The organism is Cupriavidus sp. GW822-FHT03E04, assembly GCF_058801495.1.
This window is the reverse complement of sequence record NZ_JBXANI010000045.1, coordinates 1-54409: the sequence shown is the minus strand read 5'-3', so window position 1 is coordinate 54409 and position 54409 is coordinate 1. Positions and strand designations below refer to the sequence as shown.

Genomic DNA, 54409 nt, shown 5'->3' with positions numbered 1-54409 from the left:
GCGCCTTCTTTGCCTACTTTCTTGGCAAGACAAGAAAGTAGGTCGCCGCCCCGCAGGGGTGGTGAAACCGCAGTTGCCTTTGACGTTAAGCCGTTGAATTTGAAACCGATTTGCAGTTGCAGTTGACATCAACCCCAACCCACCCCCTCAAGCCGCCAAAATCGCACTCTCCCGATAATGCCGCTGCGCCTCCTCAGGCCGCTCGGTCTCCTCAAACATCTTAGCCAACGCCAGATGCGCCCGAACCCGCAGCCTGCGCTGCAGGTCAGCATCCGCATATTTCAACGCCCGCTCAAAGCTGGACTGCGCCTTGCCCCATAGCTTCTCGCCCAGGCACAGCACGCCTAGCGTGAAGTAGAGATCCGCGTCCACAGGATGCTGCGTCAGCCATTTCTCCGCCTGCTGAATCTGCGGCAGCGCACGTCCCGGCTCCGCGCATTCGGCATAGCGCAAGACCAGCCGGCTATCCCAGTTGACCTTGAGCGCGTCCTCCACGATCTTGCGCGCTTCATCCTGACGGCCCAGCGCCGCGAAATAGCGCGCTGCGGGCTCGGCGATGCGGGCCGCGCGGCGTTCGTCGGTGGACAACGAACGCCAGAAATCCTGCAGGCCCTGCACGTCGTGGCGGCGCTCCTCCAGCAGGGCCTCGCAGGCCAGTTGCTTGAGGCGCAGCGCCAGCACAGGATGCAGGGCATTGCGCTTTTCCAGCGAGCGCGCCAGGCGCAGGACTTCGGTCCAGTTCTTCAGGTGCTGGTGGGCACGCAGCGCGATGCGCTGCACGTGGATCTGACGCGCGCCCTGGGCCTGCAGCTGCGCGATGGTTTCCAGCGCGCCTTCCGCATCGCGCGCGTCGACCAGCAACTCGGCCATCGACACCAGCCGGGCCTGCTCGCGCTCAGGATCGGTCACCTGCGCCATCCAGGCGTCGCGCCGCTCGGTTTCCTGCATGCGGTGCGCCGCGCGGGCGCCGATCAGCGCTGCCGTCTGGGCCTGCTCAGGCCAGGCCTGGGCCTCGCGCGCGGTACGCTCGGCACGGGCAAAGCGGCCGGCGAACAGGTTCTCGATGGACTCGCGCAAGGCCGCCTGCGCGCGGTTCATGCGGCTGCGCTCGCGGTAGGCCGCGGCACGCGCCGGCATCTCGGACAGATGGCGCGCAGTGCTGAGGATGGTCCAGACCACGAAGAACGCCAGCAACAGCAGGGCCAGCGCCAGGTTCAGCGACAGCTCAACCCGGTAAGGCGGGTAGAACAGAACCAGGTTGCTCTGGTTGAATTGCGTGAACAGCGCGAGCCCGACCGCGCCGCCAAACAGGATAGCTACCCAGAAAAGAAGCCGCATGCGCTACTCCTTCTTGAGCGCTTGCAGCGCGCCGAGGCTTTCCGCCATGGTGGGCAACTGCACCGTCACGGCGCCGGCCTGGGCCTGCTTGAGCAGGGTCAGAACGGCCTGCACGCGGCGCGACTTGGTGTCGCAATAGCGTCCGATCATGGCTTGCGCGGCCGCCAGGTCATTGCGGAACACCGGCTCGTTGCGCGACAGCAGCGCCAGGCGCGCATTGAGCAGCCGCAGCTTGACGTTCTCGCGCAGGAACCAGCCCTGGTCGCCGGTCAGCAGCAGTGCCTGGGCATCATCCACGCGGCGGATGCGGATAACCTGCATCAGCTCGTCGCGCACACTGCCCCACAGGCGGCCAAACCAGTTGCCGATCGCGTTGCCGGCCGGCGCGGCCTCGTCCTTGGCGGCATTCTTGCCAGCCTTGGCGCCGGCGGGCTTGGCGGGCTTGTCGACAGCCTCCGCCTTCCCGTCCGTCTTGCGCGCATCCGCTTCACTGCGCTCGAGCATGCGCTCGCTCGACAGCAACGGCAGCGTATCGATCTGGTTGATGGCTTCATCGAGCTTGATGGCGGCACCGGTCAGGTCCGTATCCGGCACGGCCTTCATGCGCGCCACGTCGCGGGCGATGGCACGGCGCAGCAGGTTGTACTGCGGCTTGTCGGTCCGTGCAAGGCGCGTGTCGGCGCTTTGCAGCGCGGCCAGTGCTACCTGCACATTGCCCGTCAGCTGGAGTTGCTGGCCGGCGTTGGTGAGCAGTTGCTGGATCTCGGCAATCTCCCAGTCGTCGCGGTTGCGCATCAGGTCCTGGTAGACCTGCTCCAGCGCGGATTGCTTGTCGCGGGCCTCGCCCACCTGGCCGTCCAGCGCGCCAACCTTGGCCTGCAGTTCCTTGACGGTGTCCTGCGCGTTGCGCGAGAGCACCCGGGTTTCCTGCACTAGCGCATCGTTGCTCTGCTGGCGCCGCGCCAGTTCCTGGGTCAGGTGGTCCACGCGCTGCTGCAGCCACCAGAAACCGCCGCCGATGGCCAGGATCAGCAGGAACAGCAGCAACCACCATGGATTGACGCGGGGTGCGCCGCGCGCGGGCAGCGAGGCGCCAGCCGCGGGAGGCGGGCTGGAAGCGGGAGGAGCGGTATTGTCTTGCGTCACGCGATCGACCTTCGTTGACGTTGCGGGCGGTGGGTTGACTGGTGGTGGTGCCGGGAGTGGCGGCACCGTGGCGAGCGGGACGGGCGCGGCGGCAGCCGGCGGCGCCGCGACAGGCATCGGCGCCGGCGGGCCGGCATGCGCCTGCGCCCACTGGCGGCAAGCCGCCAGCAGGCCTTCGTCTCCGGGTGCGGCGCGCAGCAAGTGCGAGAACCCGAGGGCCAAGGCCTGTTCGGCGATTCTCGCATGGGGCGCGATGCACTGCACCTGGCGCAGGCAGGCGAGCTCTTGCGGGCTCAGGGCCTGGCGCGCCATCTCATCGAGATTGCGCACGGCTTCGGAACTGGTCAGCAGCCAGGCCTGCGGTGCCGCGCCCGGCTTGAGCGCGTCGCGCACGGCTTGCCATTGCATGCTGCCGGGCGTGGGGACCGAGCGCTGGTAGGCCTCGACCGCCTGCACCTCGGCGCCGGCGGCGCGCAGGCGCTCGGCCAGCCAGTCGCGTCCGCCATTGCCACGGATGATCAAGACCTTACGTCCGGCAAGCGCCCCGGCACCAAGCTGGGCTTCAAGCTGTTGCCACAGGGCCTCGGAATCGAAGCGCGCCGCGGCGCCGTCGCCACCGTTGGCGGCGTCGCCGTTGTCTGCCTCATGGCCGGTCGTGCAACCCGCCGGGGCGATCACGCGGTAGTTGGGCGCGGCAATCCCGCGCTCGGCCAGCGCAGCCACGCTGGCGGGGCCAACCACGGCTACCGCTACGGATGCCGGCCACTGCGGCGCGGGCTTGTCCTGCACCTGGGCCAGCGCATCGAGTGCGAAGGCCACGGCATTGGGACTGACGAAGACCACCAGCGTGAAGTCCGCCAGTTGCGCCAGCGCCGCGCGCAAGGGGGCATCGTCGGCCACGGGGCCGATCGCCAGCAGGGGAAAGCCAAGCACGTCCAGGCCGGCGGCCGACAAGGCCTCGGTAAGTTGCCGGGACTGCCCGGCGGGTCGTGTTACAACGACGGTCGGGCGGGGCATGGGCCGGTCTCAGGCAGGGGCTTGAGGGGACGCCGGATCCACCAGCGCCGCGAGAATATCAGCCGCGCCCTGCCCCAACAGGTCCTGGGCAACGGCCTTGCCAAGCGCTTCGGCCTGGCTGGACGCATCGGCGCCTTCCACCACGGCCGCGGACTGGGCCCGCACGCTGCGGCTGCCGTCGGGCAGCGCCACGAAGGCGTCGATGTGCAGTTGCGTGCCCTCCCAGCGCGCATGCGCGGCAAGCGGCACCTGGCACGAACCGCCCAGCATGCGCGACACGGCACGCTCGGCGGTCACGGCCAGCGCGCTGGGCGCATGGTTCAGCGGCGCCAGCCACGCGGCCAGCTCGGGGCGGCCGGACGGGATCTCGATACCCAGCGCGCCCTGCCCGGCTGCCGGCAGCGAGCTGACGGGATCCAGCACGGCACGGATACGGTCGGCCAGGCCAAGTCGCTTGAGGCCGGCGGCGGCCAGGATGATGGCGCCGTAGTCGCCGCGGTCGAGCTTGGCCAGGCGGGTATCCAGGTTGCCGCGCAGCGGCTGGATCACCAGGTGGGGGTAGCGGGTGCGCAACGCGGCCTCGCGGCGCAGGCTGGAGGTGCCTACCACGGTGCCCGCGGGCATGTCGTCCAGCGAGGCGAAGCGGCTTGAGACCAGCGCATCGCGCGGGTCCTCGCGCTCCATGATGGCGGTCAGGGCAAACCCTTCAGGCAACTCCATCGGCACATCCTTGAGGGAGTGCACGGCGAGGTCGGCGCGGCCTTCGGCCATCGCGATCTCGAGTTCCTTGACGAACAGGCCCTTGCCGCCAACCTTGGACAAAGTACGGTCTAGAATCTGATCTCCGCGCGTCGTCATTCCGAGAATGGACACATCGCACGCGGGATAGTATTGTTGCAACGCAGCACGCACATGCTCGGCCTGCCACATAGCCAGACGGCTTTCACGGGAGGCGATGACTAGCTTGCGCGGCGCAGCGCTGGACGAAGACGGGGAGACGGATGCTTGCATCCGCGAATGTTAGCACGCACCCCAAGCCGCTCCGGGCCAACAGACAACACACAATAGATAAGAAACGACAGGAGATTGCATGACGCAGCAAGCTGCGCGCCCCGCAGGCCGGCGCAAGCCAACCGCCAGCCGGGCAGACGCCCCCGACACCGCATTGGCTTCCGCCTCGATTCCCGCGACCGCCCCATCTGCCCCATCCGCCAAGGCCACCCGCGCCAGGCGCACCAGCGCCGCGAAGCCTGAAGCCGCGCCCGCCGCGACCCCGGCCCGCCGCGCCAGCGACAAGGATGTGCCCCTGCGCGAGGACATCCGCTTCCTGGGCCGCTTGCTGGGAGATTGCGTGCGCGAGCAGGAAGGCGAATCGGCCTTCGAGCTGGTCGAGACCATCCGCCAGACCGCCGTGCGCTTTCGCCGCGAGAACGACCGCGCCGCCGGCGCGGAGCTGGATCGTCTGCTCAAGCGCCTGTCGCGCGACCAGACCAACTCGGTGGTGCGCGCCTTCAGCTATTTCTCGCACCTGGCCAATATCGCCGAGGACCAGCACCACAACCGCCGCCGGCGCGTGCACGCGCTGGCCGGATCGCCGCCGCAGCCGGGCAGCCTGGCGCATGCGCTGCAGGCCATCGACGCGGCCGGCGTAACCGGCAAGACACTGCGCAAGTTCTTCGACGAAGCGCTGATCGTGCCGGTACTGACCGCGCACCCGACCGAAGTCCAGCGCAAGAGCATTCTCGACGCCGAGCGCGAGATCGCCCGCCTGCTGGCCGAGCGCGACCTGCCCATGACCGCGCGTGAGCGCGATCACAACACCGCGCTGTTGCGCGCGCGCGTCACCACGCTGTGGCAGACCCGCATGCTGCGCAATACGCGGCTGATGGTGGTGGACGAAATCGAGAATGCGCTGTCCTACTACCGCACCTGCTTCCTGCGCGGCATCCCGCAACTGATGAGCGAGCTGGAAGAGGACATCGCCGCGGTGTTTCCCGCCGCGCGCAAGAGCAAGGCTGCGCCTGCCGCCTCTACCCAGCTCGCGCCCTTCTTCCAGATGGGCTCCTGGATCGGCGGCGACCGCGACGGCAACCCCAACGTCACCGCCGACACGCTGCAACACGCCGCGAGCCAGCAATCGTCGCTGATCCTGGAGTGGTACCTGGACGAAGTCCACGCGCTGGGCGCCGAACTGTCGATGTCGAGCCTGATGGTGGAGGCCAGCCCGGAACTGCTGGCGCTGGCGGATGCCTCGCCCGACCACTCCGAGCATCGCGCCGACGAGCCGTACCGCCGCGCACTGATCGGCATCTATGCGCGCCTGGCGGCAACCTGCCAGGCCGTCACCGGCCAGGCCGCGCCGCGCCACCCGGTGGCCGACTCCGCGCCCTATGCCGACGCGCAATCCTTTGCCGCCGACGTGCAGGTCGTGATCGACTCGCTGCGCGCCCATCACGGCGAGGCGCTGGCGCGCACCCGCATCGACGCGCTGGCCAAGGCCATCGCCGTATTCGGCTTCCACCTGGCCTCGATCGACATGCGCCAGGTGTCCGACGTGCACGAGGCGGTGATCGCGGAACTGTTCGCCGCAGCCGGGGTTGAGGCCGACTATGCCGGCCTGACAGAAGCCCGCAAGCTGGAACTGCTGCTGGCCGAGCTGCGCCAGCCGCGCCTGCTGACGCTGCCCTGGCATGCCTATTCCGAGCAGACCCGCAGCGAGCTGGCCATCCTGAACATGGCGCGCGAGTTGCGCGCCCGCTACGGCGCGCGCGTGGCCCGCAACTACATCATCTCGCACACCGAGACGCTGTCCGACCTGGTCGAAGTGCTGCTGCTGCAGAAGGAAACCGGCATGCTGCACGGCACGCTGGGCAACAAGACCAACCCGGCGCGCCCGGAACTGATGGTGATCCCGCTGTTCGAGACCATCGAGGACTTGCGCAACGCCGCCGGCATCATGCAATCGCTGCTGGAGCTGCCGGGCTTTGCCTCGGTGATCGCCCACCATGGCGGCGAGCAGGAAGTGATGCTGGGCTACTCCGACTCCAACAAGGACGGCGGCTTCCTCACCTCCAACTGGGAGCTATACAAGGCCGAGCTGGCACTGGTGCAGGTGTTCGAGGCGCGCCGCGTGAAGCTGCGGCTATTCCACGGCCGCGGCGGCACCGTTGGCCGCGGCGGCGGCCCGACCTATCAGGCCATCCTGTCGCAGCCGCCGGGCACGGTCAACGGCCAGATCCGCCTGACCGAGCAGGGCGAAATCATCAACAGCAAGTTCGCCAACGCCGAGATCGGCCGGCGCAACCTGGAAACGGTGATCGCCGCCACGCTGGAAGCCTCGCTGCTGCCGACGCAGAACGCGCCGAAGGACCTGGCGACGTTCGAGGCCGTGATGCAGCAGCTCTCGGATCGCGCGTTCACGTCGTATCGTCACCTGGTGTACGACACGCCCGGCTTCAAGGACTACTTCTTCGCCACCACGCCGATCACCGAGATCGCCGACCTCAACCTCGGTTCGCGCCCGGCCTCGCGCAAGCTGATGGACAAGAAGCAGCGCCGCATCGAAGACCTGCGCGCGATTCCCTGGGGCTTTTCCTGGGGCCAGTGCCGGCTGCTGCTGCCGGGCTGGTACGGCTTTGGCAGCGCGGTCAAGGCACTGCTGGACGAGGCGCCTGACGAGCGAGCGCACAAGGCGGCCGTAGCCACGCTGCGCCGCATGGTCAAGACCTGGCCGTTCTTCACCACGCTGCTGTCCAATATGGACATGGTGCTGGCCAAGACCGACCTGGCCGTGGCCTCGCGCTACGCGCAGCTGTGCGAAGACGCCGCGCTGCGCAAGACGGTGTTCGCGCGCATCAGCGCCGAGTGGCACCTGACGTGCGAGATGCTGGCGCTGATCACCGGCCGTCATGAACGCCTTGCGGACAACCCGCTGCTGGCCCGTTCGATCAAGAACCGCTTCGCCTACCTGGACCCGCTCAACCACTTGCAGGTGGAATTGCTCAAGCGCTACCGCTCGGGCAAGGACGGTGACGACATCCGCGTGCGGCGCGGCATTCACCTGACCATCAACGGGGTGGCGGCGGGCCTGCGCAACAGCGGCTAAGGCGAGGCTGCACGCACTGCGCAAAAAAAGCCGCCATGGTGGCTGGCACCATGGCGGGGAACCCGTCCGGCCAGTTGGCCGGACGGCGCAGAGTGTGGCTCGTCTACCGTAGGTATTGGCTATTCGGGCAGAAACGGCAGACCGGGCGCGCGGCTCTCCATCCGATATTGGCGGCCAGGCTTTTAGCCGACGAACGCGCCCGGCACCGGGTCTTCGCCGAGCACCGAGAGCAGGATGGCCCAATGCATCGCTTCGTCACCCAGGATGCTGCCGGCGGCCTTGGTCAGCTCGCGATTGTGGAAGTTCGGCAATACGCCCAGGTAGGCCGCGGTGGCCCCCTTCTCCAGGCCGGCGGCAAAGCGCAGTACGTCGGCCTGGGTTTTCAGCTGATCGGTCGGGAAGCCGTATTCGCCCGGCTTTTTGGTGATCACGGGGCTGCCGCCCATCTTGGACACCGTGCCCGCCAGCACCTGTGCGTGTGCCTTGTGGTGCGTCTGGAACTTGACCGCTGTTTCCAGCACGGGTTTTTGCAGCAAACCGCTCTCCGCGCCAACCTGATAGGCCGCGATGGCCTGGTATTCCAGCCCGAGGGCAACATTGAGAATCGCGATATCGTCCTTGGTGCTGCCGGACTGAACCTGCGCCCATGCTGGCATCGACTCGCCCAGGCTCATCACCGCCAGCGATCCCAGCGCGAATAGGCCGGGGACTTTCAGCAAGCCGCGCCGGCGCGCATCCGGCGCAACAAGGATGCGGCTGTCCGTGTCCTCGCCGGCCTGGCGTTCGTGCTGCGCGGTGCTCGACTGCATGCGTTCCATGGTGTTCTCCTGTATAGGGGTGGACGGCGCCTTCATGGGGTCGCATGCGCTCGGATGCGGCTTGCATCGCGGCTGCAACGGCGGCGCCTGTCTCTTCTACGCGCGCAATTGGCCATCGGATGCAGCGATCCTTCGCATGCCGCGCGCGAGCCGTGCCTATAATCCGGGAACGTCACTTGCTGATATCCGCCCCCGGTGCCCTCCTCCCCCGCCGACTCCTCTTTTGCCCCCAGGCCGGCCGACGCCGACCTGCTTGCCGCGTTGCTGCAAGGCGCGGCCATGGGAGACCGGCACGCCTTGCGGCAGCTCTACGACCAGACCGCAACGAAACTGTTTGGCCTCGCGCTGCGTATAACCAACAGGCACGACTGGGCGGAGGATGTGGTGCAAGAGAGTTTCGTCAGCATCTGGCATCACGCCGGCGACTACCGGCCGCACCTGGCTGCCCCGATGACCTGGATGACAGCCATCGTGCGCAACCGGGCGCTGGATTGCCTGCGCCGCCAGGCAGCTGCCCGCACCAGCCAGACCGTGGAGCTGGACGACAGCCTTGGCGAGTGGCTGGCCGACGAAGCGGCCGGCCCGGCGGAACTTGCGCTCGCCAGCCAGCAAGCGCGGGCGTTGAACCAGTGCCTGCAGCGGCTGGAACAGCCACAGCGGCAGGCTATCTCGCTGGCCTACCTGAAGGACATGAGCCATAGCGAGCTGTCCGAACAATTGCAGGTGCCGCTTGGCACCATCAAGTCATGGATACGGCGCGGCCTGGAGCGCCTGCGCACGTGCCTGGAAAGCCTGTCATGAACCTCAGCCGCCATCCCGACCTGATCGACCGCCTTGCCGCGCAGTACGCGCTGGGCGTGTTGCGCGGGGGCGCGCGCCGCCGGCTGGAGACGCTCGCCCGCGAGGAACCCGCGATCCGCGCTGCCATCAGCCACTGGCAGTCCAGGCTGTCAGGCCTTGCCGAACTCCAGCCTGCCTCGGCGCCGGTGGAGAAGGTGTGGTGCGGGATCGAACAACGGCTGGGCTGGCAAGCCATGAAGGCGTCCGACGCGGCCACCCCGGCCGGTGCGGCACCCGCAGCCTGGTGGCAACGGCTGTGGGCCGCCCCCGGCTTCTGGCGCGGTGCCACCATGGCGACCGCCGCGCTGGCAGCCGTGGCAATCGGCCTCAACGTGCGGATGGTCCGTCAGCTGGACACTGCCCCGCTGGTCAATGCCGTGGCCGTGCTCAACGACGATCAGGCCCAGGCCGCCGTGCTTGTGACTTGGGATGCACGTTCGCAAGCGCTTACCTTGCGCCGCCTGGATCACCTGCCACTGAACGATGCGCAGGCCCTGCAGCTTTGGGCCCTCCCCGCCGGCGGCAAGCCGCAGTCGCTCGGCGTGATCGGGCACCAGCGCCAGTTGCGCCTGGCGGTCGCCCAGGCGCTGGGCAAAGTGCCGGCGCTGGCGATCAGCGTGGAGCCGCGCGGCGGCTCGCCCGACCCCAACGGCCCCACCGGGCCGGTGGTGTTCAAGGGCCAGGTCATCGACAACACCTTATAGGGCGGTCCGGGAGGCCCTCCCGGACCCGCTACCGTCTGCGTGGGGCCCGGCAGCGATATAATCGTGGTTTCCCCGAATTCTCTCGTTCGCCCCGCGGCCCGCCGCCGGCTTGCGAGCTAACCCAGCCTTACCGCCCATGACCTCCCAACTTGCCAAGAAAGGCGAAGCCTGGTCCGCCCGCTTCTCCGAACCGATGTCCGACCTGGTGAAGCGCTACACCGCTTCGGTGTTCTTCGACAAGCGCCTGGCTCTGTTCGACATCCAGGGTTCGCTGGCGCACGCCGCCATGCTGGCCAAGCAGGGAATCATCGCCGAGGCCGACCGCGCCGAGATCGAGCGCGGCATGACGCAGATCCGTGGCGAGATCGAGGCCGGCGGCTTCGAGTGGAAGCTCGACCTGGAAGACGTCCACCTGAATATCGAAGCGCGCCTGACCGCGCTGGTCGGCGACGCCGGCAAGCGCCTGCACACCGGCCGCTCGCGTAACGACCAGGTCGCTACCGATATCCGCCTGTGGCTGCGCAGCGAGATTGACACCATCATCGGCCTGCTGGGCGCGCTGCGTGGCGCGCTGCTGGACCTGGCCGAGAAGAACGCCGACACCATCCTGCCGGGCTTCACCCACCTGCAGGTGGCCCAGCCGGTCACCTTCGGCCACCACCTGCTGGCCTACGTGGAAATGTTCACGCGCGACGCCGAGCGCATGGCCGACTGCCGCCGCCGCGTGAACCGCCTGCCGCTGGGCGCCGCCGCGCTGGCCGGCACCAGCTACCCGATCGACCGTGAGTTCGTGGCGCAGCAGCTGGGCTTCGACGGCGTGTGCCGCAACTCGCTGGACGCCGTCTCCGACCGTGACTTCGCCATCGAATTCTGCGCCGCCGCCGCGCTGGTGATGACCCACATCTCGCGCTTCTCCGAAGAACTGGTGATCTGGATGAGCCCGCGCGTGGGCTTTATCGATATCGCCGACCGCTTCTGCACCGGTAGCTCGATCATGCCGCAGAAGAAGAACCCGGACGTGCCCGAACTGGCGCGTGGCAAGACCGGCCGCGTCAACGGCCACCTGATCGGCCTCTTGACCCTGATGAAGGGCCAGCCCCTGGCGTACAACAAGGACAACCAGGAAGACAAAGAGCCGCTGTTCGACACGGTGGACACCGTGGCCGACACGCTGCGCATCTTCGCCGACATGGTGCCGGGCATCTCGGTCAAGCCGGACGCCATGCGCGCCGCCGCGCTGCAAGGCTACGCCACCGCCACCGACCTGGCCGACTACCTGGTCAAGCACGGCCTGCCCTTCCGCGATGCCCACGAAGCCGTGGCCCACGCGGTGCGCGCCTGCGACGACCGCCGCTGCGACCTGGCCGACCTGACCGTGGCCGAGCTGCGCGAAGTCACCGGCCTGGGCGACAAGGCCGCGCTGATCGGCGATGACGTGCACGCGGTGCTGACGCTGGAAGGCTCGGTCGCGGCGCGTAACCACATCGGCGGCACCGCGCCGGCACAGGTACGCGCGGCCATTGCCGCGGCGCGCGCCACGCTTTAAACGCAGGCTGCGGATTCAATGCAGCGCAGCGTGCCGATGTAAGTTTCACGTAAGTTTTGTTTTGAAAGAAAGCCGCCAGGGCAGACCCCTGGCGGTTTTTTTTATTGTTTCCCGGCTCTTTTGATTTTTGCGCGAAGCGGTAGGTATTAGCCCCAAGCGCCGAAGCATTTTGTTACAGATAAACTAATCGCCGCAAAAACAGGGGAGACAACCCATGTATTACTTGCTTGGTCTGTCACGACAGATCGACAGGTTGAATCAGCACACGGGCAGGCTTGCAAACATCATGATCCTGCTGTCGTGCCTGATCAGCGCAGGCAACGCCCTGCTGCGTTACGGCTTCAACCTCAGCGACAACTGGCCGCTCGAGCTGCAATGGTATATGTTCGCCATCGCGGTGATGTTCGGCGCCTCCTACACCTTCCAGCGCAACGAACACGTGCGCGTGGACCTGATCTACGGCAACGTATCGGAGCGCGCGCAACACTGGATCGACATCTTCGGCATTGTCTTTTTCCTGCTGCCATCCTGCGTGCTGTTTGCCTGGCTGTCGTGGGAATCGCTGTTCCTGCCCTCGTGGCACATCCTCGAGCAATCCGGTAACTCCGGCGGCCTGCCGCGTTACCCGATCAAGCTGGTGGTGCCCCTCGGCTTCGCCCTGCTTGCCTTGCAGGGCGTGTCCGAGCTGATCAAGCGCATCGCCGCCCTCAAGGGCCTCGTGCGCATCGAATCGAAATACGAGAGGCCGGTGCAATGATTCCATTGGAATATATGCCGCCGCTGATGTTCGGCGGCCTGGTGGTATTCATGCTGATCGGCTTCCCGGTCGCATTTTCGCTGTCGGCGGTGGGTCTTGCCTTCGGCATCCTGGCCATTCAGTTTGGCTACTTCCCGGTCAGTTTCCTGCAGGCGGTGCCCAGCCGCGTGTTCGGCAGCGTGCTGGCCAACGAGTTGCTGCTCGCCATCCCGTTCTTCACCTTCATGGGGGCGATACTGGAGAAGTGCGGGCTGGCCGAGGACATGCTGGACTCCATGGGCCAATTGTTCGGCCCGGTGCGCGGCGGCCTGGGCTACTCGGTCATCATCGTGGGCTTCATCCTCGGCGCCATCACGGGCACCGTGGCGGCGCAGGTGATCGCCATGGCGATGATCTCGCTGCCGGTCATGATGCGCTACCGCTACAACATGAAGTACGCCACCGGCGTGCTGGCGGCGTCGGGCACCATCACGCAGCTGGTGCCGCCGTCGCTGGTGCTGGTAGTGCTGGCCGACCAGCTCAAGACGCCAATGGGCAGCGCCGACGTGGGCAGCATGTACCTGGGCGCCTGGGGCCCGTCGGTGATCCAGATCGCGCTGTTCGCGCTTTATACCTTCGTGCTGGCCCGCATCAAGCCCGACTGGCTGCCGCCGGTGCCGGTGGAAGAACGCACGCTGCGCGGCTGGGCGCTGTGGCGCAAATGCCTGCGCGGCATCATTCCCTGCGCGGTGCTGATCTTCCTGGTGCTGGGCACGATCATGCTCGGCATCGCCACGCCGACCGAATCCGGCGCCATGGGCGCGGTCGGCGCGCTGGTGCTGGCGGTGCTGCGCGACCCCGGCTTCGGCAAGCTCGACCGCAATATCTATCGTATCGGCCTTGCCGCCACGGGCGTGGCCATCATCGCCGGCACCGTCGCGTTCGGCTCGCATGCCTTCCGCATTCCGCTGGCGGTGGTCTACCTCGTGATCACGTGGCTGCTGCTGCGTGCCGGGCAACTGACCGCGCTGCGCGGGCTGATCATCGAGGCTTACCAGTCCACGGCGCGCATCACCGCCATGGTGGTGTTCATCCTGATCGGCTCCACCTGCTTCTCGGTGGTGTTCCAGGGCGTGGATGGCGGAGCCTGGGTGGAGCACATGTTCACCTCGCTGCCGGGCGGCTGGATCGGCTTCCTGCTGGTGGTCAACCTGTTCATCTTCTTCCTCGCCTTCTTCCTGGACTTCTTCGAGATCGCGTTCATCGTGGTGCCGATGCTGGCGCCGGTTGCGGTCAAGGTGCTGGCGCCGGTCGTCGCCGATTCGATGGGCGGCAACCCGGAAGCGGCAGCCACCGCGGCGCTGGTGTGGTTCGGCGTGATGCTGTGCGTGAACATGCAGACCTCCTTCATGCACCCGCCCTTCGGCTTCGCGCTGTTCTACCTGCGCGGCATTGCGCCCAAGGAAGTGAAGAGTTCCGACATCTACTGGGGCGCGCTGCCCTGGGTCGGCCTGCAGCTGATCATGGTCGTGCTGGTGATGTTCTGGCCGGGCCTGGTGACGATGTTCCTGGACAAGGGGTCGTTGCACCATAGCAATGCGGCGGAGGTCACGATTCCGCTGGGGGGTGAGAGTCCGGGCGGCGCGGCCTCGGTGCCGGCGCCGGTGCCAGGCGGCCGTAGCGAGCCTGGCACGCTGGAGTTGCCGGCGGCGCCTGCCGACAGCGAGCCCGCTACGCCGCAGTTCGAGTTCGACAAGAAGAAGTAGCGAGAGAATGCGCCGGCGGATTCGGTCGCCAGCATGGAAAAAGGCCTCGGGTTCCGTTCAAACCCGAGGCCTTTTTGTTTTCCGGGGTTGCCCCCGCATCTTGTCTGCTTGGTTCAGGTCACGGCAGCAGCAGGATAGCGCCCGTGGTCGCGCGCGCCTCTGCCACCCGATGCGCCTCGGCCACCTGCTCAAGCGGGAAGCGCGCGCCAATGGCGGCCCGGATCGCGCCCTGCCCGATCGCCTGGAACACATCCGCCGCGTTGGCACGGAACGTCTGCGGATCGGCGTTGTGCGGGAACACCGATGGCCGCGTCAGGAACAGGCAGCCCTTCTTGCTGAGCAGTTCCGGCTCAAACGCCGGCACGGGCCCCGAGGCGGCGCCATAGAGCGCCACCAGCCCGAATGGTGCCGCGCAGTCCAGCGAGCCCATGAAGGTATGCTTGCCCACCGAGTCATAGACCACGCGTGCCTTGCGCCCGTCGGTGGCGGCAATCACCTGCTCCACCCAGTCCGCCTGCGAATAGTTGATGGCGACATCGCACCCTGCCGCGCGGGCCACTTCGCACTTCTCGGCCGAGCCGGCGGTGCCGATCACGGTGGCGCCGAGCGCCTTGGCCCAGCTGCTGAGGATCTGCCCTACGCCGCCCGCGGCGGCATGCACCAGCACGATGTCGCCGGCTTGCACGGGATGTGTCTTGCGCACGAGGTATTGCGCGGTCATGGCCTTGAAGAAGATCGCCGCGGCGGTGAGGTCGTCGATGCTGCCGGGCAGCTTGACCAGCTTGTCGGCGGGCACGTTGCGCCGGCTGGCATAGGCACCGATGCCAGCGTGCATGTAGACCACGCGGTCGCCTTCGCGCAGGGCGGTCACGCCCTCGCCCACCGCTTCGACCACGCCGGCGGCTTCATGGCCCAGCCCGGTCGGCGACGGCAGCGGGTACTTGCCCGAGCGCTGGTAGACGTCGATATAGTTGAAGCCGATGGCGGTCTGGCGCAACTGCACCTGGCCGGCCGCCGGCGCGGGCAGCTCGGCATCCACCAGGCGCATCACTTCAGGGCCGCCGAACTCCGTCAATTCCACCACGCGTGCTGATGTCATTCCCACTCCGTCGAGGTTGCATAGATTTGTGAGCGCCACTCTATCGCAATCTCGCGCGGCGCGTCGGCCGTGCGCAAGGCATGGGCGAGCGCAGAAAAAAGGCCTCGCACACGCGAGGCCTTCATTCTTGCCGCCAGCCTGCGTTACTTCACGCAGTCGACGAAATACGCCTTGCCACCCCCCTCGACCTCTTCCTCGACCAGGCCGTGGATGTCGGTCTCGAAGCCGGGGAACAGCTTGTTGAACTCGCGCGCGAACTTCAGGTACTGCACGATGATGCGGTTAAAGCGCTCGCCCGGAATCAGCAGCGGAATGCCCGGGGGGTAAGGCGTGAGCAGGATGGCGGTAACGCGGCCTTCCAGTTCGTCGACGGCCACGCGCTCGATCTCGCGGTGGGCCATCATGGCCCACGCGTCCGACGGCTTCATTGCCGGTTCCATGTCCGACAGGTACATCTCGGTGGTCACGCGGGCCACGTCATTGGCCTTGTAGACGCTGTGGATCGCGTCGCACAGGTCGCGCAGGCCGAGCTTCTCGTACTGCGGATGCTTGCCGACGAATTCCGGCAGCACGCGCCACAGCGGCTGGTTCTGGTCGTAGTCGTCCTTGAACTGCTGCAACTCGGTCACCAGCGAGTTCCAGCGGCCCTTGGTGATGCCGATGGTGAACATGATGAAGAACGAGTACAGCCCGGTCTTCTCGATGATGATGCCGTGCTCGGCCAGGTACTTGGTGACGATGGCCGCAGGGATGCCGCGGTCGCTGAACTCGCCGTCCACGTCCAGGCCCGGGGTGATGATGGTGGCCTTGATCGGGTCGAGCAGGTTGAAGCCGTCGGCCAGGTCGCCGAAGCCGTGCCAGCGTTCGTTGGCCTTGAGCATCCACTCTTCACGGTCGCCGATGTCGTCCTCGACCAGCGCCTCGGGGCCCCACACCTTGAACCACCAGTCGCCGTTGTTGCCGGCATCGTAGTCGCCTTCGACCTTGCGCATGGCGCGGCGGAAGTCCATCGCTTCCTGGATGCTTTCTTCGACCAGCGCGGTGCCGCCCGGGGCTTCCATCATCGCCGCCGCCACGTCGCACGAGGCAATGATCGAGTACTGCGGGCTGGTGGACGTGTGCATCAGGTACGCCTCGTTGAACCGGTAGCGGTCCAGCTTGCGCGTATCCGAATCCTGCACGAGGATCTGCGAGGCCTGCGACAGGCCGGCCAGCAGCTTGTGCGTGGACTGCGTGGCGAACACCAGCGCGTCCTTGCTGCGCGGGCGGTCTTTGCCGATCGCGTGCATGTTGCGATAGAAGTCGTGGAATGCCGCATGCGGCAGCCAGGCTTCGTCGAAATGCAGCGTGTCGATCTCCGTGGCCAGCATTTCCTTGATCTGTTCGGCGTTGTACAGCACGCCGTCGTAGGTGCCCTGGGTGATGGTCAGGATGCGCGGCTTCTGGTTCTTGGCCTGGCTGGCGAACGGGTGCGCGGCAATCTTGCGGCGAATGGTCTCGGGATCGAACTCGCTCTTCGGGATCGGGCCGATGATGCCGTAGTGATTGCGCGTGGGCATCAGGAACACGGGAATCGCGCCTGTCATCATGATCGCGTGCAGGATCGACTTGTGGCAGTTGCGGTCCACCACCACGATGTCGCCCGGCGCCACGTTGGCATGCCACACCATCTTGTTCGAGGTGGATGTGCCGTTGGTGACGAAATACATGTGGTCGGAGTTGAAGATGCGCGCGGCATTGCGCTCCGAGGCCGCCACCGGGCCGGTGTGGTCGAGCAGCTGGCCGAGCTCATCGACGGCATTGCAGACGTCGGCGCGCAGCATGTTCTCGCCGAAGAACTGGTGGAACACCTGGCCGACCGGGCTCTTGAGGAACGCCACGCCGCCGGAGTGCCCCGGGCAGTGCCACGAGTAGGAGCTGTCCTGCGCGTAGGCGATCAGCGCCTTGAAGAACGGCGGCGCCAGCGAATCCAGGTAGACCCGGGCTTCGCGGATGATGTGGCGCGCGACGAATTCCGGCGTGTCCTCGAACATGTGGATGAAGCCGTGCAACTCGCGCAGGATATCGTTGGGGATATGCCGCGAGGTGCGGGTCTCGCCGTACAGGAAGATGGGCAGGTCGGTGTTGCGGCGGCGCACTTCGTTGACGAAGGCGCGCAGTTTCTCGATGGCCGCGGCTTCGGGCCGGTCGTCCTCGCTGACGAACTCGTCGTCGTCGATCGACACGATGAACGAAGAAGCACGGCTGGACTGCTGGGCGAAGGAGGTCAGGTCGCCATAGCTGGTCAGGCCCATCACCTCCATGCCTTCTTGCTCGATGGCCTGCGCCAGCGCGCGGATGCCCGAGCCGGAAATGTTCTCGGAGCGGAAGTCTTCATCGATGATGATGACGGGGAAGCGGAATTTCATTTGGCATCCTTGGACGGCAAGAAGGACTTGAGCCACATGGCCCGGGGATTCGTCCCCCTGGGTCGGCATGTGGCTCGACGTTCAGGCTTGGCGCGCGGCCCCGGGGTTTCCCGTAACACCGCAACGCGCGCATTGTATGCGATCAGGTCTTCGGCAGTGTGACACCTTGCTGACCCTGGTACTTGCCACCGCGATCGCGGTAGGAAGTCTCGCAGATCTCGTCGCTCTCGAAGAACAGCACCTGGGCACAGCCTTCACCGGCGTAGATCTTGGCAGGCAGCGGCGTGGTGTTCGAGAACTCCAGCGTCACATAGCCTTCCCATTCCGGCTCGAACGGGGTCACGTTGACGATGATGCCGCAGCGCGCGTAGGTGCTCTTGCCCAGGCAGATGGTCAGCACGCTGCGCGGAATGCGGAAATACTCCATCGTGCGGGCCAGCGCGAAGGAGTTCGGCGGGATGATGCAGACATCGCCCTTGAAGTCGACAAAGGACTTTTCGTCGAAGTTCTTCGGATCGACGATGGTGCTGTTGATATTGGTGAAGATCTTGAATTCGTCGGCGCAGCGGATGTCGTAGCCGTAGCTCGAGGTGCCGTACGAAACGATCTTGCGGCCGTCTTCTTCCCGTACCTGGCCGGGCTCGAAGGGCTCGATCATGCCGTGCTGTTCCGCCATGCGGCGGATCCACTTATCGGATTTGATGCTCATAGGGGTATCGGGATGAACAAATGAGGGCAGGCTCGGGCGCGGCCCATGCTGACCGGGAACACTGCTCGCATTTGCTCACAGGCGCGCCGGACCTGCCGGGGCCTTGCGATGGGCCGCATTGTACAACCAAAATCCGGCATCACCGCCTTAAATGCCGCCCCGGCCCCGGAACGGGCTGTCCGCCCCCGGGCGTCAGGCCGTGGCTTGTTCCGGCAACTGGTGCCGGAAGCGTTCGCGGCCGGTATAGAGCAGGAAGTGGCGCCCCGTGCACCGGGCAAAGAGAGCCAGGTTGACGCGCCGGGCCATCTGGTAGCCCATCTGCGTGACGCCCGAGCGCGACAGCAGGAATGGAATGCCCATCTGGGCGCCCTTGATCACCATCTCCGAGGTCAGCCGCCCGGTGGTGTAGAACACCTTGTCAGCGCCGCTCATGCCTTCGAGCCACATCAGCCCCGCGATGGCATCCACGGCGTTGTGCCGGCCCACATCCTCGATGAACATCAGCAGCTCGCGCCCGCGGAACAGTGCGCAGCCATGCACGGAGCCGGCCTGTTTGTAGACCGACTGCTGCAGCCGGATGGTGTCGACGATGCCGTAGAGCGTTTCCTGGTCCAGGGTGGCGTCGTCCGGCAGCCGGATATTGTCCACTTCGTCCAGCAACGAGCCAAACACGGTGCCCTGGCCACAGCCGGTGGTCACCACCCGGCGCGCCGTGCGCTCCTCGATGCGATCCACGCCCGTGCGGGTCGTGACGGCGGCGGATTCGGTCTCCCAGTCGACCTGGATGGCAGCAATATCCTCGACCGATTCGACCAGGCGCTGGTTGCGCAGGTAACCCAGCACCAGGGCCTCGGGCGCCCCGCCCAGCGTCATCAACGTCACCAGCTCGCGTTTGTCCAGGTAGACCGTCAGCGGGCGCTCGCCGGGCAGGAAGGCCTGGCGCACGCGCCCCTGCTCGTCGACCACCTCGACCTCTTCGATCAAGGGGACGCACGCGTGGGTCATTTCAGGGCGCAGGGGCATGGGCGTTGGGGATGCGGGATGGGCGGCGCGCGCCGGGAACCGCCGGCCCGCGCTGCCCCCCATCCGTCAGGACTTGGCGATCACGCCGCAAGCGATGCGGCCGCCGGAGTTGCCGGTGGGCTGGGTCTTGTAGTCGTCCGGGTCCTTGTGGACGACCACCGCGCGGCCCACCAGGCTGGTGGGGCCGGCGCCCAAGGTCACGCCGGTCAGCTCGAAGCTGGCCTGGGCGCGGCCGGTAGCGTCGGCCTTGAGGTTGTTGATGTCGCCAGCATGATGGTCGGGCATCGACATCGAACCGTGCGGCTTGGCCGTCGGGTTGAAGTGGCCGCCCGCGCTCATGGCGTCGGGGGCCGAGCAGTCGCCCTTCTCGTGCACGTGGAAGCCGTGCTCGGTATTGGGCGGCAGGCCGGTTACGTCGGCCTTGACCAGCACCGTGTCACCGCGCTGGGTGAAGGTGATGCTGCCCTGCGTCGCGGTACCGCTCTTGGACGCCAGCGCGGCGACCGCGGTATCGGACCTGCTCATCCCCATGCCCCCGCAGCCGGCCAGAGTGCCTGCCAGGGTGCCCGCTACAGCCAGACCGAAAAGTACACGTACACGCTTCATGCCGAACCTCCTCTCACGGTGATGTCCGGGGCGATTGTACCGCTCCCGTGCCCGGCGCTGCGGCCGGTTTGTGATCCGAAGGCGTGGCGGCAGGTGCGGGGGAAGGCCCTCCAGCAGTGCTTGCTGCGGCTTGCGCAGCCGGCGCTTGCGCCACGAACGGGCCCGGATCGTCGCACGGCGCGGCGGTGGCAGCCGCCGCCACCACCTTGCCTTTGGCCTGCATGTCGCTGTAGTAGTGCGCCGCCGCCTTGTCTTGCGCTCGGCACAGCTGATAAGCGGCCACCTTGTCGGCCCAGCCGGCGCGCGCCTTGGCCTCGTCGGCCTTGAGCTTTTGCGCCTCGGTCGGCGGCGGCAGTTTGGCCAGGGCGCCTGTGCCGCCAAGGGCCAGGGCGAGCACCAGCAGAATGCGGTTCATGGATCGGGCTCCTCGTTGGGGATCGGCCGTGCGCGCTCAGACTTCGCCCGGGCTGGCCCGGCCGCCGGCACGCTCGCCCGGCTCTGGCTCGGCCGCGCGCTGCACGGGGATCTTGCCTGCCTTGATATCGTCGTACCAGAGCTCGTGGTGCTCCTTGGCCCAGGCTTCATCGACCCAGCCGTCGCGCATGGCGCGGTAGGCCCCTTCCATGCCGATGGTACCCATGTAGATATGGCCGCAGGCCATGGCCATCATCAGCACCGCCGCGATGCCATGGATGACGTTGGCAACCTGCATGGTGGCGCGGTAGAAATCCATGCCGGGCACGATCATGTCGAGCACCCAGCCGGAGGCCGACAGGATCAGGCCGAAGACCACCAGCCCGCCCCAGAACCAGGCCTTCTCGCCAGCGTTGAAGCGCCCGCTTGGCACGTGCTTGCCGGACACGAGCCCGCCGAGCTTGATGAGCCACTGCCAGTCCTCCCGGGCGGGGAAGTTGTCGCGCACGAAGATCACGAAGCCGACGATCACCGACAAGGTAAAGACCGGGCCGACGATGTTATGGACGTTCTTCAGCAGGTAGGTGAGCCAGCCGAACAAGGTGTGGCCCATCAGGGGCAGCAGGAAATGCTTGCCGAACAGCATCACGATGCCCGAGACCGCCAGCGTGACGAATGAAATCGCCATGGTCCAGTGCACCATGCGCTCCAGCGGCGTAAAGCGCTGGATCATGCGGCCGGTACGCGGCGTCTTGAGCGGGATCGCGCCGCGCCAGAAGAAAAAGGCCAGGATCGCGGCGGGCACCACCACGATCAGCCAGCCACCCCAGACGGTGATCACCCCGTTGCGGAACAGGCGCCACTTCTGCCCGGTGCGCTGGATCAGCACCCCGGCTTCCTTGGCTGGCAGGCTGCTGTAGTGCGCCTGGTCGGAATTCGCCTCCCGCCAGACCGGCGCGTTGTTGCCCGGTTGATCCTTGCTACGCGCCTGCTGGGCCTGCGCCTCGGCTGCGAGATCGCGGCGGGGCACGTTGAAGATGTTCTCGGAAGCGATGCCCGCGAAGGGCTGGGCCGGATGCGTGGCGGGGTTGTTGGCCTCGGCGGGCGCGCCGGCCGCCTGCGGCGCGGAAGCGCCCTGGGCCGGGGCTTGGGCTTGCGCCCGCGCGGCCCCGGGCGGCGCCAGCAAGGCCAGCGCGCAGGCCACCCCCACCAGGTAGCGGAACCAGCCAGGATTGAGCGTCGGCTTCATATGCCCTCCATCGGGTCGGCCAGGGTGCGCCCCGGGCTTCGCATCGCCGCCGTCATGGCGTGCGGTTGTATTCGTTCTGGTACTGGTTGCGCTCGCGGATCTGGTTTTGCCAACTGGTCTTGTCGCCTGGCGTCCAGCCCTTGGCCACGAAGGGATCGCCCGGCGCGCCCTCGTACGCCGGCGCGTCGGATTTCTTGTGCGCCGCCGTGGCGGTCTGCGCGCGCTCGCCACAGGCGGCCAGCGCGGTGCAGCCGGCGGCCAGCAGGATCAGCAACAGGCGGGTCATGATGGCTGCGCTCCTGAAGCGGGTGGTGCGGCGGGCGGCGCCGCACCCGCACCCGCGGTACCCTGCGTGGCGCCCTTGTTGCCGTAGGCCGTGCCCCAGCCGAACACATCGCCGCCCTTGCCGCGCTTGATCACGCGGTTGCGCAGTATGTCGGCAATGACGTCGCCGTCGCCGCCCAGCAGCGCTTTGGTCGAGCACATTTCCGCACACAGCGGCAGCTTGCCTTCGGCCAGCCGGTTGCGTCCGTACTTCTCGAATTCTTCGTCGCTGCCGTTTTTCTCCGGCCCGCCGGCGCAGAACGTGCACTTGTCCATTTTGCCGCGCACGCCGAAGGTCCCGGCGCTGGGGAACTGGGGAGCGCCGAACGGGCAGGCGTAGGAGCAGTAGCCGCAGCCGATGCAGACGTCCTTGTCGTGCAGCACCACGCCGTCTTCGGTACGGTAGAAGCAGTCGACCGGGCACACCGCCATGCAAGGCGCGTCCGAGCAGTGCATGCAGGCGACCGAGATCGATTTCTCGGCGCCGACGATGCCGTCGTTGATGGTCACCACGCGGCGCCGGTTGACGCCCCACGGCACCTCGTGCTCGTTCTTGCAGGCGGTGACGCAGCTGTTGCACTCGATGCAACGCTCGGCGTCACAGATGAATTTCATGCGTGCCATGGTCGTTCCTTGCCCTTGGTCTCTGTCCCTATCGCCATCTCTGCCGCCAACTCTGTCGCCAACTCTGTCGCTATCTCTGTCGCTATCTCGATGTCGATCACAACCGCATTCACGTGAACCGTGCGATCTGGCAGATCGTGGTCTTGGTTTCCTGCATCATCGTCACCGAGTCATAGCCGTAGGTGGTGGCCGTGTTGATGGCCTCGCCGCGCACGATCGGCATCGCGCCCTCCGGGTAGTAGTCCTTCAGGTCCTTGCCCTGCCACCAGCCAGAGAAGTGGAACGGGATGAAGGCGGTATCCACGCCGACGCGCTCGGTCACCAGCGCGCGCACCTTGATGTGCGCGCCGGTGGGCGTACTGACCCAGCAGAAGTCGCCGTTGCGGATGCCGCGATCGGACGCCGCGCGCGGGTTGATCTCGACGAAGTTCTCCTGCTGCAACTCGGCCAGCCACGGGTTGGACCGGGTTTCCTCCCCCCCGCCCTCGTACTCGACCAGGCGGCCGGAGGTGAGAATGATCGGGAACTTCTCGTAGAGCTTGTTCTCGACGTTGCGCTGCTGCAGCGACTTGTACAGCGTGGGCAGCCGCCAGAACGCCAGCTTGTCGTCGTGCGTGGGGTACTTGGCGACCATGTCGGGCCGGGTGGAATACAGCGGCTCGCGGTGCTGCGGGATCGGGTCAGGGAAGTTCCACACGATGGCCCGCGCCTTGGCGTTGCCAAAGGGGTGACAGCCATGGTTCTTCAGCACCACGCGCTGGATGCCACCGGACAGATCCGTCTTCCAGTTCTTGCCCTCGGCCTTCTGCTTCTCGGCGTCCGTCAGCTCATCCCACCATCCCAGCTTCTTCAGCAGCACGTGGTCGAACTCCGGATAGCCGGTGGTAATGTCCGCGCCTTTCGAGTACGAGCCATCCTCGGCCAGCAGGCTGACGCCGTCGCGCTCCACGCCGAAGTTGGCGCGGAAGTTGCCGCCGCCGTCCATGACGTTGCGGCTGGTGTCATACAGGTTGGGCGAGCCGGGGTGCTTGAGCTCCGGCGTGCCATAGCACGGCCACGGCAGGCCAAAGTAATCGCCGGTCAGGTCGTAGCCGGTCAACGGATCCTTGCCGCCCAGGCAGCGCAGCGTGCGCACGTCGAACTTCTCCATATTGCGCATATGCGACTTGAGCCGCTCGGGAGATTGCCCGGTGTAGCCGATGGTCCAGTTGCTGGCATTGATCTCGCGCAGGATGGATTCGACTTCGGGCTCCATCCAGGTCCGGCCCGCGCGCTTGACCTCGTTGAGCTTGAAGTTCTTCGACAGCTCCTTGCCAAAGCCGAGCCGCTCGGCGAAGGCCTGCATGATGGTGTGGTCCGGCATCGACTCGAACAGCGGCTCGATCACCTTCTCGCGCCACTGCAGCGAGCGGTTGGAGGCCGTGCAGGACCCGGTGGTCTCGAACTGCGTGCAGGCCGGCAGCAGGTAGACCGCGCGGTTCGGGTTGACCTTGTCGCCTTCCGCCGGCGGCATGTTGGCCATCGCGGCGGTGGCTGACGGATACGGGTCGATCACCACCAGCAAGTCGAGCTTGTCGAGCGCCTTTTTCATCTCCAGGCCGCGCGTCTGCGAGTTGGGCGCGTGGCCCCAGAAAAACACCCCGCGGACGTTGTTGTCCTGGTCGATCAGCTCAGGCTTCTCGGTCACGATATCGATCCAGCGCGACACCGTGGTGCCGGACTTCTCCATCATCGCCTGCGAGGCGTACTGCTTCTCGATCCATTCGTAGTCGACGCCCCACACCGCGGCATAGTGCTTCCAGGCGCCAGTGGCGAGGCCATAGTAACCCGGCAGCGAGTCCGGGTTGGGGCCCACGTCGGTCGCGCCCTGCACGTTATCGTGACCGCGGAAGATGTTGGCGCCGCCGCCCGACACGCCGATATTGCCCAGCGCCAGCTGCACGATGCAGGAGGCGCGCACGATGGCGTTGCCGATGGTGTGCTGGGTCTGGCCCATGCACCACACCAGCGTGCTGGGCCGGTTCTTGGCCATGATCTCGGCAACCTGATGGACCTGCGCCTCGGGCACGCCGCAGACTTCCTCGACCTTGTCCGGCGTCCACTTGGCGAGGACTTCCTCCTTGACGCGGTCCATGCCGTAGACGCGATCGTTGATGTACTTCTGGTCTTCCCAGCCGTTCTGGAAGATGTGGTACAGCACGCCGAACAGGAAAGCGATATCGGTGCCCGAGCGGACCCGTACGTAGTAATCGGACTTCGCGGCCGTACGGGTGTAGCGCGGATCGACCACGATCACCTTGCAGCCGTTCTCCTTGGCGTGCAGCAGGTGCAGCATCGACACCGGGTGCGCCTCGGCCGCGTTGGAGCCGATATACAGCGCCGCGCGGGCGTTCTGCATATCGTTGTACGAATTGGTCATCGCACCATAGCCCCACGTATTGGCCACGCCGGCCACCGTGGTGGAGTGGCAGATGCGTGCCTGGTGGTCGGTGTTGTTGGTGCCGAAGAACGATACCCACTTGCGCAGCAGGTAGGCCCCTTCATTGCTGTGCTTGGAGGAGCCGACGAAGAACATCGAGTCCGGCCCGGTCTGCTGGCGGATCTCTTTCATCCTGGCGGTGATCTCGTCGAGCGCCTGATCCCAACTGACGCGCTGGTATTTGCCGTTCACCAGCTTCATCGGGTACTTCAGCCGGTACTCGCCGTGGCCGTGCTCGCGCAGCGCGGCACCCTTGGCGCAGTGCGCGCCCATGTTGATCGGCGAATCGAAGACAGGGTTCTGGCGCACCCACACGCCGTTGTGCACCACGGCATCGACCGCGCACCCCACCGAGCAGTGGCCGCACACGGTACGGCGCACCACGATATTGCCCTTGTCCTCGCCGCCGGCCGCCGCGCCTGACGCATCCGCGGCATCGGCCCGACGCAACAGCGTCAGCTGCGAAGCCGCCAGCCCCGCGCCCACCCCGATGCCGGAGCGCTTGAGAAAGCTGCGCCGGTCCATGGTGGGCATGGCACCCGCCAGCCCGGCAGCCAGACGCTCGGAGAGCCGGCCACCAGCGCGCTCGCCCGAGCCGCTAGCCAGTTGCGAAGATGCGCTGCCCTGCGCCGCGCGTTTGCGGGTCAAGATCATGTATCACCCCAGGATGGAAACGAGGTAGAGCTAGGCGTGCGCCAGGCGCGGCCACTCACACCAGCGTAGTCCGGTAGTACTTGCGAATATGCTCTGTGACCCGGTAGCCGTCGCCGTCGGTCGACGTGACATCGGGAATGGCCGCCGCCAGGCTGGGCACGGCGGGCATGGCCGGACCGCGCGAAGTCAGCGCGGCGGCGGCGCCGGCCGCGGCAACAACCCCGGTGCCGGCAAGGAAGGCGCGGCGCGCGGCCTTCGGCTGCTTGTCTTTCATTTTGGGGGGCTCCTCGGCCTGTCCAGACCGATTACCAATCCTGTTATGAACACTACTGCCTATTTTAGAATGATATGTGTCGAAAGACCATGACTCCCCGGGATTTCCATGATGGCAATCAAGAACTTGCGTGCGATCAATGCATGTCCAGCGCGATCGCCTCGACCGCCATGAAGGCCTTCAGCAGCGCGGCCACGCGGGCATAGAGCTGCGCTTGCGGATGCGCCGCCGCGCTGTCGCACAGGGTTTCCACCCATGACTGCAGATGGCGCGAGAAAAAGTGCTGCTGCTCGGCAAGGTTTGCCACGCCACCGTCCTCGCCCGCCACCAGGAAGCGCATCACCTCGCACAATGTGGCGATGTGATCCTCGGTTTCGCTGACATTGTCCTGGCGCACCAGGCCATAGCGCGCCAGGTCGTCGCGCAGCGCCACCAGCGGGCGCTCATTGAGGAAGCCGGTCTGGTAGTAGGAGCCGTACAGCAGGACTTCCGGCTTGCCCACGCCGACGAACAATTGCTGGTATTCGTCGCTGGCTTGCTCGGCCGTGGTGACCGATGCTGCGTCGCACAAATCGTTCCAGGCGTCGCCCAGCGGCGTGGCGGCGTCCTCGCCGTGCGCGCGGTTGGCGGCGATATGGTGCAGCAGCGCGGCATCCGGCGCGCGATACAGCAGCGTGGCCAGCAGGCCGTACAGGTCCGCCCGGGCGGTGTCTTCTGCGTCGGGCGCCGCGTGGGCGACCGGAGGGATCAGCTGGATAGGCTGGAAATCTGTCATGTCGTGATGATTCTCAAGGATGGCCTGCTTGGCTACTGCAAGGCGTTGCCGCTGGCCTCGCCGCTGTTCTTTTCCATCATGTCGACAACGCGGCAATCGCCGCACATCTTCAGGCGCTCGGCGGCCTCGCCGGCAAACGCCGGGTGGCTCGCCAGCCGGGCCAGCATGGCATGCACCATCTGGGCGGTGCCGAACGGCTTGGCGCAGCGAATGCAATGGAAGGGCTGGGTCTCGGCCAACGTCACGGTGCGGCGCGCTTGCTCACCGGTGAGCAAGCGGGGCACCAGGGTGATGGCGTCTTCCGGGCAGGTCTTCTCGCACAAGCCGCACTGCACACAGTTGCGCTCCAGGAAGCCCAGCACCGGCTGCTCGGGATTATCGCGCAGGGCTTGCGAGGGACAGGCGCCAACGCAGGCCATGCACAACGTGCAGCGCCCGGTGTCCACCGCCACCGCGCCCAGCGGCGCTCCGGCAGGCAGCGCAACGCTGGCGGCCGGGCGCGGCGCATTGCGCACGAGATGATCCAGCGCAAAATCCAGCGTCTCGCGCTTGGCGGCCGCAGCGTGGAACACGGCGGCTGGCAGGTTGCTCCCCGGCGCGGCCAAGGCCGATAGTTGCACGTCCAGCGTGACGGCATCCGGGCCATCGACCAGCGACAGGCATTCGCCGTCATAGCCGAGGCCCGCCAGAATAGCCTGCCCCACTGCTACCTGCCCGGCCAGCGCCGTGCGGTATTGCGGGGCTTCGTCACCGGTGAGCATCACGGCGACACGTCCGGCGCCCCAGCAGATGGCCGCCAGCCACAGCTCAAGCCCGCACGCGGCCGGGTGGAACAACCCCACCGGAATCACATTGGGCGGCATGCCGTGGGCCTGTCCGGCGCGCGCAGCGCGGCCCAAAGCCAGGATGGGCGCATTGCCGTACTCCTCGCCATGCAGCAACAGCACAGCGTCGCGCCCGCCCGCAGCGCGGTAGGCCGAGATCAGGGTGCGCAAGCGCTCGCCGAGGTGATCCGGCTTGGGATAGGCATAGCTGATGGCGCCGGTTGGGCACACCGTGGTGCAGGCGCCGCAGCCCATGCACAGGTTCGGCGTGACCTCAATGCGGCCGCGCCCGTCGTGCCATTGCGAGCGGATCGCTTCGGTGGAGCAGATGTCGATACAGGCCGTGCAACCCGTGGTCTGGTTGCGGCCATGCGCGCAGAGTTTCTCCTTGTACTGGAAGAACTTCGGCTTCTCGAACTCGCCCACCAACTGGACCAGTGCCAATGCCTGCGCCTGCTGGCGCAGCGCATCCGCGCCGGCGTACAGGTAGCCCTGCGGCGGCGCGTGCATGAGGAAGGCCGGCGTGTCGGCCAGGTCGAACACCAGGTCGAAGCGTTCCGTGGCAGTGGCGGCCGGGCGCTCGAAATCGATCGCGGCAGCGGCGCCGCAGGCCTTCACGCAAGCGCGATGCGAGCGGCAGCGGTCCAGGTCCACCTGGTAGCTGAAATCGATGGCGTCTTCCGGGCAAGCGTCGATGCAGGCATTACAGCGCGTGCACAGGTCCAGGTCGATCGGGTTGCTGCGTCCCGCGCCGGTCTCCCAGCTGGCCTCGAAGGCGCCCAGCCAGCCGCCGAGCTTGACCAGCTTGCCGCTGTGCACGGGGAACGCCCGCGAGGCGGGCAGGCCGGCCGGGGCCATGGCCCCGGCGGCGGCGGCGCTGAGCAGCACCGAAACATCCATGCCGGCTTCGGCCAGCTTGCCGGCCCAGGGAATCGCACGGTCGGCGGGGCCTAGCACCAGCACAGCGCCGCCAGAGCGGTAGTCCACCACGGGCACCGGATCCGGGTCCGGCAGCGCGGCGGCGGCCAGCAAGGCAGCGATCTTGGCGTTGGCGGTTTTCGGGTCGCGCCGCGCCCCCTGCGACCAGCCACCGGTCTCGCGGATATTGACGAAGCGCACGGGCGCCGTCATGGTGCCCTCGGCCTGGCGCCGGGCGGCTACCTCGGTAAACAGCGCGCGCTCCTGCGTGCAAGCCACGATGACATCGTCGGTGCCGGCGAGCGCGGCGGTGAAGTCTCCAATCTCGCGGCGGCACAGCAGATGATGGACCTTGAGTGGCGTCTTCACGCCACCCGCGGGCGCGGGAACATTGCCCGACAATGCCGCCCCGTCAAGCGGCATCGTGTCGTTGCAATTGCAGATCAGCGTCGGCATGGAGAGTGCGGCTGGCCGGCCTGGCCGCTCCATTTGTTGGGAGTCTTGCCGCCAGCTGAATGTGGGGGAAGCCTATTGTAGGCCGCGCCAAGGGCAGCGACTACGCGTGTTTGCCTGGGGCGGAAGTGCCGGCCGGGGACGCGGCAGGAGGCAAGCCAGTATCGGCATCGGCATCGGTGGCGGTTGCAGTTGCAGTTGCAGTTGCGGTGGCGGTGGCAATGCCGGCCTCCCCAGCCTCGCCGGCTGTTTGCGGCAATGCAGCAAACGGCTCGGGCGTCACCAGGGCGGCATCTTGCACATCGGGCCCTTCTTGCTGTGCGCGAGCCGCCGCCAGTTCCTCATCGGTGGGCGCGAACAGCCCCAGCGTCTCGGACTGGCGCATACGCCGCAGCACATCAAGCGGAATCGGATCGGGCTGGCTGTAGTCGTCGATATAGGTATCGAGGCCGTCCATCACGTTGAAATGCGGATCGGCAAACAACGTCTTGAGCGCGGCGCGCTTCACGTTCTCGTCCACGCCGCGCGCGACGAAGCGAGCGATGCTGTCGCCCGGCTGTAGCAAGGCGGCATCGGCTAGCGTGGGGAGCGGTTCAGCGGGTGGGGTAGGTGGAACGGGGTCTGGCAGTGCCTGGGCTACTGGTGCATCCTTGCCGGGAGGCACGGATGATTCCGCCGGCAGGGGTGGCTCAGCCTCAAGCGGCTTGCCGTCGCGCGCCGCGGCCTTGCGGCGGGACCAGCGCGACAGGAAGGAAGCATCGCTCATGCGCGGTCTGCCAGCATCAGTAGCGCGCCCTGTCCTCCGGCGCCTTGAATGATTCCGGGCGGCGGCGTTTCTTGGGCTCGGGGTGGTAGTACTGGGCCACGTAGGCTTGCAGCCACTCCAGCTGCTCAGGGGCCAGCGGCACGTTCTCGACGGTTTCGCCGGCGTCGAGCCAGCGTCCAGCCTCGTTGTAGGACAGTGTCACCGTCACCGGCACCGGCAGCGGCTCGCCGTCTCGCGATGTCGGCACGGCAGCCTGCCCGCCCTCCTCTGCCATTCGCCACAGCACGAACCAGCAGGGCGCGGTGGAAGTGAGGTTGAGGTAATAACCCTCGGCCTCGTCGCGGAACAGCGTGACAGCGTAGCCCGGGTACAGCCAGCGCGCGCCGTGTTCGTCCTGCGCCAGGCAGTGGGGCACGGCGCCAAACTCGCCAAGATCCGGCAGCACGGCGCCGAGTTCCCATTTCCAAGGCTGCCAGCGGCTGGCCAGCGGCACGCGGCGCATCACCACGGCCATGGTCACGCCGGGCCGGCCAGCGGGCACGGCGTCGGGGGCCGGGTTGCCTGCAGCGGAGTCGGCTGGCGTGTCCATGGGGATCAGGTGTTCTGCACCACGATACTGGGGAACTTGCTGGTCATATCGCGGGCGCGGTCGGCCACCTTGATAGCCACCTTGCGCGCCATGGCGCGGTACAGCTCGGCGATCGGGCTATCAGGATCGGACACCACGGTGGGCCGGCCGGTGTCGGTCTGCTCGCGGATCGAGCGGTTAAGCGGCATGCTGCCCAGCAGGTCCACGCCGTAGTCCTCGCACATCTTCTCGCCACCGCCTTCGCCGAAGATATGCTCGACGTGGCCGCAGTTCGGGCAGCAGTAGACAGCCATGTTCTCGACGATGCCGAGAATGGGGATGCCCACCTTCTCGAACATCTTCAGGCCCTTCTTGGCGTCCAGCAGGGCGATATCCTGGGGGGTGGTGACGATGACGGCACCCGTCACCGGCACTTTCTGCGACAGCGTCAGCTGGATGTCGCCGGTGCCCGGCGGCATGTCGACGATCAGGTAATCGAGATCGTGCCAGTTGGTCTGGCGCAGCAACTGCTCCAGCGCCGAGGTCACCATCGGGCCACGCCACACCATCGGGTTGTCCTGCTCGATCAGGAAGCCGATCGAGTTGGCCTGCAGGCCGTGGCCTTCGAGCGGTTCCATGGTCTGGCCATCGGACGACTCCGGGCGGCCATCGATGCCCAGCATCATGGGCAGGCTCGGGCCGTAGATGTCGGCGTCGAGCATGCCCACGCGGGCACCCTCGGCGGACAGCGCCAGCGCCAGGTTGACGGCGGTGGTGGACTTGCCCACGCCGCCCTTGCCCGACGCCACGGCGATCACGTTCTTGACGCCCGGCAGCAGCTTGACGCCGCGCTGCACCGCGTGGGCCACGATTTTCATGCTGACGGCCACGTTGGCATTGGCCACGCCAGGCAACTGGCGCAGCGCATCCACCACTTGTTTGCGGATCGGTTCCAGCTGGCTCTTGCCGGGATAACCCAGCTCCACTTCCAGCGACACATCGCCGCCTTCGACCCGCACATTGCGAGCCGAACGGGTGGACACCAGATCCCGGCCCGTGTTGGGGTCGATCACGGTGCGCAGGACTTCGGTAACCTGGTCGACGGTGAGGCTCAAGACAATCTCCGCTACTGAATATGGGAATATGGGGGAAGGCGCGTACTTTATCAAAGTATGAGCGAAGTGCGGCGCAAGGGTAACGTGAGGGTAATGCGAGAGCGGCAAGCCCAGGATCTACACGTGGAATTACACGCACTTACAACTGTCACAGCAACAGGCTTGTGCACCCGGCACCATCTCCTTATTGTAGTGCGCCAGGAACGCGAGCCCGGTGAATACGGTCCGGGCCCTTGTATTCAGGTGTCTTCCGCGTTATTTCTAGCGGTGTTGCGCGCACCACTTCAAAATCAGCCAAAACGCTTCGTCCTGAAGGAGAAAGCATGAAACTCAAGCTCGTCAGCCTTGCCATTGTCGCCACCCTTGCCGCGGGCTGCGCCACAGAGCAAGGCACCCAGACCGCGGTCGGCACCGGCGTGGGCGCTGCGGTCGGCGCCGGCCTGGGCAACCTGATCGGCGGCAATACCACCGGCACGCTCGTCGGCGCGGCGGTCGGCGGGGCCCTGGGCGGGGCCACGGGTTACAACTGGAACGCAATCCGCGGCAAGCTGAACAAGGACACGGCGGGCACGGGCACGCAGATCACCGAGCAGCCGGACGGCTCGCTCAAGGTGAACATCCCGAGCCAGGTGACCTTCGATACGGACAGCGCCACCATCAAGCCGTCGTTCCGCTCGGTGCTCGACCAGGTCTCGCAGACCCTTGCCCAGCAACAGGACGTCTCCGCCACCGTGGTGGGCCATACCGACAGCACCGGCAACCCGAACTACAACATGCAGTTGTCGCAGCGCCGCGCCCAGAGCGTCGCAACCTACCTGGGTGACCGAGGCGTTGCCCGGACCCGCCTGGCAGCCGAAGGACGGGGCCAGACCCAGCCGGTCGCGGACAACGCCACCGAGGCCGGGCGCGCACAAAATCGCCGGGTCGAAATTTATTTGAAACCAATTCAGAGATGATGCGGTCATAGAAATAGGTACCGCTTGTCACCGTTGCTGGCTCGCGATGGGTGGCTGACCTCCCGGGCGGTACCTGATTTCTCCTCCTTTTCCGTTGTGGAAAGCTGCGCCGGCTCTGACCGGCGCTTTTTTTGTCCTCAGTTTATTGAGCGCCTCTTGCGTCACTAAATACCACTCGAAGCCCTCTCTTCCGCCTGCGCGCTGCCGCAGTGCACGCGCTGCCCGCCCCGCTTGTTAGAATAGCCCTCTCACGGTGCCCGCCCGACTTTGGTGGCGACGCCCCCCGCCTTACCGTCCACCCCCCTCCTGACCGGCAATTTTTCCATGACCGCACGTCGCATCCTCGTTACTTCTGCCCTGCCCTACGCCAACGGCCAGATCCATATCGGCCACCTGGTGGAATACATCCAGACCGACATCTGGGTGCGCTTCCAGCGCATGATGGCGAACGAGGTCTACTACGTCGGCGCGGACGACACGCACGGCACCCCGGTGATGCTGCGGGCCGAGAAGGAAGGCATTACGCCCAAGCAGCTGATCGATCGCGTGTGGACCGAGCACAAGCGCGACTTCGACAGCTTCATGGTGTCGTTCGACAACTACTACAGCACCGACTCGGATGAGAACAAGCAGCTCTCCGAGAAGATCTACCTGGCGCTGAAGGCCGAGGACCTGATAGCCGAGCGCGAGGTCGAGCAGTTCTACGACCCGGTCAAGAACATGTTCCTGCCGGACCGCTTCATCAAGGGCGAATGTCCGAAGTGCGGCGCCAAGGACCAGTACGGCGACTCATGCGAAGTCTGCGGCACGACCTACGTGCCCACCGACCTGAAAAACCCGTACTCGGTGGTGTCGGGCGCCACCCCGGTGCGCAAGTCCTCCGCGCATTACTTCTTCAAGCTGTCCGACCCGCGCTGCGAAACCTTCCTGCGCGAGTGGGTGGCCGACCTGGCCCAGCCGGAAGCGGCCAACAAGATGCAGGAATGGCTGGGCGCCGAAGGCGAGGCTTCCACGCTCTCGGACTGGGACATCTCGCGCGATGCGCCCTACTTCGGCTTTGAGATTCCCGGCGCTCCCGGCAAGTATTTCTACGTGTGGCTGGATGCGCCGATCGGCTACTACGCCAGCTTCAAGAACCTGGCCGAAAAGAAGGGCATCGATTTCGACGCCTGGGTAGGCCCGCACTCCACCGCCGAGCAATATCATTTCATCGGCAAGGACATCCTGTACTTCCACACGCTGTTCTGGCCGGCCATGCTGCGCTTCTCGGGCTACCGCACGCCCACCAACGTGTTTGCCCACGGCTTCCTGACGGTGGACGGCGCCAAGATGAGCAAGTCGCGCGGCACCTTCATTACCGCGCAGAGCTATATCGACACCGGCATGAACCCGGAATGGCTGCGCTACTACTTCGCCGCCAAGCTCAACGCCAGCATGGAAGACCTCGACCTGAACCTCGATGACTTCATTGCGCGCGTGAACAGCGACCTGATCGGCAAGTACGTCAACATTGCCAGCCGCGCCGCCGGCTTCCTGGTCAAGCGTTTCGACGGCGTGGTGGACGAGGCCGCGCTGGCCAACCCGCTGCTCAAGCAATTGCGTGAAGCCGCGCCGCAAGTGGCACAGTTCTATGAAGCCCGCGAGTACAGCAAGGCGCTGCGCCTGGTGATGGAGCTCACGGATTCGGTGAACGCCTTCGTCGACACGGAGAAGCCGTGGGAGCTGGCACGCGACGAAAGCAAGCGCGCGGCCCTGCACGCTGCGTGCTCGGTCTCGCTGGAAGCCTTCCGCCTGCTCACCGTCTACCTCAAGCCGGTGGTGCCGCAAATGGCCGCGGGCGTGGAGCGATTCCTCAATATCGAGCCGCTGGACTGGCGCGGCATCGACAAGCAACTCTCGGCTTCGCGCCCGGTGCAGCCGTACTCGCACCTGATGACGCGCGTGGATGCCAAGCAGGTCGACGCGCTGCTGGCCGCCAACCGCGACTCGCTGCAGGCCACCGCGCCCGCCGGTGAAGCGGATGCCGCCGCTGCGTCGATCGAGCCCATCGCCGACACCATCACAATCGACGACTTCGCCAAGATCGACCTGCGCGTGGCCAAGATCGTGGACTGCCAGAAGGTGGAAGGATCGAGCAAGCTGCTGCAGCTCACGCTGGACCTGGGCGAAGGCAAGACGCGCAACGTCTTCTCCGGCATCCAGTCGGCCTACACGCCCGAGCAGCTGGTGGGCAAGCTCACCGTGATGGTGGCCAACCTGGCTCCGCGCAAGATGAAGTTCGGGCTGTCCGAGGGCATGGTGCTGGCCGCATCGGCAGCGGATGAGAAAGCCACGCCGGGCCTCTGGATCCTGGAGCCGCACGAAGGCGCTGTGCCGGGCATGCGCATCGGCTGACCCGCGGGGGCGGTGAGGCGCGCCAGCGCTGAGCCGCCAACGCGCCATGGCGCCGGCGCCGATTGACGCCACGCCCCCGGGAAGCCCATACTGCACCCATGCCCGACAGGGTGTTGATGGGATTTCCTGGCATGCCCGACAGCGTTCCCGGCCACGCCCCCGCCCCCGCTGGCACGCCAGCGCCGCCCGCTGGCGGCAGGCCGCGCCTACGCCAGCCCTTCCCCCTCGCCGCCTTCCACCCGCGCCTGCTCGACAGCCTGCGCGACTACAACCGCGCCCTCTTCTTCAAGGACCTCGCCGCCGGCCTCACCGTGGGTGTGGTGGCGCTGCCGCTGGCGATGGCCTTTGCCATCGCCAGCGGGATGCCACCGCAGGCCGGCCTGTTCACCGCCATCATCGCGGGCTTCCTGATCGCCGCGCTGGGCGGCTCGCCGGTGCAGATCGGCGGTCCCGCCGGCGCCTTCATCGTCATCGTCTACGGCATCGTGGCGCGCTACGGCGTGGCCAACCTGCTGATCGCTACCATCCTGGCGGGCGGCCTGCTGTTCGCCATGGGGCTGTTCCGGCTAGGCACCCTGATCCGCTTTATCCCCGTGGCCATCGTGATCGGCTTCACCAACGGCATCGCCGTGCTGATCATGGTCTCGCAGATCGCCGATTTCCTTGGCCTGCAAACCGGCAAGCTGCCTGGCAACTTCCTTTCGCAGATGCGTGTGCTGGGACGCGCCCTGCCCACGGTGTCCTGGCCCACGGTAGCACTGGCGGTCAGCTCGCTGGTGGTGGTGGCAGGCTGGTCGCGCCTGGCCCTGCTGGCAGGCAAGCGCTGGCGCCCCGTATCGACGATTGCGGCAAACCCGGCAAGCCCGTCCAATGCGCACGGCCGCCTTGGCCGCGCGCTGGCCATGGTTCCCGGCACGGTGACAGCGCTGGTGCTAGCCACCGCGGCCAATGCCCTGCTGCACTTGCCGGTGGAGACCATCGGCACGCGCTTCGGCGGCATTCCGCAGGGCCTGCCGCCGTTTGCGCTGCCGCAACTGAGCTGGCAACTGGTCCAGCAACTGGTGGCGCCCACCCTGACCATCGCCCTGCTCGGCGCCATCGAATCGCTGCTCTGCGCACGCGTGGCCGACAGCCTGATCGACGACCGCCACGATCCCAACCAGGAACTGATGGCGCAGGGCATCGCCAATATCGTCACGCCGTTCTTCGGCGGCCTGCCGGCCACGGGCACCATCGCCCGTACCGTCACCAACGTACGCAGCGGTGGGCGCACGCCGGTGGCTGGCATGATCCACGCCGCCACGCTGCTGCTGATCGTGCTGGTGGCGGCGCCACTGGCCAGCGCCATCCCGCTCGCCACGCTGGCCGCCATCCTGCTCTACGTGGCGTGGAACATGGGCGAGTGGCATGTGTTCGGGCTGACGCACCTGAAGCGCTACAGCAACAACTACCGCATCATCCTGCTCGGCACCTTCGTGCTGACCGTGGTGTTCGACCTGACCGTGGCGGTGCAGGTGGGACTGGTGCTCGCCTGCCTGTTCTTCATCTACCGCATGGCCGCGCTCACGCAGATCGAGGCGATCGCGCCAGCCGCGCTGCCCCCGGCGGCCGACGGCAGGCCGCTGCCGGCCGGCGAGGTGGCGGCCTATCACATGACCGGCGCGCTCTTCTTCGGCGCCGTCAACAAAGTGGAAGCGCTGATCGACCCCCGCGACCGCACGCAGCCGGTACCGGCGGTGCTGATCCTGGACGTGGGCAAGCTGGTGGCACTGGACACCACCGGCCTGGACACGCTGGACGCCTTGCGCAAGACGCTGGCGCGGCGTGGCGGCACGCTGGTGCTGTGCGCCGCGGCAGCACAGGTGATGTCGCTGATGCGGCGCGCGGGCTTCCTGGAACAGATGGGCACGGCAAACTATTGCGACACGCTGGCCGCAGCCTGTGCCAGGGCCGGCGTCTTGCTCGCAGAGCGGGCCGAGCGGCCCGCGGCAGGCTAACCGCCCTGCAGCCTCTCGTCGCTGCGCGAGGTGTGCGTTACCTTGCCGTCAGCGTTGAAATGCACGTTGAAGAACGCCTTCTCCTGCGCGCTTTCCCACCAGCGGTAGCCCCACACCTCTTCCTTCTTGAGCGCGAAAGCTTCCACCTTGGTAGGCTTGCCGACCAGGCGGCGGATATCGTCGCGGCTCATGCCGGCGCGCACGCGCGCGAAGTTCTCCGCGGTCAGCACCTGCTCGATCGCGCGCACCTTGCCATCGGCGCCGATCGTCACCATCCAGGTGGTGGCGCCTTCCGGGCCGCGCGGGTATTCCAGCCGGCGGCCGCCGTCCTCTTCTTCCCAGGTGATCTCCGGGCGCCCGGCCTGTTTGCGCACGTCGTCCTCGCTGGATTCGCCCACCACGATGCCCTTGAACAACTGGCTGTCGGGCTTGACCGAGTTCCAGGTGGCGTGCGCGGTATCGCCCGCCTTCTTCATCGCTTCGTCGACCTTTTGCTGGTCGCACCCGAACAGGGCAAGCACGGAGGAAATCAGTCCCATGGCGGCAAGGCGTCGGTAAGACGCGGCAGTGACGGAGGTGGCGGAGGTGGGCGGCACGCAGATCATGGCGCGTGTCTCAGGGCTGCGCGGGCGCGGCTGCGTCCGTTGCATTGCTGTCGGCATCCTGGCTGGCATCGGTCTGGCTCCTCGCGGTTCCGGCGCGGCTGGACGCGCCCGTGAACAAATTACCCCAACTGTCGAAGCGGCGGTTAAACAGCACCGAAAGCCCGTTGATCGAGCCGCCCTTGGCAATCAGCGACCAGCGCCGCGAGAATGCCCAGGTCAGCTTGACCACGTTGCTGGCACTGGTCAGGCTCTGCTCATAGCCCGCCGAGATCTTTTCGGTCACGGCCTTGCCCACGCTGACCACCTGCTGGTCGTTGAGGCCGGCCGTGCTTGGCCCGATCGAAAACTCGTCGATGCCCAGATGCTGCACGATCCCCTTGCCCGCGCGCCCGCCCAGCATGCCCAGCGCGGCACCGCCCAGGGCCCCCGCACTCAGTTGCTGCTGCTGTCCGGCCGCGGCGCCTTCCGCGCCGTAGCCGAACATGAGCCATGACAGCTTATCCTCCTCCGGCACATTCGGCTCGGACACCAGCTTGACGCGCGGCAGGCGTACCGTGCCGGTCACCTCCACCCCCGCCTCCACTTCCTGGTTGCGGCGCATGGCGCGGATATTGAGGTTGGGATTGTCCACCGGCCCGTTGAAATTGACGATGCCGCGCTCGATGTTGAGCTTGCGCCCGAACGCTTCATAGGTGCCGTCGGTCACGCGGATGGTGCCGGTGGCGCGCAGCGGCGTCAGTGGGGCGCTGCGCACGCCAAGCTGCCCGCCCAGGCGCAGGTCCGCGCCGGCCCCGCGGAAGCGGAAATTGTCGCCAAGGTCGAGCGTGAGGTCGATCAGCGGGCTGAAGCGGCTGGCCGGCTTGGCCTCCGGCACCGGCGTGGCGGCGGTCTTGATCTCGCGCTGGTCGCGGCGGCGCACCACCACTACGTCGTCGCCCAGCTCCGGGGCGCCGGCCTTGGGCAGGTCGAACAAGCCGCGATCCACGCGGAACTTGCCGCGGATCACGATCTGGCGATTCTCGTTGGCGATGCTGGCATCACCGGAAATGATCAGCGTGCGCTCGGGGCTGGCAAAGAGCTGGAGCTTGTCGGCCACGATCTTGCCCGTCAGGTTGGGATCGGTGTCGCCCAGTTTCACGTTGCCGGTGGCCACGATCTTGCCGTCGCCGCCGCGGAACTCCACCTGCTTGAGCTCGATGGTGTTCTGGTCGAGCACCACGTGCACGATGCCATCGGTCAGCTGGATACCCAGGTCGTAGAGCGTGATGGCGATGCCGGTGCCGTCGATGTTGCCGGTAACGAGGGGCTGCCCGACGCTGCCCGCCAGTTGCAGGACTGCCGCCAGCTTGCCATCGAACGCGTATTGCGGGCCGCTCAGCGCCTCCAGCGACTTGATCTTCGGCACATCCAGCGAGACCTTGCCCGCCAGCGTGGAAGCCGGCGTCACCGTCATCAGGCCCTGCTCCTGGATCAGCCCGGCGGAGGCGTCTACCACCACCTTGCCGACCCGTGCGGCCTCGATGCCGCCTTTCAGGTTGACGCGGCTGCCGGCAAACTCGGCGCGCAGCGCGGTTTCTCCCAGGCCCAGCGCGGTGTAGCCCCGCCCGGCGCTCACCGAGACGTCGCCGCTGCGCCGGCGCAGCTCGGCAAAGCCGGAGGCAGACTCGGCCAGCGTGATGTTCCAGCGGCCGTCCAAGACCAGGTCCGAGCGCACCGGCGGCGCCTCGCCCGTCAAGGCCTCGGCCAGGCGCAGCACGTTGGCCACCTGCAGGCCATCGAGGTTGCCCTGGGTGCGGACGCGGCCGTGGTCGAAATCGAAGCTGTCCACAGTCACGCGGGCGCGCTCGAACTGCAGGCTGGCCGCGCCGAGATGCACGCGCTGGTCCGCCACCTGCAGTTGCGTCGGCGCGATCAGCCGCACGTTGACCGTGCCGCGCTCCTCCAAGGAGCCGATGGTGCCCTTCCAGCCGGCCGCCCCCTGCCAGGCGCCCTGCCCCGACAAGGCGAGTTGCATCGGCTTGTCGTGCAACGCGCCGGCCGTCTTCAGGTCGAAGGCATGGCTGGCCTGGGTGCCGCTGAGCGAGGCATCGAGCGTGCGCAGCGTGGCGACCGGGCCGCGATAGTCGCGGGCGTTCAGTTTCAGCGCGAGCGTGCCGTTCAGCCCCCCGCGCAACTCGGCGCTGCCGCTGGCGCTGGCCACGTGGTGCGGGCCCACCACCAGCGACTGCGCGGCATAGCTGGCCACGATCTCGGGCCGCGCCAGCGTGCCGGTGATGTCCGCGTCGAGCTTTAGCACGCCGGCCACGCCGAACTTGAGCCGATCGAGCTGCGGCGCGTCCACATGCACTTTCAGGCGGTCGCCGCGCGCGCCAAAGCTGCCGTTGATCTGGGCCTGGTTGCCGGCCATCTCCAGCGTGGCCTGGCTCGGCAGCAAGCGCTCGCCTGCCAGCCGCAGCTTGCCCTCGCCACGCATCGGCAGCCCTGCATAGACGCTGTCGCGCACCGCGAAGTCCAGCGCCACGCGGTGCTCCGGCGCTAGCGTGCCGCTGGCGGTGAAGTCCGCATTGATGCGCCCGGGCGCCACCTCGGCCACGCGGGCCGGGTCGAAATTGATCAGCTTGCCCTTGAAGCTGAAGGGCTGCGTGTCCTTCAGCGACAGCTTGCCATCGGCGTTAAGCGTGCCCGCGCCGATGCCGGCACGCAGCGAGGTCAACGTCACTGCCTCGGCATCCAGATGCGCATCGGCAAAGAGCTTGTACTCGCCGCCGGCCAGGTCCAGCGCCACGCTCTGGCGGCCGGGCTCCATCCGCAAGCTCACCGGCCCGGACAAGCGCACGCGCTTCAGGCTGCCATAGAGGGCCTGCGGGTCGAGGTCGCGCACGTCGAGGTCGAAGCCGCCGCGGCCATCGCGCAGCGCACCGCCGCCGCGGATCTCGCCGCCGCCGGCCAGCGCCACGTGCAGGTCGCGCACCATCTGCGCCACCTCGCTGACCTCGATATGCGCTTGCACCGATTCCACCGGCAGGCGCTCGGCGTCGAGCTTGCCGGCCTCGTGGTTGACGATGCGCACGTCGCCCGCCACGCGCAGGGGCGCGCTGTCGTGGGCGCTGCCAGGCTTGGCGGCGGGCGTGGAGGCCGACGTTGCAACTGCCGATGCCGATGCCGGCGGTGCCGCCGGGGCGCTGGCCGCTGCGCCCGGCACCGGCGTAGCCGCGCCATCCACCGGGCGCAACTCGGCCTGCACGGAAAGATTGGCACGCGGTGCCGAGGGGCTGAACAAGCGCGGATTGATGTGCTCGCCATTGACCAGCACATGGGTGAACGGCACCTTGCCAAACGGCGTCAGGTCCGCCTCGGCGCGGCCGCGCAGGCGATCACCGCTGGCCTCGGCTTGCGCGTGCAGCATGGCAAGCGAGCCACGCACATTGGCGCTGATGCTAAAGGATTCCCTCTGCCAGCTGCCCTCCAGCAGCGCGGCGCCGTTCAGCGCAAACGGCGCCTGGCCGGCGATCTGCGCATTGGCGGCCAGCTTGCCGTATGGCGTGACCAGCCGTTCCACGCTGATGCGGTGGCGTTGCCCGTCGGAATGCAGCGAGCCCGCCAGGTCGCTAAACACCATCTCGCTGGGCGTGGCCGGCGGCCCTTGCAGCAAGGTCAGGCGGTCCAGCGTGAGCGTATCCACGTCCACTGCCAATGGCAGTTCGAGCGATTTTGGCAAGGTGGCGGGCGCGCTGTCAGGCTGCGACGGCGGCAGGTGCAGCGTGACGGCGCCCACGCGCAGCGCGCTGACATGCAAGCGGGTCGGCGACCAGCCAAGCGCCCAACTGCCGTCGACACGGTCAATCGTCACCCGTGTCTCGCCGCTGGCAAACACCACATCGCGCAACCGCAGGCCATGCGCCACCGTGCCGCCTTCGAGCTTGCCAGACAACGCGCCTGAGGACAGGCGCGTGGCCAGCGACCACAGCTGGCGCGTGCCGGCCTCCGTACGCAAGGCTTGCACCACCGCCGCGAGCGCCGCCAGCACCAACAACAGCAGCACCACGACGCACCAGGCCAGCCAGCGCCCGAGGCGCGTGCGGCGCGGCCGTGCCGGCCCGGGCGGAACATCGCCGGAGGCGGGCACGGGAGGCATGTCGGGAATGCTCATGTGGCAAAACCCCTGCAACTGCGTTCATGGAGGCCGCCGTGCTGGCGGCCGGGCCGCATCGTCATCGTCAGAACAATCATCAGAACGCGACTCCCAGCGAGATATGCGGGCGGAACTGCTTTGCCTGGATGCCGTAGCCCACGTCGAGCTGCACCGGCCCCACCGGGCTGCGCCAGCGCGCGCCGATGCCCACGCCGTTGTAGAGCTTGACGCCCGTCAGGTTGTCGGTGGCCGTGCCCACGTCCCAGAAGATCGCGGCGCCCCAGTCATGCAGGAACCAGTACTGGTACTCCAGGCTCGCCGTGCCGAGGTACTTGGCCGGCAGCACGCTGGCGCCGTTGCGGGTACCGATCGACTGGTAGCCGTAGCCCCGGATCGAATCCGTGCCGCCCGCCCGAAAACGCAGCGAGGCGGGGATCTTGGTCACGTCGCCGTTGGTGATATCCGCGCCGAGCTCCAGCCTGGCCACCACCAGGTCGCGCTTGCCCACGGGCACATACTGGCGGATACGCCCGTACAGGCGGAAGAAGGTTTCGTCGCTCAGCATGTGCTTGGCGGCCACGCCCACCTGCGTGCTGATGACGTTGCCGCGGCGCGGGAACACCGGGTTGTCCACGTCGCGCCGCGTCCAGGCAAAGGCAGGCACCAGCGCCCGGCTGAGCTGGTTCGCCTCGCCGAAGGGCTGCAGGTTGTCGTAGTAATAGTCGAGCGAAATGGTGGTGTCGTACTTCTCGCGCGAGCGGGACCGTTTCAGGCCGGTGCGCAGGCTGGTCAGGTCGGTGCTTTCGAGGTCGATGGTGCGTTCGTAGCTGGCGTAGGCACTGTTGCGGTACGTCCTGCTGTCCGGCGGCATCGCGATCTCGCCGAATGCGTACTGGCGCTTTTGCTCGATGCGCGCTTGCGAGTCGAACACCCAGGCGCGGTTGAACAGGTTGTAGTACGAATATCTGCCTTCGACCTGGGCGCCGGTATCGGTGGTGTAGCCCACGCCGGACGACAGCCGATTGACGGGATACTCCCGCACCCTGACATACACCGGCACGGTGACCTTGTCGGCACTCATGTCAACCTTGGGCTCGGCGGCCCGGTCCGGACTGGTGTCGACAATCTTGCCGTCCTCCGTCGTCTCCTGCTCGCCAAGGTCGATCTGCACATTGGAGAAATACGGCTGGTTCTGGATCGCGCGCTGGAATTCCAGCAAACGCTCCACGCGGTACGGCTCGCCCTCATACAGCGGATTGACGTTGCGGATGATCTGCTCGGGATAGCGCCGCAGCCCACTGATCTTCAGCGGCCCCATGCTGTAGGCCGGGCCGCTGGCAAAGCGCGCGCTCAGGTCAGCCGCGTGCTCATCCGGCTCGATGCGGGCCTGCGAGCCGGTCAGGCGGGCGCCGTAGTAGGTGTTGCTCTGCAGCGCCACCAGGGCATCTTCCTTGGCCTTGTCCCAGTCCGCCTGGCGAAACGGCGCGGCTACCGGCAGGCCCCACTTGGCCCTGATTTCGGCGATCCGCTCCGGCGACTGGCTGGCGGCCGGGCCGCTCACGCTCAAGTCGACGGCGCGAATCACCGTGCGCGCGCCCAGCTCCACCGTGATGCGCACGGTGCGCTCGTCGCCGCTGCCGTCCACCTTGGTGGTGGTCTGCGGATCGAAATAGCCTTCGGTGGAAGTGAACTGGCGGACCTGCTCGCCCACGGTCTCGACCATATAGTTGAACTGGTCGGGCGAGATATCCTCGCGGGTGCGGTAGCGCGACAGGTCCAGGTGGTCCTGCAGGATTTCCTTGATCGGCTTGGGCGCGTCCACCTCGACTTTATAGGCGGCGGCAGCGGGCCCCGCGGATAGCGTCAGGGCCACCAGCAGCGGGTGCATCAGGCGGCGCAGCACGGCCGGCGCCACCGGCAGTCCGCCGGCAGGGGCGGCAAGGCCGGCGGGCATGGTGCACGGGTTCCCTGGGTCCATCCTCATCGATTGATGCACGTCACGCAAAGTCGATATTTGACCACACCCGCGCGGCCGGCCTGTCCGGCGCCGCCAAAAAGACCGCCACAAACGTCACTACAGCCGTCGCCGAAGGCGAGAGCACGGGATGAAAACGGCAGAATCGCGCGCAATCCCGTTGCCAGGCCCGCCGATACGGTAAAATCCCCGCTGTTTGTTAATTTCACCCTGTTTCCCGCCATGGCTGCCTACGAATCGGATATCACCCAGTTCCTGAAGTCGCTCAAGGACGAGCGCCCTTCCCTGGAAGCGGAGCAACGCCAGGGCCGCGCCCTGCTGTGGGACAAGAGCCCGATCAACCTCGAAGAACGTGCCCGTGCCGACGCCTCGCGCGTGGCGCAAAAGCCGTACGTCTACTCGCTGGACTAAAGCCCTTACCCGCCGCATCGCCCCACCCCCGAGCGAGCGCCCCTAGATGAACCAGAGCGAGCAGGACAAGCTGAAGCCGGCGATCGAGCTGCCGAGCGTGACGCCCGAGCAGGATTCCACGCCGGCCGCCGTCGACGGCATGGCGTTCGCACGCCTGTACGGCGAGCCCCTGTTCAAGCTGCCGCAGGACCTGTACATCCCGCCGGATGCGCTGGAAATCTTCCTGGAAGCGTTCGAGGGGCCGCTGGATCTGTTGCTTTACCTGATCCGCAAGCAGAACTTCAACGTCCTCGATATCCCGATGGCGCAAGTGACGCGTCAGTACCTCACGTATATCGAGCAGATCCGTAAGAGCAATCTTGAGCTGGCCGCCGAGTACCTGCTGATGGCCGCCATGCTGATCGAAATCAAGTCGCGGATGCTGCTGCCGGTGAAAAAGTCCGACAGCGACGACGAAGAAGAGGATCCGCGCGCCGAGCTGGTCCGCCGCCTGCTCGAATACGAGCAGATGAAGCTGGCGGCCATGCGTATCGACCAGGTGCCGCAGCTCGGGCGCGATTTCCTGCACTCGCAGGTCTACATCGAGCAGAGCATTGCGCCGCGCTTCCCCGATGTGGAAGTGGTGGACCTGCAGGCCGCCTGGGCCGACGTGATCAAGCGCGCCAGGCTCAACCAGCACCACAAGATCTCGCGCGAGGAATTGTCCGTTCGCGAGCACATGAGCCACATCCTGCGCCGCCTGCAGCATGCCCGCTTCATGGAGTTCAGCGAGCTCTTCGAAGACGCGGTGCGTTCCGGCAAGGGCGTGCCGGTGGTGGTGGTCAACTTCATCGCCATGCTCGAGCTATCGCGCGAAGCCCTGGTCGAGATCACCCAGGCCGAACCCTTCGCACCGATTTATGTGCGATTGGCGTACATTCCCAGCTAAGCCGCACCAATAGCGCCGCCCGCCTCGGGCCACATGCTCTACAATCCGCCGACAATCGGCGCCACCTAGAGCACCGGACCGGCCTCCCGGCGCACACCCGCGCCAGGGCATTCCTACCACGACCAGCACACCAACTTCATGAAAGTCATCTCCTCCATTCACGAGTTGCGGGACCAGTTGCGCGGGCAGAACCGGGCGGCGTTCGTGCCGACCATGGGCAACCTGCACGAAGGCCACCTGTCGCTGATGCGCCTGGCGCGCCAGCATGGTGACCCGGTGGTCGCGTCGATCTTCGTCAACCGGTTGCAGTTCGGCCCCAATGAGGATTTCGACAAGTACCCGCGCACGCTGCAGGACGACATCGAGAAGCTGCAGAAGGAAGGTGTCTATGTGCTGTTTGCGCCCACCGAGCGCGACATGTACCCGGAGCCGCAGGAATACCGCGTGGAGCCGCCGCACGACCTGGGCGACATCCTGGAAGGCGAGTTCCGCCCCGGCTTCTTCAAGGGCGTATGCACCGTAGTGATGAAGCTGCTGTCCTGCGCGCAGCCGCGCGTGGCCGTGTTCGGCAAGAAGGACTACCAGCAACTGATGATCGTGCGCCGCATGGTCCATCAGTTCGCGCTGCCGATCGACATCATCCCCGCCGAAACCGTGCGCGCTGAAGACGGCCTGGCCTTGTCCTCGCGCAACCGCTACCTGACGCCCGACGAGCGCACCGAAGCCCCGGTGCTCTACAAGACACTGCACGAAGTGCGCGACACCGTCCTGGCCGCCAACAGCGCCAGCGCGGACCTCGCCGCCATCGAAGCCAGCGCCAAGGCCGCCCTGCAAGCCCGCGGATGGCAACCCGACTACGTCGCCATCCGCAAGCGCGTGGACCTGCAAGCCCCCACCCGCGAAGAATATGTAGCCGGCGAACCGCTGGTCATCCTGACCGCGGCCAAGCTAGGCGCAACCCGGTTGATCGACAACCTGGAAATCTGACGAAATCGAGGCCTGGAAGCGGAAGCCCCCAGGCCTCGAACTGTCACCCATGTGATTGAACTCGGATGACAACCGTGCGATGACGCACGGCAACCGTTCGTCTTAGCCGTGTGACCCGCCCTGAAGGCGGGGAACACCCCAGCGCGATGCGAAGCGAGCCGTCAAGATGTGCCAAGGCCGTATGGGGCGAGGGGGTGTCGCCCCATCCGGCGCGCCTTCTTTGCCTACTTTCTTGGCAAGACAAGAAAGTAGGTCGCCGCCCCGCAGGGGTGGTGAAACTGCAGTTGAATTTGCAGTTAAGCCGTTGAATTTAAAGCTGATTCTGCAGCCACAGACAACCGGCAATCAAACCTCCACCGCTTCCTCCCGCACCACCTTAACGCCCTTAGCACCGCTAGCCCTCTCCATCGCCCGCACCACATGCCGCCGATGCCCCCGCCTACGTTTCCACCAGATCAACACCCCGGTAACAGCAAACATCAACGGCACCACCCCGAACACCGAAATAAACGCCCGCCCCACCCATCCGAACGCCTCCCCGGTATGCAGCGGATACATCCAGTTAAGAAAAGTATCCCCAGCCGGCGCTTCCATCGGATCGCGAACCCCGAGCCGCTTGCCCGTATGGGCATCCAGCCAGAGCCGCGTAGCCCCGCTGCCCTGGCGGACTTCACCCGGCTGCCGCAGCCGCACCTCAAACGGATCCCCCGCCTTGCGCGGAAAGCTGACCCGCGTCACCAGCGCCGCAGGATAGAGCGCCTGAGCCGTGCTCACGGCCTGCGCCAGGCCTAGCAGCGGCGTGCCCGCGGGCGCTGCCGCCGATGCCGGCTTGCCGGGCGGCGACACCGTCATCACGCTGGCCACGATCGGCGTCACCCACTTGGGCAAATCCAGGTACCAGCCGGAAAACGCCATCGTCGCCAGCACCGGCGCCGCAAAAATGCCAGCCGTACGATGCAGCGAGTAATTAAAACGCGACCACGAGCCGCCATGGCTGATGCGAAACGCATTGAGCACCGCGCGCGGCTTGAGCTTGGGCCACCACAGCACAACCCCACCGATCACCAGAATCAGCAACAGCATCCCGGTGATGCCCAGGATCGTCCGGCCCGTCTCGCCAGAGAGCAGGTAGTGGTGCACCTGGAACAAGGTGGGCAGCAGCAACGGGCGCGACAGGCCGGGCTCGCCCCAGACCCGCTCGCCCTTCACCGCCAATGTGACGGGATCGACCATCACCTGGCGCGAGCGCCCGGCGTTGGGCGTGCCCTTGAGCGGGTACCAGGCGATAAACACCTCATGCGGCGCGGACGGCAGCATCAGCAAGGTGGGGCGGCCATAGCGCGGGTCGGCCTGCAGCCGCTCGGCGACCGCCTGCACCGTGGCCGGCGCTACCGGCATGGGTACTTCGGCCGACGCCGTCAGCAGCGCCGGGTTCAGCAGGGCATCCAGCTCATCGCGCCAGGCGATGACGGTGCCGGTCAGGCCCAGCATGACAAAGAGCAGGCCCAGCCACAAGCCGAGATACAGGTGAATCTTGACGAAAACAACGCGCAGGCGGCCGGTGACCATGGGAGGCGGGGAGCAGATTTGGGGGTTGTGGGGATTGTGTTTTCGGACCCCATGCAGGCGTGAGATGAACGCATCACGCCGCCATAATGAGAATGCGAAAGATTCGCGATTCTAACAGGCAGGGCCTGCCAGTGCGTGACAGGCGCAAGACCATGGCGAGGCTTGCCGGGATTGCGGCAGAATGTGGATCGCGCCCATTGCCGGCCCCGAACGACTCCCTTGAAGATGACCCATTCCATCGAATTGCTACCTGCCGAGCCGCACGACGCCGCGCTGATTGCCGATCTGCACACGCAGAGTTGGCGCCATGCCTACAGTGGCCTGTTGCCGGCGGAATACCTGGAGCACGAAGTACCGGCCCAACGCGCACAAGCCTGGCAGGCTCGCCTGGTGGATGGCGCCGATGGCCCGGTGGAAGTCACGCTCGTGCGCGTGGACGGCACGCCCGCAGGCTTTGCCTGCCTGCAACCCGAGGCCGAGCCGCAATATGGCGTGTATCTGGACAATTTACATGTGATGCCGGGATGGCACGGGCTAGGGCTTGGCAAGCGCCTCTTCGCGCATTGCGCGCAGCGTGCCGCCGTTGGCTGGCCCGGGCAGCCCCTCTTTCTCTATGTGCTGGACGGCAACACCCAGGCGCGCGAGTTCTACCGGCGCCTGGACGGCGTGGAGAGCGAGGCGTTCGACGACCAGTTTCCCGGCGCCGATCTGATCGTGGCCGTGCGCCGGGTGAGCTGGCCGTCCGTGGATGCCCTGCTCAGGCGGCTGGGCGCCTGGCCAGCGCCGGCTGCTCCAGCCAGCCGATGATCGGCTGCCACTGCTCCCAGTCCCGCGCTACGCGTGACGGCGCCACATCCCACAGCGTCAGGCCGTGCGCGGCAAGCTGCACGTAGTTCTGGGTATCACGCAGAAAGCCCAGCACCGGCAGCCCCAGCCCCGCGACAAAGCGCTGCAGCTGCTCGGCCGCGCGGGTGCGCAGGTCGACCCGCATGCCGATCACGCCCACCTCCACCTCGCCGTGGCGCACGCGCTTGTCATCGGCGAGCCGGGTGAGGAAATCCTGGGTGGCGAGGATATCGAACAGGGACGGTTGCAGCGGCACCACCACGCGGTGCGCCAGTTTCATCACATCGTTGAAGCGCCAGCCATGCAGGCCGGCCGGGGTATCCAGCACCACATGGGTAGTGCCTTTGGGGGGGCGCGCGATCTGGTCGGCGCCGATGTCCCAGGTGCGGATGGCCGGAGCCGAGGCCGGGCGCAAACCCAGCCAGGCTCGCGAGGATTGCTGCCGGTCCGTGTCGCCCAGCATCACGGCGTGGCCGGCGCTGGCGAAGTAGCCCGCCAGGTTGGTGGCCAGCGTGGTCTTGCCTACGCCGCCTTTGGGATTGGCGATCACGACTACGGGCATGGTTGTCTCCGCAATGGCTTTCCATGGCAGCGCCGCCGGCAGGCGCGCCGCTCCGGGTTCCGCCATGGCCCTGCCGTTGGCCGCTGCCGGGCCCTGGCGGAGCGGGCCCGCCTGCGAGTTTAGCAGTTGGCGCGGCGGGCGGCCGAGCCTGCTTTGACACCCGCTTTGACACCCGCTATGACGCCTGCAGCGGCGCCAGCAAGGCATCCATGTCCAGGTGCGCGACGAGCGTATCGGCCAGGCGCTCCAGCGAGGCCTCGCGCAGCGCGGCCAGGTCGACGCCTTCTGCCCGCGCCAGCCCGGCCCAGCGCAGCAGTGCGCCGCAAGCCTGCGGCTGGTCGAACAGCCCGTGCACGTAGGAGGCCAGCACCTGCCCGTCCTCCGATTGCGCGCCGTCCGGGCGCTCGCCTTCCAGCCATAGCGCCGGGCGCGCCAGCGCTGGGCCTGTGGTCACGCCCATATGGATCTCGTAGCCTTGCACGGCGGCCTCGGTGGCCTCGGTGGCGCCATCCAGCGCCAGCCGGCCGCTCACCACGCGCAGCTGCTTGTGCGGCGCCAGCACGGTGTCGTAGTCGAGCAGGCCAAAACCTTCGCTGCTGCCGGGCTTGCCCTCGTTGCCTGCGGGGTCATCCACGCGCCGGCCCAGCATTTGCATGCCGCCGCAAATGCCGATGACCTTGCCGCCATAGCGCAGGTGCCGCAGCAAAGCTGGCTCCCAGCCATTGGCACGCAGGAAGGCCAGGTCGGCGCGCACGCTCTTGCTGCCCGGCAGCACGATCAGGTCCGCCGGCGGGATCGGCATGCCGGGGCCGATAAAGCGCAGGTCCACCTGTGGATGCGCGCGCAGCGCATCGAAATCCGTGTGATTGGAAATGCGCGGCAGCACCGGCACGATCACGCGCAGCAGTTCGCCCCGCTTGGCCGCCTGCGCGCCGATGATGGCGTCCTCGGCATCCAGGTGCAAGCCGTGCAGGTAGGGCAGCACGCCCAGCACGGGCTTGCCGGTGCGCGCCTCCAGCCAGTCCAGCCCGGGCTGCAGCAGCGCGATATCGCCGCGGAAGCGGTTGATGATGAAGCCCTTGATGCGCGCGCGCTCCGACGCCGACAAGCAGTCGAGCGTGCCCACCAGATGGGCGAACACACCGCCGCGGTCGATATCGGCCACCAGCACCACCGGGCAATCCACCGCTTCGGCAAACCCCATATTGGCGATGTCGCGCTCACGCAGGTTGATCTCCGCCGGGCTGCCGGCGCCTTCCACCATCACCACCTCGTAGGCGCTGGACAGGCGCTGGTGCGACGCCAGCACCGCCTGCATCGCCACCGGCTTGTAGGCGTGATAGGCCCGCGCGTCCAGATCCATCCGTGCCTGGCCGTGGATGATGATCTGAGCGCCCGTATCGCTGCTCGGCTTGAGCAGCACCGGGTTCATATCGGTGTGCGGCGCCAGCCCGGCGGCGGCGGCCTGCAAGGCCTGGGCGCGCCCGATCTCGCCACCGTCCGCGGTGACCGCGCTGTTGAGCGCCATGTTCTGCGGCTTGAACGGGACCACGCGCACGCCGGCGCGCGCCAGCACCCGGCACAGGCCCGCCACCAGCGTGCTCTTGCCCGCGTCGGAGGTGGTGCCCTGCACCATCAAGGTACCGCGCAAGCCACCCGGCAATGCCGCGCCAGCGGCTTCGGAGGAATTTTTTTGCATCGTGGGATTATCGCATCGGCGGCCCGCGGCGCTGCCCGGTGCGCGGGCCACTGCGGGCGTGCGATCCATGGATGCGCCCGCTACAATACCCGGATGACCCCGGCCAACGCTTCCGCCACCGCCACCGAGCCCGTGCGCGCATCCACCCATGCACCGGCCAGCGAACGCGCGCCCCAGGCTGCTGCCGCGCCGCACGCCGCTGCCGTCCCGGGCCGCGCGCGCCAGCTCACGCTGGTGCTGGGCGGCGCGCGCTCCGGCAAGAGCCACTTTGCCGAGCAGATGGCCGCCGACCATGCTGCTGCCACCGGCGGCCCCGTTACCTATATCGCTACCGCACGCCACGGCCAGGACAGCGCCGACGAAGAGATGGAGGTGCGCATCGCGCTGCACCGCGCGCGGCGCCCGGCCGAGTGGGGCCTGGTCGAAGCGCCGCTGCATCTGGCGGATGCGCTATATGCCCATGCCACCCACGATGGCTGCATCCTGGTCGACTGCGTCACGCTGTGGCTCAACAACCTGCTGTTCCTCGATGCGCGCAGTTATCCCGAGCACGGCCTGGTAACGCCACCGGCCGCCTTCACCGAGGAAATCGACGCGCTGCTGTCCGCGCTGCCCACCCTGCCCGGGCACGTGATCCTGGTCTCCAACGAGATCGGCTTCGGCGTGGTGCCGATGGGCGCCATCACCCGCTTCTATGTCGACGAACTGGGCCGCCTGAACCAGAAGCTGGCCGCCGCCGCGGACCGCGTGCGCCTGCTGGTGGCCGGCATCCCTGTCAGCGTGAAAGGCGCCGACCCGGCGTGATGCCCTCGCTGTCGTCACTGCCGTCGCTGTCTTCGTGGTGGCCGTTTCCCCTGTTCAGCTGGCAAGCCTGCGTGGCCGCGGCGGTAGCCGGCGTCTTGCTGGACCAATGGCTGGGCGAGCCGCGCCGCTGGCATCCGCTGGTTGGCTTCGGCCGCCTTGCGGCAGCGCTTGAGCGCCGCCTGAACCGCGGCCAGGCCGGCGCGCCGCTGCGCCAGCGGCTCACCGGCCTGGCCGCCTGGGCGCTGATGGTGCTGGTGCCGGCCGCGCTGGCCGCCCTGCTGGTACATGTTGCCGCGCAGTTCAGCGCGGCGCTGGCGTGGCTGCTGCAAGCGCTGGCACTCTACGCGGCACTGGGCGCGCGCAGCCTGGCCCAGCATATTGCGCCGATCGCCACCGCGCTCACGCAGGGCAATCTCGCCGATGCGCGCCAGCTCACGGCACGCATCGTCTCGCGCGACACCACCGACGCGGATACCGAAGCGCTGGCCCGCGCCGCCTGCGAATCGGCGCTGGAGAATGGCAACGACGCCATCTTCGGCGCCTTGTTCTGGTTCCTGGTCGGCGGCGCGCCCGCCGTAATCGCCTATCGCCTGGCCAACACACTCGATGCGATGTGGGGCTACCGCACGCCGCGCCTGCTGTATTTCGGCTGGGCGGCTGCGCGGCTTGACGATGTGCTCAACCTGGCGCCCGCCCGCCTGACCGCGCTCTCGTACGCGCTGCTCGGGCGCACTGCCCAGGCGCTGCGCTGCTGGCGCGCGCAGGCACCGGCATGGTCCAGCCCCAATGCGGGCCCGGTCATGGCGGCCGGCGCCGGCGCCGTCGGCGTGGCGCTGGGCGGCCCCGCCCGCTATCACGGCGAATGGGAAGAGCGCCCGCCGCTAGGCATGGGCCACGCGCCCGGCGCGGCCGATGTGCATGCCTGCCTGCGCCTTGTTCAACGCACACTGTGGCTGTGGCTGGCCGCTTCCGGCGCCAGCGCCGCTCTCCTCCACTACGGCTTAGCATGAGTACTCCGATCCGCCACGGCGGCGACCTGCTCGCCGCCGAGCGCCGCCATGGCCGTCCGGTCGAAGACTGGCTCGACCTATCCACCGGCATCAACCCGGACGGCTATCCCGTGCCAGCCCTGCCCGCCGACGCGTGGCTGCGGCTGCCGCAAGATGACGACGGCCTGGCCGAACTGGCCGCGCAGGCCTACGGCGCGCCGCGCGCGCTGCCGGTGGCCGGCTCGCAGGCCGCCATCCGCACGCTGCCGCAACTGCTCAGGCCCGGGCGCGTCGGTGTGGCGGCGCAGGGATACAGCGAATACGCTCCCGCCTTCGCACGCGCGGGGCATGAGGTTGTGCCGCTCGCGGAGACGGATTTCGCCCGCGCGGACCTGGCCGCGCAGCTCGATCACCTCGTGGTGGTGAACCCGAACAACCCAACCGGGCGCACGCTCGCGCAAGCCACGCTGCGGGCATGGCACGCGGATCTCGCCGCACGTGGCGGCACGCTGCTGCTCGACGAAGCCTTCATGGATTGCACACCCGAGCGCTCGCTGGCCGCGCTGGCGGATCGCCCCGGCATGGTGGTGCTGCGCTCGCTGGGCAAGTTCTACGGCCTGGCCGGCGTGCGCTGCGGCTTTGTGCTGGCCGAGCCCACGCTGCTGGCAGCGCTGGCCGAGCACCTCGGCCACTGGACCGTGGCCGGCCCGGCGCGTGCGGTGGCGCGCCTGGCCCTGGCCGACCGCGCCTGGCAAGCCGCCACGCGCGACCGTTTGCAGCAGGCCGGCATCCGGCTCGCGACACTGCTGCGCAAGCACGGCCTGACGCCCGTGGGCCGCCCCTTGTTCAGCTGGGTGCCGCATGCCGATGCCGCGCGCCTGCACGAAGCGCTCGCGCGGCAAGGCGTGTGGACGCGGCTGTTCGACGCACCGCCGGGCATCCCTGGCGCGTTGCCAAGCCTGCGCCTGGGTTTGCCACCAGCGCAGGAGCCAGCATGGCAACGGCTCGATGCGGCACTGGCCCAAGCCCTTGCAACAACGCGCTCCGACACAAGCACCCTATCCAGCTAACGCCCGATGCCCCCTACCTCGATCACTACCCGTGCCCTGCTGGTCCTCGCCACACTGCTGGGCGGCGGCCTTTGCAGCCACGCCGGCGCCGCCGTATCCGTGGTCGATGACGCCGGCCAGACCGTCACGCTGGACCAGCCCGCGCGCCGCGTGATCTCGCTCGCGCCGCACGTCACTGAAATGCTCTACGCCGCCGGCGGCGGCTCGCGCATCGTCGGCACCGTAAGCTACAGCGACTACCCGCCACAGGCCCGCGACATCCCCCGGGTCGGCGACAACAAGGCGCTGGATCTCGAACGCATCGCCGCGCTCAAGCCCGACCTGATCGTGGTGTGGCGCCACGGCAATGCACAGAAACAAACCGACCGCCTGCGCGCGCTCGGCCTGCCGCTGTTCTACAGCGAGCCGCGCAAGCTCGAAGGCATCCCCAGCAATATCGAAAGAATGGGCGTGCTGCTCGGCACCGAGCCCACCGCCAACAGCGCTGCCACCAGCTTCCGCCAGCAGATCGACAAGCTGCGCCAGACCTATGCGGCGCGTGCGCCGGTGACGGTGTTCTACCAGGTATGGCAACAACCGCTGATGACGCTCAGCGGCCAGCACCTGATCAGCGACGTGCTCGCGCTATGCGGCGGCCGCAACCTGTTCGCCAACGAAGCACTGCTGGTGCCGACGGTCTCGGTGGAATCCGTGGTAGCCGGCAACCCGGAAGTCATGATGACCGCCAGCATGGGCGCAACCCGCTCCGACCGGCCGCTGCCGGACTTCGCCATGTGGGAACGCTGGAAACAGGTAACCGCCGTGGCGCGTGGCAACCTCTACGCCATCGACGGCGACCTGGTCAACCGGGCCGGACCACGCATCGCCCAAGGCGCGGAAGTCGTGTGCAAGGATCTGGACAACGCAAGGCGCAAACGGCCAGCGCAGTAGGAGCGAGACAGTGGGTCAGGTCTGACATCTCGTACTTGACGAGCGCCCGCCCTCTCCCCCGGCCCCTCTCCCACAAGTGGGAGAGGGGAGCCAACCAGCGCAAGATCAACCAACTGTGGTAGCCGTGATTCCCGCCCGAAGGGGCGGGAATCACCCACGGCGATGCGCAGCGAGCCGTGGAGGTGTGCCAAGGCCGTATGGGGCGCCTCGGGATTCGGCGAAAAGAGCGGAAACGAGGGACCCATGTCTGAGTATCG

The 54409-nt window shown here is 67.1% G+C and carries 43 protein-coding genes; 17 read left to right on the top strand and 26 right to left on the bottom strand.

What is annotated here, in order from left to right:
- Positions 1-147: 147 nt before the first annotated feature.
- Genes AC1RQC_RS38495 through hemC form a run of 3 tightly spaced genes read right to left on the bottom strand, consistent with a single transcriptional unit; the run spans position 148 to position 4512 of the window.
- Positions 148-1338 carry a heme biosynthesis protein HemY gene (locus AC1RQC_RS38495; RefSeq protein WP_174422644.1) on the bottom strand — a complete coding sequence of 397 codons (1191 nt, stop codon included), beginning with the start codon at positions 1336-1338 and terminating at the stop codon, positions 148-150.
- 3 nt (positions 1339-1341) lie between these two features.
- Complete coding sequence (hemDX, locus tag AC1RQC_RS38490) at positions 1342-3501, bottom strand: fused uroporphyrinogen-III synthase HemD/membrane protein HemX (RefSeq protein ID WP_492376708.1); 2160 nt, start codon at positions 3499-3501, stop codon at positions 1342-1344.
- Between the two features lie 9 nt (positions 3502-3510).
- Positions 3511-4512, bottom strand: coding sequence for a hydroxymethylbilane synthase (gene hemC, locus AC1RQC_RS38485; RefSeq protein WP_492376709.1), 1002 nt, complete (start codon positions 4510-4512; stop codon positions 3511-3513).
- 79 nt (positions 4513-4591) lie between these two features.
- On the opposite strand from hemC, the gene ppc reads away from it, so the two are divergent.
- Positions 4592-7606 (top strand): phosphoenolpyruvate carboxylase, encoded by a 3015-nt coding sequence (ppc, locus tag AC1RQC_RS38480; RefSeq protein WP_492376710.1) that lies wholly within the window; start codon positions 4592-4594, stop codon positions 7604-7606.
- A 182-nt stretch (positions 7607-7788) separates the two neighbouring features.
- Here ppc and AC1RQC_RS38475 read toward each other — a convergent pair whose 3' ends face one another.
- A complete protein-coding gene (locus AC1RQC_RS38475) occupies positions 7789-8424 on the bottom strand; it encodes a ferritin-like domain-containing protein (RefSeq protein ID WP_492376711.1) in 636 nt (211 codons plus the stop codon).
- 195 nt (positions 8425-8619) lie between these two features.
- Here AC1RQC_RS38475 and AC1RQC_RS38470 point away from each other — a divergent pair, with 195 nt between their 5' ends.
- The 5 genes from AC1RQC_RS38470 to AC1RQC_RS38450 all read left to right on the top strand — a co-directional run bounded on the left by AC1RQC_RS38470 (position 8620) and on the right by AC1RQC_RS38450 (position 14016).
- Positions 8620-9225 (top strand): sigma-70 family RNA polymerase sigma factor, encoded by a 606-nt coding sequence (locus AC1RQC_RS38470; RefSeq protein ID WP_416049442.1) that lies wholly within the window; start codon positions 8620-8622, stop codon positions 9223-9225.
- Positions 9222-9968: an anti-sigma factor gene (locus tag AC1RQC_RS38465; protein ID WP_492886609.1), complete on the top strand. Its 747-nt coding sequence runs from the start codon at positions 9222-9224 to the stop codon at positions 9966-9968. The genes AC1RQC_RS38470 and AC1RQC_RS38465 overlap by 4 nt, the downstream gene beginning before the upstream one ends.
- 136 nt (positions 9969-10104) lie before the next feature.
- A complete protein-coding gene (gene argH / locus AC1RQC_RS38460; protein WP_006160535.1) occupies positions 10105-11514 on the top strand; it encodes an argininosuccinate lyase in 1410 nt (469 codons plus the stop codon).
- 214 nt (positions 11515-11728) lie between these two features.
- Positions 11729-12271: a TRAP transporter small permease subunit gene (locus AC1RQC_RS38455; protein ID WP_492374991.1), complete on the top strand. Its 543-nt coding sequence runs from the start codon at positions 11729-11731 to the stop codon at positions 12269-12271.
- Positions 12268-14016 carry a TRAP transporter large permease gene (locus tag AC1RQC_RS38450; protein ID WP_416049445.1) on the top strand — a complete coding sequence of 583 codons (1749 nt, stop codon included), beginning with the start codon at positions 12268-12270 and terminating at the stop codon, positions 14014-14016. The genes AC1RQC_RS38455 and AC1RQC_RS38450 overlap by 4 nt, the downstream gene beginning before the upstream one ends.
- Before the next feature lie 118 nt (positions 14017-14134).
- On the opposite strand, the gene AC1RQC_RS38445 is transcribed toward AC1RQC_RS38450, so the two are convergent.
- The 16 genes from AC1RQC_RS38445 to apbC form a co-directional block, all read right to left on the bottom strand.
- On the bottom strand, positions 14135-15115 hold the full coding sequence (locus AC1RQC_RS38445) for a quinone oxidoreductase family protein (protein WP_492886606.1): 981 nt from the start codon (positions 15113-15115) through the stop codon (positions 14135-14137).
- A gap of 143 nt (positions 15116-15258) precedes the next feature.
- Positions 15259-17523, bottom strand: a complete 2265-nt coding sequence (locus AC1RQC_RS38440) for an arginine/lysine/ornithine decarboxylase (protein ID WP_183036612.1) — start codon at positions 17521-17523, stop codon at positions 15259-15261.
- A 142-nt stretch (positions 17524-17665) separates the two neighbouring features.
- Positions 17666-18232 (bottom strand): dCTP deaminase, encoded by a 567-nt coding sequence (gene dcd, locus AC1RQC_RS38435; protein WP_017230746.1) that lies wholly within the window; start codon positions 18230-18232, stop codon positions 17666-17668.
- A gap of 192 nt (positions 18233-18424) precedes the next feature.
- The gene (locus AC1RQC_RS38430; RefSeq protein WP_174422654.1) at positions 18425-19255 is read right to left on the bottom strand and encodes a formate dehydrogenase accessory sulfurtransferase FdhD; all 831 of its coding nucleotides are present in this window, start codon (positions 19253-19255) and stop codon (positions 18425-18427) included.
- 66 nt (positions 19256-19321) lie between these two features.
- Positions 19322-19861, bottom strand: a complete 540-nt coding sequence (locus AC1RQC_RS38425) for a superoxide dismutase family protein (protein ID WP_492374982.1) — start codon at positions 19859-19861, stop codon at positions 19322-19324.
- Between the two features lie 13 nt (positions 19862-19874).
- Positions 19875-20276: a hypothetical protein gene (locus AC1RQC_RS38420; protein WP_492886604.1), complete on the bottom strand. Its 402-nt coding sequence runs from the start codon at positions 20274-20276 to the stop codon at positions 19875-19877.
- A gap of 36 nt (positions 20277-20312) precedes the next feature.
- The gene (locus AC1RQC_RS38415; protein WP_492374980.1) at positions 20313-21524 is read right to left on the bottom strand and encodes a formate dehydrogenase subunit gamma; all 1212 of its coding nucleotides are present in this window, start codon (positions 21522-21524) and stop codon (positions 20313-20315) included.
- Between the two features lie 52 nt (positions 21525-21576).
- Positions 21577-21810, bottom strand: a complete 234-nt coding sequence (locus AC1RQC_RS38410; RefSeq protein ID WP_150984024.1) for a hypothetical protein — start codon at positions 21808-21810, stop codon at positions 21577-21579.
- Positions 21807-22472, bottom strand: coding sequence for a formate dehydrogenase FDH3 subunit beta (fdh3B, locus tag AC1RQC_RS38405; RefSeq protein ID WP_492374978.1), 666 nt, complete (start codon positions 22470-22472; stop codon positions 21807-21809). The genes AC1RQC_RS38410 and fdh3B overlap by 4 nt, the downstream gene beginning before the upstream one ends.
- A gap of 109 nt (positions 22473-22581) precedes the next feature.
- On the bottom strand, positions 22582-25605 hold the full coding sequence (locus tag AC1RQC_RS38400) for a molybdopterin-dependent oxidoreductase (RefSeq protein ID WP_492886602.1): 3024 nt from the start codon (positions 25603-25605) through the stop codon (positions 22582-22584).
- A 55-nt stretch (positions 25606-25660) separates the two neighbouring features.
- The gene (locus AC1RQC_RS38395; RefSeq protein ID WP_043348783.1) at positions 25661-25879 is read right to left on the bottom strand and encodes a formate dehydrogenase; all 219 of its coding nucleotides are present in this window, start codon (positions 25877-25879) and stop codon (positions 25661-25663) included.
- Positions 25880-26015: 136 nt separating this feature from the next.
- Positions 26016-26654, bottom strand: coding sequence for a TorD/DmsD family molecular chaperone (locus tag AC1RQC_RS38390; RefSeq protein WP_492374976.1), 639 nt, complete (start codon positions 26652-26654; stop codon positions 26016-26018).
- Positions 26655-26686: 32 nt separating this feature from the next.
- Positions 26687-28852: a 4Fe-4S binding protein gene (locus AC1RQC_RS38385; protein ID WP_492886600.1), complete on the bottom strand. Its 2166-nt coding sequence runs from the start codon at positions 28850-28852 to the stop codon at positions 26687-26689.
- Positions 28853-28952: 100 nt separating this feature from the next.
- Positions 28953-29615, bottom strand: coding sequence for a DUF3306 domain-containing protein (locus tag AC1RQC_RS38380; RefSeq protein ID WP_492886598.1), 663 nt, complete (start codon positions 29613-29615; stop codon positions 28953-28955).
- 16 nt (positions 29616-29631) lie between these two features.
- Positions 29632-30204, bottom strand: coding sequence for a DUF3305 domain-containing protein (locus tag AC1RQC_RS38375; RefSeq protein WP_492810796.1), 573 nt, complete (start codon positions 30202-30204; stop codon positions 29632-29634).
- A gap of 5 nt (positions 30205-30209) precedes the next feature.
- The gene (gene apbC / locus AC1RQC_RS38370; RefSeq protein WP_492374972.1) at positions 30210-31298 is read right to left on the bottom strand and encodes an iron-sulfur cluster carrier protein ApbC; all 1089 of its coding nucleotides are present in this window, start codon (positions 31296-31298) and stop codon (positions 30210-30212) included.
- A gap of 323 nt (positions 31299-31621) precedes the next feature.
- Here apbC and AC1RQC_RS38365 point away from each other — a divergent pair, with 323 nt between their 5' ends.
- From AC1RQC_RS38365 to AC1RQC_RS38355, 3 genes are all read left to right on the top strand, one after another.
- Complete coding sequence (locus AC1RQC_RS38365; RefSeq protein ID WP_150984015.1) at positions 31622-32254, top strand: YiaD family glycine zipper/OmpA-like lipoprotein; 633 nt, start codon at positions 31622-31624, stop codon at positions 32252-32254.
- Positions 32255-32578: 324 nt separating this feature from the next.
- Positions 32579-34648: a methionine--tRNA ligase gene (gene metG / locus AC1RQC_RS38360; protein ID WP_492374971.1), complete on the top strand. Its 2070-nt coding sequence runs from the start codon at positions 32579-32581 to the stop codon at positions 34646-34648.
- A 131-nt stretch (positions 34649-34779) separates the two neighbouring features.
- Complete coding sequence (locus AC1RQC_RS38355) at positions 34780-36645, top strand: SulP family inorganic anion transporter (protein WP_492810792.1); 1866 nt, start codon at positions 34780-34782, stop codon at positions 36643-36645.
- Here AC1RQC_RS38355 and bamE read toward each other — a convergent pair.
- The 3 genes from bamE to AC1RQC_RS38340 all read right to left on the bottom strand — a co-directional run bounded on the left by bamE (position 36642) and on the right by AC1RQC_RS38340 (position 43336).
- Complete coding sequence (gene bamE / locus AC1RQC_RS38350; RefSeq protein ID WP_043352217.1) at positions 36642-37184, bottom strand: outer membrane protein assembly factor BamE domain-containing protein; 543 nt, start codon at positions 37182-37184, stop codon at positions 36642-36644. The two genes, AC1RQC_RS38355 and bamE, sit on opposite strands and share 4 nt — an antisense overlap.
- A 76-nt stretch (positions 37185-37260) precedes the next feature.
- Positions 37261-41400, bottom strand: a complete 4140-nt coding sequence (locus tag AC1RQC_RS38345; protein ID WP_492886596.1) for a translocation/assembly module TamB domain-containing protein — start codon at positions 41398-41400, stop codon at positions 37261-37263.
- A gap of 79 nt (positions 41401-41479) precedes the next feature.
- A complete protein-coding gene (locus AC1RQC_RS38340) occupies positions 41480-43336 on the bottom strand; it encodes an autotransporter assembly complex protein TamA (protein ID WP_492831556.1) in 1857 nt (618 codons plus the stop codon).
- A 243-nt stretch (positions 43337-43579) separates the two neighbouring features.
- Between AC1RQC_RS38340 and AC1RQC_RS38335 the strand changes: the two genes are divergently transcribed.
- From AC1RQC_RS38335 to panC, 3 genes are all read left to right on the top strand, one after another.
- Positions 43580-43768, top strand: coding sequence for a DUF3460 family protein (locus AC1RQC_RS38335; RefSeq protein ID WP_006160566.1), 189 nt, complete (start codon positions 43580-43582; stop codon positions 43766-43768).
- 46 nt (positions 43769-43814) lie between these two features.
- Positions 43815-44696, top strand: a complete 882-nt coding sequence (locus AC1RQC_RS38330; protein WP_174422669.1) for a segregation and condensation protein A — start codon at positions 43815-43817, stop codon at positions 44694-44696.
- Between the two features lie 138 nt (positions 44697-44834).
- Positions 44835-45683, top strand: a complete 849-nt coding sequence (gene panC, locus AC1RQC_RS38325; RefSeq protein WP_492374967.1) for a pantoate--beta-alanine ligase — start codon at positions 44835-44837, stop codon at positions 45681-45683.
- A 345-nt stretch (positions 45684-46028) separates the two neighbouring features.
- Here panC and AC1RQC_RS38320 read toward each other — a convergent pair whose 3' ends face one another.
- Positions 46029-47252: a PepSY-associated TM helix domain-containing protein gene (locus AC1RQC_RS38320; RefSeq protein ID WP_492886594.1), complete on the bottom strand. Its 1224-nt coding sequence runs from the start codon at positions 47250-47252 to the stop codon at positions 46029-46031.
- A 225-nt stretch (positions 47253-47477) separates the two neighbouring features.
- Between AC1RQC_RS38320 and AC1RQC_RS38315 the strand changes: the two genes are divergently transcribed.
- On the top strand, positions 47478-48059 hold the full coding sequence (locus tag AC1RQC_RS38315; RefSeq protein WP_492886592.1) for a GNAT family N-acetyltransferase: 582 nt from the start codon (positions 47478-47480) through the stop codon (positions 48057-48059).
- Here AC1RQC_RS38315 and AC1RQC_RS38310 read toward each other — a convergent pair.
- Positions 48010-48660 carry a nucleotide-binding protein gene (locus AC1RQC_RS38310; protein WP_492886591.1) on the bottom strand — a complete coding sequence of 217 codons (651 nt, stop codon included), beginning with the start codon at positions 48658-48660 and terminating at the stop codon, positions 48010-48012. The genes AC1RQC_RS38315 and AC1RQC_RS38310 overlap by 50 nt on opposite strands.
- Before the next feature lie 175 nt (positions 48661-48835).
- Positions 48836-50296 carry a cobyric acid synthase gene (locus tag AC1RQC_RS38305; protein ID WP_492886614.1) on the bottom strand — a complete coding sequence of 487 codons (1461 nt, stop codon included), beginning with the start codon at positions 50294-50296 and terminating at the stop codon, positions 48836-48838.
- Between the two features lie 156 nt (positions 50297-50452).
- On the opposite strand from AC1RQC_RS38305, the gene cobU reads away from it, so the two are divergent.
- Genes cobU through AC1RQC_RS38285 form a run of 4 tightly spaced genes read left to right on the top strand, consistent with a single transcriptional unit; the run spans position 50453 to position 54152 of the window.
- On the top strand, positions 50453-51163 hold the full coding sequence (cobU, locus tag AC1RQC_RS38300; RefSeq protein ID WP_492375204.1) for a bifunctional adenosylcobinamide kinase/adenosylcobinamide-phosphate guanylyltransferase: 711 nt from the start codon (positions 50453-50455) through the stop codon (positions 51161-51163).
- Positions 51163-52173 (top strand): adenosylcobinamide-phosphate synthase CbiB, encoded by a 1011-nt coding sequence (cbiB, locus tag AC1RQC_RS38295; protein ID WP_492886612.1) that lies wholly within the window; start codon positions 51163-51165, stop codon positions 52171-52173. Before cobU ends, cbiB begins: the two co-directional genes overlap by 1 nt.
- Positions 52170-53222 carry a threonine-phosphate decarboxylase CobD gene (cobD, locus tag AC1RQC_RS38290; RefSeq protein WP_492886590.1) on the top strand — a complete coding sequence of 351 codons (1053 nt, stop codon included), beginning with the start codon at positions 52170-52172 and terminating at the stop codon, positions 53220-53222. Before cbiB ends, cobD begins: the two co-directional genes overlap by 4 nt.
- A 6-nt stretch (positions 53223-53228) precedes the next feature.
- Complete coding sequence (locus AC1RQC_RS38285; RefSeq protein WP_492375201.1) at positions 53229-54152, top strand: cobalamin-binding protein; 924 nt, start codon at positions 53229-53231, stop codon at positions 54150-54152.
- Positions 54153-54409 lie beyond the last annotated feature (257 nt).

Coding starts and splice junctions, on each gene's coding strand:
- AC1RQC_RS38495 (WP_174422644.1), bottom strand. CDS start 1,338: ATGCGGCTTCTTTTCTGGGTAGCTATCCTGTTTGGCGGCGCGGTCGGG.
- hemDX (WP_492376708.1), bottom strand. CDS start 3,501: ATGCCCCGCCCGACCGTCGTTGTAACACGACCCGCCGGGCAGTCCCGG.
- hemC (WP_492376709.1), bottom strand. CDS start 4,512: ATGCAAGCATCCGTCTCCCCGTCTTCGTCCAGCGCTGCGCCGCGCAAG.
- ppc (WP_492376710.1), top strand. CDS start 4,592: ATGACGCAGCAAGCTGCGCGCCCCGCAGGCCGGCGCAAGCCAACCGCC.
- AC1RQC_RS38475 (WP_492376711.1), bottom strand. CDS start 8,424: ATGGAACGCATGCAGTCGAGCACCGCGCAGCACGAACGCCAGGCCGGC.
- AC1RQC_RS38465 (WP_492886609.1), top strand. CDS start 9,222: ATGAACCTCAGCCGCCATCCCGACCTGATCGACCGCCTTGCCGCGCAG.
- argH (WP_006160535.1), top strand. CDS start 10,105: ATGACCTCCCAACTTGCCAAGAAAGGCGAAGCCTGGTCCGCCCGCTTC.
- AC1RQC_RS38455 (WP_492374991.1), top strand. CDS start 11,729: ATGTATTACTTGCTTGGTCTGTCACGACAGATCGACAGGTTGAATCAG.
- AC1RQC_RS38450 (WP_416049445.1), top strand. CDS start 12,268: ATGATTCCATTGGAATATATGCCGCCGCTGATGTTCGGCGGCCTGGTG.
- AC1RQC_RS38445 (WP_492886606.1), bottom strand. CDS start 15,115: ATGACATCAGCACGCGTGGTGGAATTGACGGAGTTCGGCGGCCCTGAA.
- AC1RQC_RS38440 (WP_183036612.1), bottom strand. CDS start 17,523: ATGAAATTCCGCTTCCCCGTCATCATCATCGATGAAGACTTCCGCTCC.
- dcd (WP_017230746.1), bottom strand. CDS start 18,232: ATGAGCATCAAATCCGATAAGTGGATCCGCCGCATGGCGGAACAGCAC.
- AC1RQC_RS38430 (WP_174422654.1), bottom strand. CDS start 19,255: ATGCCCCTGCGCCCTGAAATGACCCACGCGTGCGTCCCCTTGATCGAA.
- AC1RQC_RS38425 (WP_492374982.1), bottom strand. CDS start 19,861: ATGAAGCGTGTACGTGTACTTTTCGGTCTGGCTGTAGCGGGCACCCTG.
- AC1RQC_RS38420 (WP_492886604.1), bottom strand. CDS start 20,276: ATGAACCGCATTCTGCTGGTGCTCGCCCTGGCCCTTGGCGGCACAGGC.
- AC1RQC_RS38415 (WP_492374980.1), bottom strand. CDS start 21,524: ATGAAGCCGACGCTCAATCCTGGCTGGTTCCGCTACCTGGTGGGGGTG.
- AC1RQC_RS38410 (WP_150984024.1), bottom strand. CDS start 21,810: ATGACCCGCCTGTTGCTGATCCTGCTGGCCGCCGGCTGCACCGCGCTG.
- fdh3B (WP_492374978.1), bottom strand. CDS start 22,472: ATGGCACGCATGAAATTCATCTGTGACGCCGAGCGTTGCATCGAGTGC.
- AC1RQC_RS38400 (WP_492886602.1), bottom strand. CDS start 25,605: ATGATCTTGACCCGCAAACGCGCGGCGCAGGGCAGCGCATCTTCGCAA.
- AC1RQC_RS38395 (WP_043348783.1), bottom strand. CDS start 25,879: ATGAAAGACAAGCAGCCGAAGGCCGCGCGCCGCGCCTTCCTTGCCGGC.
- AC1RQC_RS38390 (WP_492374976.1), bottom strand. CDS start 26,654: ATGACAGATTTCCAGCCTATCCAGCTGATCCCTCCGGTCGCCCACGCG.
- AC1RQC_RS38385 (WP_492886600.1), bottom strand. CDS start 28,852: ATGCCGACGCTGATCTGCAATTGCAACGACACGATGCCGCTTGACGGG.
- AC1RQC_RS38380 (WP_492886598.1), bottom strand. CDS start 29,615: ATGAGCGATGCTTCCTTCCTGTCGCGCTGGTCCCGCCGCAAGGCCGCG.
- AC1RQC_RS38375 (WP_492810796.1), bottom strand. CDS start 30,204: ATGGACACGCCAGCCGACTCCGCTGCAGGCAACCCGGCCCCCGACGCC.
- AC1RQC_RS38365 (WP_150984015.1), top strand. CDS start 31,622: ATGAAACTCAAGCTCGTCAGCCTTGCCATTGTCGCCACCCTTGCCGCG.
- metG (WP_492374971.1), top strand. CDS start 32,579: ATGACCGCACGTCGCATCCTCGTTACTTCTGCCCTGCCCTACGCCAAC.
- AC1RQC_RS38355 (WP_492810792.1), top strand. CDS start 34,780: ATGCCCGACAGCGTTCCCGGCCACGCCCCCGCCCCCGCTGGCACGCCA.
- bamE (WP_043352217.1), bottom strand. CDS start 37,184: ATGGGACTGATTTCCTCCGTGCTTGCCCTGTTCGGGTGCGACCAGCAA.
- AC1RQC_RS38345 (WP_492886596.1), bottom strand. CDS start 41,400: ATGAGCATTCCCGACATGCCTCCCGTGCCCGCCTCCGGCGATGTTCCG.
- AC1RQC_RS38340 (WP_492831556.1), bottom strand. CDS start 43,336: ATGCCCGCCGGCCTTGCCGCCCCTGCCGGCGGACTGCCGGTGGCGCCG.
- AC1RQC_RS38335 (WP_006160566.1), top strand. CDS start 43,580: ATGGCTGCCTACGAATCGGATATCACCCAGTTCCTGAAGTCGCTCAAG.
- AC1RQC_RS38330 (WP_174422669.1), top strand. CDS start 43,815: ATGAACCAGAGCGAGCAGGACAAGCTGAAGCCGGCGATCGAGCTGCCG.
- panC (WP_492374967.1), top strand. CDS start 44,835: ATGAAAGTCATCTCCTCCATTCACGAGTTGCGGGACCAGTTGCGCGGG.
- AC1RQC_RS38320 (WP_492886594.1), bottom strand. CDS start 47,252: ATGGTCACCGGCCGCCTGCGCGTTGTTTTCGTCAAGATTCACCTGTAT.
- AC1RQC_RS38315 (WP_492886592.1), top strand. CDS start 47,478: ATGACCCATTCCATCGAATTGCTACCTGCCGAGCCGCACGACGCCGCG.
- AC1RQC_RS38310 (WP_492886591.1), bottom strand. CDS start 48,660: ATGCCCGTAGTCGTGATCGCCAATCCCAAAGGCGGCGTAGGCAAGACC.
- AC1RQC_RS38305 (WP_492886614.1), bottom strand. CDS start 50,296: ATGGTGCAGGGCACCACCTCCGACGCGGGCAAGAGCACGCTGGTGGCG.
- cobU (WP_492375204.1), top strand. CDS start 50,453: ATGACCCCGGCCAACGCTTCCGCCACCGCCACCGAGCCCGTGCGCGCA.
- cbiB (WP_492886612.1), top strand. CDS start 51,163: ATGCCCTCGCTGTCGTCACTGCCGTCGCTGTCTTCGTGGTGGCCGTTT.
- cobD (WP_492886590.1), top strand. CDS start 52,170: ATGAGTACTCCGATCCGCCACGGCGGCGACCTGCTCGCCGCCGAGCGC.
- AC1RQC_RS38285 (WP_492375201.1), top strand. CDS start 53,229: ATGCCCCCTACCTCGATCACTACCCGTGCCCTGCTGGTCCTCGCCACA.